The organism is Sporosarcina sp. (assembly GCF_029257255.1).
Taxonomy (GTDB): Bacteria; Bacillota; Bacilli; order Bacillales_A; family Planococcaceae; genus Sporosarcina.
This window is the reverse complement of sequence record NZ_JARICI010000027.1, coordinates 1-57,671: the sequence shown is the minus strand read 5'-3', so window position 1 is coordinate 57,671 and position 57,671 is coordinate 1. Positions and strand designations below refer to the sequence as shown.

At 43.1% G+C, this 57,671-nt stretch carries 58 protein-coding genes and 2 pseudogenes (1 of these 60 running past the window's edge); 7 read left to right on the top strand and 53 right to left on the bottom strand.

The genetic code is table 11. The features are described 5' to 3' along the window. The 9 genes from Q1J64_RS06715 to Q1J64_RS06680 all read right to left on the bottom strand — a co-directional run. Positions 1–766 carry the 5' portion of a carbon starvation CstA family protein gene (locus Q1J64_RS06715; protein WP_301108308.1) on the bottom strand. The gene continues 692 nt to the left of window position 1, outside the view, so only the first 766 of its 1,458 coding nucleotides appear in the window; the start codon lies at positions 764–766; its stop codon lies beyond the left edge, outside the window. A 133-nt stretch (positions 767–899) separates the two neighbouring features. Then, the gene (locus tag Q1J64_RS06710) at positions 900–1,631 is read right to left on the bottom strand and encodes a LytR/AlgR family response regulator transcription factor (protein WP_301108307.1); all 732 of its coding nucleotides are present in this window, start codon (positions 1,629–1,631) and stop codon (positions 900–902) included. Further along, positions 1,624–3,366: a sensor histidine kinase gene (locus Q1J64_RS06705; RefSeq protein WP_301108306.1), complete on the bottom strand. Its 1,743-nt coding sequence runs from the start codon at positions 3,364–3,366 to the stop codon at positions 1,624–1,626. Before Q1J64_RS06705 ends, Q1J64_RS06710 begins: the two co-directional genes overlap by 8 nt. Before the next feature lie 22 nt (positions 3,367–3,388). Then, entirely contained in the window at positions 3,389–3,838 is a 450-nt protein-coding gene (locus Q1J64_RS16680) for a squalene/phytoene synthase family protein (protein WP_367183456.1), read from the bottom strand. A gap of 128 nt (positions 3,839–3,966) precedes the next feature. Further along, positions 3,967–4,218, bottom strand: coding sequence for a squalene/phytoene synthase family protein (locus tag Q1J64_RS16675; protein WP_367183457.1), 252 nt, complete (start codon positions 4,216–4,218; stop codon positions 3,967–3,969). Positions 4,219–4,438: 220 nt separating this feature from the next. After that, the gene (locus Q1J64_RS06695; protein WP_301108305.1) at positions 4,439–5,050 is read right to left on the bottom strand and encodes a transglutaminase-like domain-containing protein; all 612 of its coding nucleotides are present in this window, start codon (positions 5,048–5,050) and stop codon (positions 4,439–4,441) included. Positions 5,051–5,112: 62 nt separating this feature from the next. Then, positions 5,113–6,363, bottom strand: a complete 1,251-nt coding sequence (locus Q1J64_RS06690) for a YbfB/YjiJ family MFS transporter (protein ID WP_301108304.1) — start codon at positions 6,361–6,363, stop codon at positions 5,113–5,115. A 306-nt stretch (positions 6,364–6,669) separates the two neighbouring features. After that, entirely contained in the window at positions 6,670–7,425 is a 756-nt protein-coding gene (locus tag Q1J64_RS06685; RefSeq protein ID WP_301108303.1) for an SDR family NAD(P)-dependent oxidoreductase, read from the bottom strand. Beyond that, positions 7,412–8,356 (bottom strand): MBL fold metallo-hydrolase, encoded by a 945-nt coding sequence (locus Q1J64_RS06680; RefSeq protein ID WP_301108302.1) that lies wholly within the window; start codon positions 8,354–8,356, stop codon positions 7,412–7,414. Before Q1J64_RS06680 ends, Q1J64_RS06685 begins: the two co-directional genes overlap by 14 nt. 189 nt (positions 8,357–8,545) lie before the next feature. On the opposite strand from Q1J64_RS06680, the gene Q1J64_RS06675 reads away from it, so the two are divergent. The 3 genes from Q1J64_RS06675 (at position 8,546) to proC (ending at position 11,709) form a co-directional block, all read left to right on the top strand. After that, positions 8,546–9,691, top strand: coding sequence for an SPFH domain-containing protein (locus Q1J64_RS06675; RefSeq protein WP_301108301.1), 1,146 nt, complete (start codon positions 8,546–8,548; stop codon positions 9,689–9,691). 10 nt (positions 9,692–9,701) lie between these two features. After that, positions 9,702–10,811: a hypothetical protein gene (locus Q1J64_RS06670; RefSeq protein WP_301108300.1), complete on the top strand. Its 1,110-nt coding sequence runs from the start codon at positions 9,702–9,704 to the stop codon at positions 10,809–10,811. 88 nt (positions 10,812–10,899) lie between these two features. Further along, positions 10,900–11,709, top strand: coding sequence for a pyrroline-5-carboxylate reductase (proC, locus tag Q1J64_RS06665; RefSeq protein WP_301108299.1), 810 nt, complete (start codon positions 10,900–10,902; stop codon positions 11,707–11,709). Positions 11,710–11,752: 43 nt separating this feature from the next. Here proC and rnz read toward each other — a convergent pair whose 3' ends face one another. From rnz to mce, 6 genes are all read right to left on the bottom strand, one after another. Further along, a complete protein-coding gene (gene rnz, locus Q1J64_RS06660) occupies positions 11,753–12,700 on the bottom strand; it encodes a ribonuclease Z (RefSeq protein ID WP_301108298.1) in 948 nt (315 codons plus the stop codon). Positions 12,701–12,715: 15 nt separating this feature from the next. Next, a complete protein-coding gene (locus tag Q1J64_RS06655) occupies positions 12,716–13,906 on the bottom strand; it encodes a DNA polymerase IV (protein ID WP_301108297.1) in 1,191 nt (396 codons plus the stop codon). 128 nt (positions 13,907–14,034) lie between these two features. After that, the gene (locus Q1J64_RS06650) at positions 14,035–14,502 is read right to left on the bottom strand and encodes a chemotaxis protein CheW (protein WP_301108296.1); all 468 of its coding nucleotides are present in this window, start codon (positions 14,500–14,502) and stop codon (positions 14,035–14,037) included. A gap of 36 nt (positions 14,503–14,538) precedes the next feature. Beyond that, complete coding sequence (locus Q1J64_RS06645) at positions 14,539–15,666, bottom strand: M20/M25/M40 family metallo-hydrolase (protein ID WP_301108295.1); 1,128 nt, start codon at positions 15,664–15,666, stop codon at positions 14,539–14,541. A gap of 17 nt (positions 15,667–15,683) precedes the next feature. Beyond that, on the bottom strand, positions 15,684–17,231 hold the full coding sequence (locus Q1J64_RS06640) for an acyl-CoA carboxylase subunit beta (protein WP_301108294.1): 1,548 nt from the start codon (positions 17,229–17,231) through the stop codon (positions 15,684–15,686). A 3-nt stretch (positions 17,232–17,234) separates the two neighbouring features. Beyond that, entirely contained in the window at positions 17,235–17,642 is a 408-nt protein-coding gene (mce, locus tag Q1J64_RS06635) for a methylmalonyl-CoA epimerase (protein ID WP_301108293.1), read from the bottom strand. Positions 17,643–17,765: 123 nt separating this feature from the next. Here mce and prli42 point away from each other — a divergent pair, with 123 nt between their 5' ends. Next, positions 17,766–17,861, top strand: a complete 96-nt coding sequence (prli42, locus tag Q1J64_RS06630; protein ID WP_301108292.1) for a stressosome-associated protein Prli42 — start codon at positions 17,766–17,768, stop codon at positions 17,859–17,861. A 57-nt stretch (positions 17,862–17,918) separates the two neighbouring features. On the opposite strand, the gene Q1J64_RS06625 is transcribed toward prli42, so the two are convergent. The 9 genes from Q1J64_RS06625 to Q1J64_RS06585 all read right to left on the bottom strand — a co-directional run bounded on the left by Q1J64_RS06625 (position 17,919) and on the right by Q1J64_RS06585 (position 29,498). Continuing rightward, positions 17,919–18,359, bottom strand: a complete 441-nt coding sequence (locus tag Q1J64_RS06625; RefSeq protein ID WP_301108291.1) for a BrxA/BrxB family bacilliredoxin — start codon at positions 18,357–18,359, stop codon at positions 17,919–17,921. Positions 18,360–18,458: 99 nt separating this feature from the next. After that, the gene (gene meaB, locus Q1J64_RS06620) at positions 18,459–19,508 is read right to left on the bottom strand and encodes a methylmalonyl Co-A mutase-associated GTPase MeaB (protein WP_301108327.1); all 1,050 of its coding nucleotides are present in this window, start codon (positions 19,506–19,508) and stop codon (positions 18,459–18,461) included. A 32-nt stretch (positions 19,509–19,540) separates the two neighbouring features. Then, positions 19,541–21,697 carry a methylmalonyl-CoA mutase gene (gene scpA / locus Q1J64_RS06615; protein ID WP_301108290.1) on the bottom strand — a complete coding sequence of 719 codons (2,157 nt, stop codon included), beginning with the start codon at positions 21,695–21,697 and terminating at the stop codon, positions 19,541–19,543. Continuing rightward, a complete protein-coding gene (locus Q1J64_RS06610) occupies positions 21,690–23,363 on the bottom strand; it encodes a methylmalonyl-CoA mutase family protein (RefSeq protein WP_301108289.1) in 1,674 nt (557 codons plus the stop codon). The genes scpA and Q1J64_RS06610 overlap by 8 nt, the downstream gene beginning before the upstream one ends. Positions 23,364–23,506: 143 nt before the next feature. Then, positions 23,507–24,838, bottom strand: coding sequence for a dihydrolipoamide acetyltransferase family protein (locus Q1J64_RS06605; RefSeq protein WP_301108288.1), 1,332 nt, complete (start codon positions 24,836–24,838; stop codon positions 23,507–23,509). Between the two features lie 18 nt (positions 24,839–24,856). Next, positions 24,857–25,840, bottom strand: coding sequence for an alpha-ketoacid dehydrogenase subunit beta (locus tag Q1J64_RS06600; RefSeq protein ID WP_301108287.1), 984 nt, complete (start codon positions 25,838–25,840; stop codon positions 24,857–24,859). Then, positions 25,840–26,844, bottom strand: coding sequence for a thiamine pyrophosphate-dependent dehydrogenase E1 component subunit alpha (locus Q1J64_RS06595; RefSeq protein WP_301108286.1), 1,005 nt, complete (start codon positions 26,842–26,844; stop codon positions 25,840–25,842). Before Q1J64_RS06595 ends, Q1J64_RS06600 begins: the two co-directional genes overlap by 1 nt. A 13-nt stretch (positions 26,845–26,857) precedes the next feature. Continuing rightward, positions 26,858–28,285 carry a dihydrolipoyl dehydrogenase gene (lpdA, locus tag Q1J64_RS06590; protein WP_301108285.1) on the bottom strand — a complete coding sequence of 476 codons (1,428 nt, stop codon included), beginning with the start codon at positions 28,283–28,285 and terminating at the stop codon, positions 26,858–26,860. A gap of 115 nt (positions 28,286–28,400) precedes the next feature. Beyond that, positions 28,401–29,498, bottom strand: a complete 1,098-nt coding sequence (locus Q1J64_RS06585; protein ID WP_301108284.1) for a Leu/Phe/Val dehydrogenase — start codon at positions 29,496–29,498, stop codon at positions 28,401–28,403. A gap of 199 nt (positions 29,499–29,697) precedes the next feature. On the opposite strand from Q1J64_RS06585, the gene Q1J64_RS06580 reads away from it, so the two are divergent. Beyond that, a complete protein-coding gene (locus tag Q1J64_RS06580) occupies positions 29,698–29,940 on the top strand; it encodes a DUF2627 domain-containing protein (RefSeq protein WP_301108283.1) in 243 nt (80 codons plus the stop codon). A gap of 19 nt (positions 29,941–29,959) precedes the next feature. Here the strand turns inward: Q1J64_RS06580 and Q1J64_RS06575 are convergent, their stop codons facing one another. From Q1J64_RS06575 to Q1J64_RS06450, 26 genes are all read right to left on the bottom strand, one after another. Beyond that, positions 29,960–30,679 (bottom strand): glycerophosphodiester phosphodiesterase, encoded by a 720-nt coding sequence (locus tag Q1J64_RS06575; protein ID WP_301108282.1) that lies wholly within the window; start codon positions 30,677–30,679, stop codon positions 29,960–29,962. Next, entirely contained in the window at positions 30,672–32,234 is a 1,563-nt protein-coding gene (locus Q1J64_RS06570; protein ID WP_301108281.1) for a flagellar assembly protein A, read from the bottom strand. The genes Q1J64_RS06575 and Q1J64_RS06570 overlap by 8 nt, the downstream gene beginning before the upstream one ends. Positions 32,235–32,389: 155 nt before the next feature. Continuing rightward, positions 32,390–33,184 carry a sporulation transcription factor Spo0A gene (gene spo0A, locus Q1J64_RS06565; RefSeq protein WP_301108280.1) on the bottom strand — a complete coding sequence of 265 codons (795 nt, stop codon included), beginning with the start codon at positions 33,182–33,184 and terminating at the stop codon, positions 32,390–32,392. Positions 33,185–33,412: 228 nt separating this feature from the next. Next, entirely contained in the window at positions 33,413–34,372 is a 960-nt protein-coding gene (locus Q1J64_RS06560) for a SpoIVB peptidase S55 domain-containing protein (RefSeq protein ID WP_301108279.1), read from the bottom strand. Between the two features lie 119 nt (positions 34,373–34,491). Next, complete coding sequence (gene recN / locus Q1J64_RS06555; protein ID WP_301108278.1) at positions 34,492–36,189, bottom strand: DNA repair protein RecN; 1,698 nt, start codon at positions 36,187–36,189, stop codon at positions 34,492–34,494. A gap of 16 nt (positions 36,190–36,205) precedes the next feature. After that, complete coding sequence (ahrC, locus tag Q1J64_RS06550) at positions 36,206–36,655, bottom strand: transcriptional regulator AhrC/ArgR (RefSeq protein WP_301108277.1); 450 nt, start codon at positions 36,653–36,655, stop codon at positions 36,206–36,208. A 79-nt stretch (positions 36,656–36,734) separates the two neighbouring features. Then, positions 36,735–37,556, bottom strand: coding sequence for a TlyA family RNA methyltransferase (locus tag Q1J64_RS06545; RefSeq protein WP_301108276.1), 822 nt, complete (start codon positions 37,554–37,556; stop codon positions 36,735–36,737). Further along, a complete protein-coding gene (gene dxs / locus Q1J64_RS06540) occupies positions 37,553–39,451 on the bottom strand; it encodes a 1-deoxy-D-xylulose-5-phosphate synthase (protein WP_301108275.1) in 1,899 nt (632 codons plus the stop codon). Before dxs ends, Q1J64_RS06545 begins: the two co-directional genes overlap by 4 nt. A 193-nt stretch (positions 39,452–39,644) precedes the next feature. Next, positions 39,645–40,529 (bottom strand): polyprenyl synthetase family protein, encoded by an 885-nt coding sequence (locus Q1J64_RS06535; protein ID WP_301108274.1) that lies wholly within the window; start codon positions 40,527–40,529, stop codon positions 39,645–39,647. Beyond that, a complete protein-coding gene (locus Q1J64_RS06530; protein ID WP_301108273.1) occupies positions 40,522–40,764 on the bottom strand; it encodes an exodeoxyribonuclease VII small subunit in 243 nt (80 codons plus the stop codon). The genes Q1J64_RS06535 and Q1J64_RS06530 overlap by 8 nt, the downstream gene beginning before the upstream one ends. Beyond that, complete coding sequence (gene xseA / locus Q1J64_RS06525) at positions 40,764–42,116, bottom strand: exodeoxyribonuclease VII large subunit (RefSeq protein WP_301108272.1); 1,353 nt, start codon at positions 42,114–42,116, stop codon at positions 40,764–40,766. Before xseA ends, Q1J64_RS06530 begins: the two co-directional genes overlap by 1 nt. Before the next feature lie 103 nt (positions 42,117–42,219). Continuing rightward, positions 42,220–43,086, bottom strand: coding sequence for a bifunctional methylenetetrahydrofolate dehydrogenase/methenyltetrahydrofolate cyclohydrolase FolD (gene folD / locus Q1J64_RS06520; protein WP_301108271.1), 867 nt, complete (start codon positions 43,084–43,086; stop codon positions 42,220–42,222). Positions 43,087–43,176: 90 nt separating this feature from the next. Continuing rightward, positions 43,177–43,551, bottom strand: a complete 375-nt coding sequence (gene nusB / locus Q1J64_RS06515) for a transcription antitermination factor NusB (RefSeq protein WP_153722369.1) — start codon at positions 43,549–43,551, stop codon at positions 43,177–43,179. A gap of 228 nt (positions 43,552–43,779) precedes the next feature. Further along, positions 43,780–44,166, bottom strand: coding sequence for an Asp23/Gls24 family envelope stress response protein (locus Q1J64_RS06510; protein ID WP_301108270.1), 387 nt, complete (start codon positions 44,164–44,166; stop codon positions 43,780–43,782). Between the two features lie 16 nt (positions 44,167–44,182). Next, positions 44,183–45,529: an acetyl-CoA carboxylase biotin carboxylase subunit gene (gene accC / locus Q1J64_RS06505; RefSeq protein WP_301108269.1), complete on the bottom strand. Its 1,347-nt coding sequence runs from the start codon at positions 45,527–45,529 to the stop codon at positions 44,183–44,185. Positions 45,530–45,542: 13 nt separating this feature from the next. Further along, positions 45,543–46,049: an acetyl-CoA carboxylase biotin carboxyl carrier protein gene (accB, locus tag Q1J64_RS06500; RefSeq protein ID WP_301108268.1), complete on the bottom strand. Its 507-nt coding sequence runs from the start codon at positions 46,047–46,049 to the stop codon at positions 45,543–45,545. 252 nt (positions 46,050–46,301) lie between these two features. Further along, on the bottom strand, positions 46,302–46,853 hold the full coding sequence (locus Q1J64_RS06495; protein WP_301108267.1) for a SpoIIIAH-like family protein: 552 nt from the start codon (positions 46,851–46,853) through the stop codon (positions 46,302–46,304). After that, positions 46,840–47,265 carry a SpoIIIAG-related protein gene (locus Q1J64_RS06490; RefSeq protein WP_301108266.1) on the bottom strand — a complete coding sequence of 142 codons (426 nt, stop codon included), beginning with the start codon at positions 47,263–47,265 and terminating at the stop codon, positions 46,840–46,842. Before Q1J64_RS06490 ends, Q1J64_RS06495 begins: the two co-directional genes overlap by 14 nt. Positions 47,266–47,332: 67 nt before the next feature. Further along, positions 47,333–47,497 carry a hypothetical protein gene (locus tag Q1J64_RS06485; protein WP_301108265.1) on the bottom strand — a complete coding sequence of 55 codons (165 nt, stop codon included), beginning with the start codon at positions 47,495–47,497 and terminating at the stop codon, positions 47,333–47,335. A 9-nt stretch (positions 47,498–47,506) separates the two neighbouring features. Continuing rightward, on the bottom strand, positions 47,507–48,406 hold the full coding sequence (locus Q1J64_RS06480; RefSeq protein ID WP_301108264.1) for a stage III sporulation protein AE: 900 nt from the start codon (positions 48,404–48,406) through the stop codon (positions 47,507–47,509). Between the two features lie 36 nt (positions 48,407–48,442). Continuing rightward, a complete protein-coding gene (locus tag Q1J64_RS06475) occupies positions 48,443–48,820 on the bottom strand; it encodes a stage III sporulation AC/AD family protein (RefSeq protein ID WP_301108263.1) in 378 nt (125 codons plus the stop codon). Further along, positions 48,820–49,029 carry a hypothetical protein gene (locus Q1J64_RS06470; protein ID WP_029054553.1) on the bottom strand — a complete coding sequence of 70 codons (210 nt, stop codon included), beginning with the start codon at positions 49,027–49,029 and terminating at the stop codon, positions 48,820–48,822. Before Q1J64_RS06470 ends, Q1J64_RS06475 begins: the two co-directional genes overlap by 1 nt. A gap of 105 nt (positions 49,030–49,134) precedes the next feature. Then, the gene (gene efp, locus Q1J64_RS06465) at positions 49,135–49,692 is read right to left on the bottom strand and encodes an elongation factor P (RefSeq protein ID WP_301108262.1); all 558 of its coding nucleotides are present in this window, start codon (positions 49,690–49,692) and stop codon (positions 49,135–49,137) included. Positions 49,693–49,714: 22 nt separating this feature from the next. Next, a complete protein-coding gene (locus Q1J64_RS06460; protein WP_301108261.1) occupies positions 49,715–50,773 on the bottom strand; it encodes a M24 family metallopeptidase in 1,059 nt (352 codons plus the stop codon). Between the two features lie 2 nt (positions 50,774–50,775). Beyond that, positions 50,776–51,216, bottom strand: coding sequence for a type II 3-dehydroquinate dehydratase (aroQ, locus tag Q1J64_RS06455; RefSeq protein WP_301108260.1), 441 nt, complete (start codon positions 51,214–51,216; stop codon positions 50,776–50,778). 72 nt (positions 51,217–51,288) lie between these two features. After that, positions 51,289–51,714 carry a hypothetical protein gene (locus Q1J64_RS06450; RefSeq protein ID WP_301108259.1) on the bottom strand — a complete coding sequence of 142 codons (426 nt, stop codon included), beginning with the start codon at positions 51,712–51,714 and terminating at the stop codon, positions 51,289–51,291. Between the two features lie 122 nt (positions 51,715–51,836). Between Q1J64_RS06450 and Q1J64_RS06445 the strand changes: the two genes are divergently transcribed. Together Q1J64_RS06445 and Q1J64_RS06440 are read left to right on the top strand one after the other, a co-directional pair. After that, positions 51,837–52,826, top strand: coding sequence for a DUF1385 domain-containing protein (locus tag Q1J64_RS06445; RefSeq protein WP_301108258.1), 990 nt, complete (start codon positions 51,837–51,839; stop codon positions 52,824–52,826). A 253-nt stretch (positions 52,827–53,079) separates the two neighbouring features. Further along, positions 53,080–54,285: an MFS transporter gene (locus tag Q1J64_RS06440; RefSeq protein WP_301108257.1), complete on the top strand. Its 1,206-nt coding sequence runs from the start codon at positions 53,080–53,082 to the stop codon at positions 54,283–54,285. Between the two features lie 69 nt (positions 54,286–54,354). Here Q1J64_RS06440 and Q1J64_RS06435 read toward each other — a convergent pair. The 3 genes and pseudogenes from Q1J64_RS06435 to Q1J64_RS06425 all read right to left on the bottom strand — a co-directional run. Continuing rightward, positions 54,355–55,473, bottom strand: a pseudogene (locus Q1J64_RS06435) (ribonucleotide reductase barrel domain-containing protein); the annotation flags it as partial. A 59-nt stretch (positions 55,474–55,532) separates the two neighbouring features. Further along, positions 55,533–56,468, bottom strand: a complete 936-nt coding sequence (locus tag Q1J64_RS06430; protein ID WP_301108256.1) for a Cas5 family CRISPR-associated protein — start codon at positions 56,466–56,468, stop codon at positions 55,533–55,535. Between the two features lie 198 nt (positions 56,469–56,666). Further along, positions 56,667–57,332, bottom strand: a pseudogene (locus Q1J64_RS06425) (ribonucleotide reductase barrel domain-containing protein); the annotation flags it as partial. Positions 57,333–57,671 lie beyond the last annotated feature (339 nt).

Below are 57,671 nucleotides of genomic sequence, written 5' to 3'. Positions count from 1 at the left end.
GTGTCGTACGTGAGATAATTGGTGATTGTGTGGCATGGAAACCGGACAACGCACCGCAAGAAATTGTTAAGAATAATAATGGGAAGATCGGCAGATTGTCGGGATGCATATTCGTGAAGGTTAATTCAGGAATTGGTGCACCAGTGAATAACATCATCCCCCCTACCCCAAGCGCACTAATAATCAGTAATGCACCGAAGATTGGATAGAAGCGTCCGATAATCTTGTCAATCGGCAGTAATGTCGCCAAAATGTAATAAAGGAAGATTAACGCGACGATAACGCCCATCGCCATCCAGCCATTCATTAAGTTATAAAGAAGTCCTGCAGGTGCGGATACGAATACCGTACCGACTAATACTAATAAAAGAAGTGCAAAAGCGTTGACGATATGTTTCATCGTTTTTCCAAGAAACTTACCAGCCAGTTCAGGCAAATGTGCACCGCGGTTACGAATGGAGATCATTCCTGTTAAGTAGTCGTGAACTGCGCCTGCAAAAATCGCACCCACGACAATCCAGATAAAAGCGACAGGTCCGTATAATGCTCCCATAATAGGTCCGAAGATCGGTCCCACACCCGCAATATTCAAGAGCTGAATTAAGGAGTTCTTTTTTGTGCTCATCGGCACATAGTCTACTCCGTCCCCGCTCGTATATGCAGGAGTTGCGCGATCCTCTTTCACACCGAACATTTTCTCAATGTACTTACCGTAAGTGAAGTACCCGACAATCAATAGAACAATAGCAAATAAAAATGTGATCATAGCAATTCCCCCTCCTCGTAATGATAACGCTTACATTAATTATATCGAAGAGAGGATAAGCTGATGACATTTTTTCATAACATGTCAGAATAAAAGAGTAAGATGCACTGAGAGGAATTAACGTGCAAGACATTTATCCCTCCAGTCGATGTCTCAGCTCTTTCACATAATTTCTGCTGACGGAAAGCTTTTCAGGACGGCGGTCCAGCTCCAGCTGATAAGCACCGTTAAACCAAGGTGTCAAACGAATAACGTGAGCAAGGTTCACTATTATACTTTTATGAATTCGGAAGAAAGAGGAAGGGATTAGCTTGCCCTCTAATTCTTTTAATGTCATTCTTGTTTCGTAATCCCGGCTGAACGTCACGATTTTTGTCCACTTCTCCTCACGATGAACGTACAAAATGTCATGCACAGCGATGTAATGGATTTCCCCTTCTGTCTCAACAGGCAGCCGATCAATGCGTTTCGGCAGTTCTATACTTGTTGCAGGATACAAAGCCTCGCCCACCCGTTCAATCGCCTGACGCAATTGTTCTTCATCATAAGGCTTCAATAAGTAATCAAGAGCATGTATGCGGAAAGCTTCTGCCGCAAATTGAGGATAAGCTGTCGCAAAGATGATATAAGGGACTTTTTTTAGCGCACTTAATGACTTGGCAACTTCCATACCGTCCACTTTCGGCATCTCGATATCTAGAAAAACGATGTCCGGCTGTAGCTGCATCGCTTTGACAATCGCCGTTTCTCCTGAATCTGCTTCCCCGACGATTTTCACTTGCTCAAACTGCTCAAGTAGAAATATCAATTCTTCTCTGGCATAGCGTTCATCATCCACAACCAATGCACTAATTAATTCACTCATTTTGCCTACTCACCTCCGATTTCGGAATTTGAAACGAGATTCTCGTTCTTTCATTCGGCACACTTACAATTGCTAGAGCTGACTCTTTGCCAAATGACATGATCAGACGCCGATTTACATTAAACAGACCGAGTCCAGTTCCTTTTTCTGAAGATACTTGTTCAGTTCCCAGTATATTCAGCCGTGCTTGTTCAATACCCTTGCCGTTATCTTCAACTGTAATGCAAATTCCATTGACTGTATCTTCAATCGCAATATACACGATTGAATTGTGATCCATATCTTTAATCCCGTGCGTAATAGCATTCTCGACAAGCGGCTGTAGTGTCAGCGGTGGAATCTTTTCCTGCATAATAGAAGGTTCAGCATCGATACAGACCTTCAGCTTGTCAACGAAACGTGCTTCTTCAATCTGTAGATAGGCTTCCACATGTGCGAGTTCTTGCTGTAAGGTAACCATCTTCGCCGTGGTTCCTTCCAGGTTCTGCCGCAGGAAATACGATAAGGAAGACAACAGTTTTCTGGCTTCATCAGGATTGGTGCGAATCAATGAAATAATGATATTCATCGAATTAAATAAGAAGTGTGGACTAATCTGTGCCTGCAACGCTTGGATTTCTGCTTCCTTGGCCAATTGATAGGCATGATCCGCTTCTGCAATTTCCAGCTGATTGCTGAGCAACTCTGCTAATCCGGCAATGAGTTCGGTAGTGACGTCAGTTATTGCTTTCCGGGAAGGATAATACAGTTTCAATGTACCGACTGTTTCATTGCGTGTCTTTAGTGGCGCAATAACAACCGCGCTAAATGTAGAACTACAAGAATTACCAAACTGTTCAAATAAATCCGCAACAATTAATTCGCCATTTTGAATGACTTGTCGCGTAATATCCGTCTGAATGGGACCCTGTACGCTTCCCTTTTCATTTCCAATGAACGCCAGAATGTCGGTCTTATCAGTCATTGCGACTGCACCGGGACGCAGTTCGTCAAGCAAAATCTTACAGACAGCTGAAGCCGTCTCTTTATTCATCCCTGTCCGTAAATAACCTACTGTCTGATCGGCAATACGTAGAGTTTTCTGCGCCTGCAGTGCCGTGACTTTCTCTTGATCACTGAGGACGTTATAGGCAATGAGCATAAAAAGCGCAGTGCCGATTCCATTTGCCAGAATCATCGGCAGTCCGATTGCCTGGACTAATGAGAGCGCTTTCGGAAATGGATCTGCGATGAGTAAAATAAGAAGCATTTGGACAGTTTCGGCAAATGCGCCAATCAAAAATGCGGTTAACAGGCTCGTATGCTTGCCCTTTTTATAGAAATAGCCCGCCAGAACACCAGAAATAATGGTGGAAATACCGCAGGAAATCGCCGTGAATCCTCCTAACGACATTCGATGAATTCCAGCAATCAATCCTGCACCAATCCCAAGCCTGTAGCCGCCGAGTAAACCAGCAACCACAACTCCGATTACGCGGGAGTTAGCGATCGCTTCATCGGTTGTTAGATCAAGAGACATATTTTTAAAATGAAGCGTCTGCATATCTAGTGCTACACCGAAATAGGTACCAAAAATACCAAACAGACCAAAAAAGAGGATCGCAGTCATTTCCTGTCTGCGATCCAGTAAATCCTGATGGACCATGTTTTGAAAGAATCGAAACCGTGTCAAAATGAAAGCGACAGCGACGATCATCCCTACACGTTCAAACATGATAATGAGTAAATCAAACATCGCCATCCTCCATTTAGTTAAGTTATTTGGATCGCATAGCTTTATTGACGACTGCCACTACTTCCGTACGTGACATTTTCTCGCGGCCCTCTTTCAGTGCGTCCAATGTGCTGTGCGCAAGAGCCAGCGGAATTTTACAGAAGTTTAAAATGGTTTTTGTTTTGATATCTTTAATATACTCGTCCGCCAGCGCAAGATTTTCTTCTGCATAGCTGAACATCTGCGGCAACTTCCAGTCATTCGGGAAGAAGTCTACATCGCGTTCGGCATCTTCTTTATAGTTACGGAGGATGTTGACGGACTGCAGACCGCGGCCAAATCCAATCGCCAGGTCTCTGTCTGTTTCCGTGCCGTCATACCAGCGCCAGATATCTGTCAGCATGACGCCTACTAGACCAGCAACGTAATACGTATAATCGTCTAAATCTTCGCGAGTTTTGACTATCCAGTCTTTCCCCGCCCATTTCGCCATCCCTCTGCCCATGACCGCAGTCGATTCAAGCACTTTATCGGTTACCGTATCAGGACAGAAATCGATCCAGTCCGAAAGGCGAAGTGTAACTTCAGGAAGCAGGTCACGATAAGGCAGGTACAGTTCATCTAGTGCATGTTGAACCGGGTGCTGTCTGCTATATTCTTTTCAAGTATTGTACAAGTTTCATTCAGGAGTTTGATTTTATCAGATGAATCAATTTGTTCATGGTCTTCAATCTCGTCGATCGCACGCATGCATAAATAAGCGGATGCTACGGCTTCCCTTACATTTGGTTCAAGAAGTTTGATTGGTATGAAGAAAGTACGGCTTGTCTCTTTCAATACTTTCATCGCGTCTTTTTGTAGTTTTGTATCCATTTTCACTTCATAATCCCTCCATCAATAATCGTGCATTCCATATGAAAATCTTCTATAGGATCTGTTCATTATATCATTCATTCTAACATTAAGTCGTTTAGGATAGATTGTCAAAATCCAAAGAAAAAAGCTGAATATCCTAATGAGGAGAGTCAGCTTTCTGTAATTGATTAACTATACTGTAAGAAGAAAAACTCGTTATTTATATTAACAGTTTACACTATTCCAATCTGTCAGGTAGATGTAATGTATACATCAAAGTGGGATCCGTATGTTGTTTTAATACTTCCATCGTTTTCATATTGGGTTTTGTATAAATCTTCGGGTAGTTTACTTCCCCATTCTCTTCGTTCACGAAAAATGCTATTTTTTCTTCGTTAACTGAAAATTGAGCATCAATACCTTTTTTATTCCCTCTGGAATCTAGCTTTATCCACTTATTTATCGACTGTAAAAAGACTGCGTTTAAAGCGTGAATACAATATACCGAATTAGTACGATCAAAAAGCAGCAGGCGCTGATAGCAAAAACCGGTCGGAATACCTTGCGAGCGGAGTAGCGCTGCCAACAGATTGGATTTTGCATAGCAAATTCCTTCTTTATACGTTAATACATCGGACGCATTGCATGTCACATGTTTACCTTTTATGTCCCAAGAATGCGAAATTTGATCTCGTACGAATTCAAATGCTGTTTGTATTCTTTCAGTTTGTGTTTGCGTTTCATTGAATAGGTCGGTAATGGTATTAATAATTAACGGATGAGAATAATTCACTTCTGGAAGTTCATTCAAATAATCGTCAAGTTTTTCTGATTCACATATCAGCATCACGTCATTCACTCCTTTGTATAATTATACATAAGTTCTATTAATTATACAATTTAAAGTAGTGATCAATGCTTTTCCGTACTGAATGACGATAATACAGGTTTTACTTCGAGTTCCGTTAGATCAACGTCGACTGCATGCTCTTTAATTCCCAAAGATAGCAGAAAAGCCATCGCGAGCAACAGGCTGCACATGATCAGCGTAAGCGGAATCTGTTGAAAATGATCGATCAGCCAGCCGCCAATTCCAGGACCGAGCAATTGTCCAGCAGCGAAGAAAAATGTTACGTAGCCGAGCGCTACCGGTGCATATGTCGGGTGAACCTGCTCTGTAGACAACGCCTGGCAGAGTGACAGCATACCGACGATTGTCATCCCCCATAAGAATTGGCTGGCAATCAAGCCGAGGTAGACTGGAAACAGTACAGGAAGAATCAGTGAAACTGCTCCAATTCCCAAAGTAGACAGCAATGCAGACTTTCTTCCGATACGGTCTGAAACGCCGCCCCATAATGGACCACTGAGTATTGACATGACGCCACAGACAGCCATAATCTGTCCGGCCTGAAATTTTGTCAGGCCGACTTCCAGTATATAACTGAATAGAAAACTTTGCGGGACCAAGTAAGCAAACCCTACAAGACCATAGATAAAAGCGACACGCAGTACTCGTTTATTCAAATAGACACGTGTCCAGAATGTTCTCTTCTGCTGTTCTTTCTTGAGTAACGGTACAGGAGGGTCCCGTAAAATAGCTACAGCGATGATGATGGAAACAATTGATAAAATTCCATAGGAAAACCATAGATATCGCCAGCCCAAGTCTCCAAACCAAGTTGTGAAAAATGGAATCAGTGCACTTGATATTAATGTGCCGAGTCCCATTCCGCTCACTAGAAATCCAATCAGCATACCGCGTTTCCTAGGAAACCAGCCGACCAATATGGTAATCAGCGGCGTATAAGTAAAAGCGGTTCCAATACCAAGCAGGAACATGGCGGTAAGTGTGAGTCCATAGCTTCCGACTGCCGCCAGCATAAACAGTCCAAATGTGACAAGGCCAGTTCCGAAAACTACCAACTTTTTTGCACCGTATTTCGTTGCCAGAAGCCCAACGAAAATAACCATTAGTAGATAGCCAATTGAAATAGTTGTTGCGAGCATCCCTGCCTGTTTGTAAGACATCTGCAGATTCTCTTTCATGAACGGCATTAAAATACCGTACGACATACGTCCAAATCCGAGCGAACTGACCGTAACCGCCACACTTACAAAAGCATATTTCCAAATATTTTGTCCGTGCTCTTTCGCCAACATAGGACCCCATCCCTTCTAATTCATTCTGAATTCTTGATAAACAGCTTCATTCATTGACTTCACTGAAAAGTCTGCATGTCAAGGTGTAGGGTCATGGCTGGGATGGAGCAGAATTTCCGAATCCAACTATATAAGTTGAATTTAATCTGTATAGTATATGTCTAATTTGTGAACTTCTTCACAATAAGTATATCATTAACAGCTGAATATTCAAACAACATTCTAGTTTACATAATATTATTATCGGACACAAAAAAAGCTTACTCATAAAAATACAAGTAAGCAAAAAACTATCTATACACCTCGTTACTTCTTATAGAAGAAGGACCGCCCGATGCGTTCGACTGTCGAAGGAGCAAGCGCATATAATTTACTCGTCAGCCCCATGATTTTAGGCAGATTCACTTCCCTTTTCGGCTGGCTGATCATCTCCATAATAGAATACGCAACACTATCCACAGAGAGCAACCGGGCCCCCAGCGCTTGCTTATAGCCGCCCGTTTGATCTGCTAAATCGATAAACGGCGTGTCAATCGGTCCAGGATGAATCACTGATACATCAATCTGATAAGGCGCAACTTCCATCCGCAGCGCATTGGTATAACCGATTAATGCGTGCTTTGTCGCGGCATATACAGACGTTTTAGGAGTCGCGACCTTCCCTGCCTGTGAACCAACGAATAATAAATGTCCACTTTTTCGTTCCATCATGGAAGGCAGCAGCCGTTTTGTCAGCTGCATCGGAACCAGCACATTCGTCTCAAGCATCGCTTGCATTTCTTCATCAGAAGCCTCGTGAGCTAAATTAAACTTTCCCACTCCAGCTGAAAAGATCATTACGTCTGGAATGCCTATGCGTGACACCAGCCACTCCAGCTGCTTTACATCCCGAAGATCTGCACAAAAACCTTCCACTCCAAGTGTTTTTAGATGCTCAAGCGCCTGCGCATTGCGTCCGGTTGCCATTACATGCAGACCCCGAGCACCAGCAAGCCGTTTAGCTAATGCCAAACCTACACCGCTCGTCGCACCCGTAATTAAAATAGACTTATCTAATTGCATACTGATGGACTCCGTTATCATCCATTGTTTCGTCGATTAATTCTTTTTCTACTAAATAATCAAGTTGGCCAAGCGTCTCAGACAGTGTCAGTCCCAGTTCTTTTTCATAGACTGCTGGGAACAGACGCTTAGTCATTTCAAACACTGTTTGAGGCTTTTCTTTCAGCATACCGAGAACCTTCATCGCACGGTCATCCTGCTTTCTCAAACGTTCTGTAATTAACGAATGGGCGTTCAACACTTCCCCGCCATGTCCGCCGTAGACAATATTGACAGGCAAATCCAGTAGCCGCGTGAGTGATGCATTATATTGGAGTAATGCTTTCGGACGTCCCTGCTCTTTGTTGAATGGAGGCTCGATCAGCGGATTGGATGATACTTTCTCCAATAAAAGATCACCACCCAATAAGATGCCTTCATTTTCATTAAATAACGATAGATGACTTTGGGCATGGCCCAGAGATTCCTGCGCTTTCCATCCTGGATGACCTGGCAAGTCGTCTCCTTCATTCATTATTCGGTCCAATGGCCGATTGCCCATGAGATCAACAGAACGGCGGAAGCGTTTCGCCCATTTTGAATACTCTTCGGGCACACCCTCTTCATGAAGATTTTGCTCGTAAAAACGATCATGTCGTTCTAAAAACTCTCGATCGCGCGACAACCAGTAATTCAAATAAGGATGGCCAAGTATTTCTGCACGGTCGAACGCTTCTACCCAGCCGCAATGGTCCGGATGGTGATGCGTAACGAATACTTGCTCGATATCATTGAACGTATAACCGAGCTCTTTTAATTTTAGACGAAGCACCTCATGCGCTTCCGGTGTTTTCGTTGCCGCATCAACTAATGTCAATGCATCGCCTTTCAATAAAAAGCAATTGACATCCCCAACAGCGAATGGCGTAGGTGTGATTATTTTTGCTATCATATAAGTTCCCCCTTGGAAATGAATGACTGTTCAGTCTATTGTACTCTCTTTTAGCAAAGGCGTCACGCATCGTTTCTTCATTCTGTTAAATAATTCACACAGAAATGAAACCTTATTGCCTATATACCGTATGTTATACTACAAGAAATAGCGAATTTTGCAATACATTGTCTATATGGAGGGATATAAATGGGGATTTTTAATTTTTTCAAAAACCAATTTATAGAAGTAATAGAATGGCAGGATCAGGATGCCAATACACTGGTCTATCAATTTCCTGTTCATAATAATGATATCAAAATGGGTGCCGAACTGACGGTCAGAGAATCACAGGTAGCGATTATGGTCAATGAAGGCGAATTGGCTGACGTATTCGGTCCCGGTCGGCATATTCTTTATACACAGAACATGCCAATCCTGACGAAATTAAAGTCTTGGAAATATGGATTTGATTCACCTTTTAAGGCGGAAGTCTATTTCATCAATACTAAACAGTTCATCGATCAAAAATGGGGCACTTCTAATCCGATCATGATGCGTGATCAAGATTTCGGGATGATCCGTCTTCGCGGTTATGGTATTTACTCATACCGTGTATCCGATCCGGTCGTGTTCTTGCGTGAGCTTTTTGGAACGAACAGTTCCTACGACACCAATTCAGTTGAAGGCCATCTGAAAAAAATGATCATTTCAGGGCTGTCTGACTTATTTGCAGAGTCTCAGATTCCCGCACTCGATCTCGCGATGCATTACGATGAATTGAGTGAACAAGGCAAACAGAAGATGAGCCCTAAATTCGCTTCATTCGGATTTGAGATCACTGGCCTTTATATCGAAAATCTTTCGCTTCCAAAAGAAGTGGAATCAGCAATGGATAAACGGACAACAATGGGCGTTCTCGGCAATATGCAACAGTACCAGCAATACCAGGCAGCTGAAGCCATTCGTGATATAGCGCAAAATGATTCAGGTGGCGGTTTAGCAGGAGCAGGGATGGGCATGGGTGCCGGTGTTTCAATGGGTCAGGTCATGGCCGATGCGATGAATCCAAATAATCAGCCTGCACAGCCAGCGGCACCTGCAACAAAGAGCTGTCCTCATTGCCAAGCGACAATTAATGCAGACGCCAAGTTTTGTGGTCAATGCGGCAAGTCTACGGAAATAGAAAAAGTGCCATGCATCAGTTGCGAAGCACCCCTATCTAAAGAAGCTAAATTCTGCAGCATATGCGGTACCGCTCAAATCAAAGAAAAAATATGTCCGAAATGTTCGCACGTCAATCTGCCTAATGCAAAATTCTGTGCAGATTGCGGAGAAACGTTAGACGTAAAGTGAGGGATAAATCGTGACTTCATTTGACGACCAGCAAACAGCTTTAAAAGAAGACACAGAAAATATAAAATGTCCTTCATGCGGCGGCAATACGGAATTTGATCCCGCTTCAGGCGGTTTAAAATGCCCTTTCTGCAGTCACGAAATACCAATTGAAGCCACTTTTGATCAGAATGTCGAGCTAGACTTCAAAAAAGCGGGCACAGATCTAAACCATTTATGGAAAGATGATGTCCGCGTTTTTTCCTGTGGTAACTGCGGCGCGGAATCAGTCCTTGACGCTAATGTTGTGGCGGATTTCTGCTCATTTTGCGGGTCTTCACATATTGCGGTAACGGAGCATGATGCCGGCATTGCACCGGGTTTAGTCATCCCTTTCCATATTTCTAAAGAGGAAGCGCATGCGAAATTCCAGGATTGGATTAAAGGGCATTTCTTTGCCCCAACGAAATTAAAAGAAACCTACCGTCTGAATAAAATTTCGGGCGCCTACCTGCCCTACTGGACATACGACAGTAAGACTTTTTCTCATTATGTCGTCCGGGTAGGAAACTACTATTATGTAACTGAAACACGCACCGTATACGAAGACGGAAAACCAAGAACTGTGACGGAGCAAGTCCGGAAAATCCGGTGGCACCAGCAGAGCGGTAATTATCGAAAGTTTTTTGATGACGTATTAATCAAAGCATCCACCACTGTGGATGCAAAGTTACTTCAAAATGTACAGCCCTTCCAGCTGGCCGGCTTAACAGATTATAAAACGGAATATATGTCAGGATTTTTGGCGGAGCGCTATTCTGTCTCCTTACAGCAAGGCTTTAAAAAAGCACAGGATTACATGGAACAACGGATTGTCAATGGAATTGAAGGCAGCGTAGCGGGTGATATTGTCGAAGTGGTCAATGTCTCTACTGATTACTCAGACATTACATATAAACACCTATTGCTCCCTTTATGGATCTCTTCCTTTCAATTCAATCAGAAAGTTTATCAGTTTATCGTCAATGGACAATCAGGAAAAGTGGCAGGCAATTATCCGCTCAGTTTCGTAAAAATAGCGCTGGTTTCCATCGGTGTCTTGATTGTTATATTTATCGTATACCTGTTGATCCAGGGCTGACAGAACGTCTAGCCAGTTTGACATTCAGTTAGGTACATGACATAATTCAGTGAAATTAAAAATGGACGAGCAGTAAGGGTGGATAGAGATGGAAAAGATTTTATTTGTCGGGGCTGGATCGATGGCAGAAGCGATTATTGCAGGAATTGTGAAACAGGAAATACTGCCAGGGAAACAAGTTTACGTCATGAACCGTTCAGACTCTGACAGACTTTGTCACTTAGAATCGCGTTACGGCATTACAAAAGTTTGTGAAGACCGTTCCTTTATGAAAGAGATTGATTTAGTGGTACTGGCAACTAAACCGAAAGATATTCAGCAGGTGATGCGGGATATCCATCCGTTTCTTACAGAAAACACAGCGATTCTCTCCGTTATTGCTGGTACTTCGATCGATACCTTTGAAAAGGGACTTGGCAAACGGCCGATTGCACGGTCCATGCCAAATACTTCTGCAACAATTGGTAAATCAGCAAGCGGAATCGCATTCAATGAAGAAGTCCCTTCAGAAATGCAACAATCTATTCTAAATTTGCTAGGTTCTATCGGTATTGTCAAAGTGGTAAAAGAAGACGAACTCCATACGGTTACAGCACTTTCAGGCAGCGGCCCTGCTTATATTTATTACTTGGTCGAAGCGCTCGAAGAAGCAGCCGTTGCACAGGGTCTGCAGGCACCTGTTGCACGTGAATTGATTATGCAAACGCTTGAAGGCGCGGCCTCAATGTTGAAAATAACTGGTGAAGAACCGAGTACTTTGCGTACGAATGTCACAAGTCCAGGCGGCACAACAGCAGCTGGATTGGAGGCATTGGAAAGTCATAACTTTAAATCCGTTATCGCTGACTGCATCAAGAGTGCAGAAGCGAGATCACGTGAATTAGGTGTTTTATCGTAATGAAAAAATAAGCAGCCAGTCCCTAGTTTCAGGGCTAGGCTGCTTATTTTTTAGATAGACAAGTCAATTCGTCGTTTTTCCATTGAAAGCGCATAAAGTCTTCTGCAATCGAAAGATGAGGAAATACTGCTTCTCCTTCTACAAGAAATGCCGGCATCTCGCTCGGTAAAAAACGCGCACTGATATGATTGACAATCAAATTTTTAACGTGTGCTAGTTTGGCGATCGTCGCTGCTTCCACAATAGTGGAATGTCCGAATTCCTTTGCACCTTTTGCGTATTCATTTGTAAAAGTCGCTTCGTGAATAAGAATATCTGCACAGTCGGCCAGATCAATAGCCGCTTCACAATATGATGTGTCGCCGATCACTGTAATGGTGAATCCTCTTCTTCGTTCAGTCGTTACTTCCTTGCTGTACACTGTTGTACCGTTTTCCAATAGAATATCATGTCCGTCCTTCAGTTTTTGCAGTAGCGGGCCTTTTGGAACACCTTTTTCAACAGCCTTGTCGATCAGCAGTGTTCCCGGTAAATCTTTCTGTTCAATTCGATAGCCATAACTTTTAATAACGTGCTGGACTTCCTTCGCATATACTCTAAATTCGTCAGTTTCAAGGATTAACCCGTCTTTTACTTCATGTATATTCAGCTTGTAAGGAAGATGCGTTCCAGTGACTTTATACGTATGCGCAAGCCACTCTTTCAAACCGGCAGGACCGTATAGATCGACAGGTGTCTCCCCTCCGAGAAAAGCGCGGGAACTGAGAAATCCGGGTAAGCCGAAAATATGGTCACCGTGAAGATGCGTAATAAAAATTTTCGTAATTTTGCGCGGTTTGATGTGACTGTGCAAGAGTTGGTGCTGTGTTGCTTCTCCGCAGTCAAACAGCCAGTTTTCTCTGTTTTCATCCGTCAGATCCAAAACGAGAGCGGATGTATTGCGCTGTTTTGAAGGCATGCCTGCTCCTGTGCCTAAAAATTCAATATCCATAATACCCTCTCCTCCCTATTTATTTGCCCATCCTTTTTTAATAACACCGTCTCCAAAACGTTCGGTGAGGTCTGAAACAAGCTGATCCATCTTATATTCTTTTTCTTGCTGTTCATAGTTATCAAACGTCAGCTGTTCCACCATTTCATGCCGTTCAATTACATTTCCAACTGTTATCCCCAACAACCTGATTGGCTCATGATTCCAATGTCTTTTAAATAATTCCAATGCAACAGCGGCAATATCTTCTGCTAAATAGACTGCTTGATGAACCGTTCGGCTTCTTGATATATTTTGCCAGTCTGAATAGCGAATCTGTATAGTAATTGTCACACCTGCCAATGATTTAGCCTCGAGGCGCTTCGCTACTTTCGTTGCCAATCGTTCAAAAATCGGAATGCACTCGTCAAGTTCTGTCAAATCAATCGGTAAAGTAGTGGAACTGCCGATACTTTTTCGCGCTTCCGCACTTTCAGGATCAACAGGCCGCTCATCAATTCCGTGAGCCTGTTTTTGCAGGCGAACACCATTTTTCCCTAATAAACCTTCGATTGTAATCTTCTCAGCAGCAGCCAGGTGCCCAATGGTTTTTATACCCGCACTCTGCAGCTTCTCTTCCGTCCGTTTGCCGATCCCATGCATTTCAATGACAGGCAGCGGCCAGAGAATCTCTGGCACTTGCCGCTTTCGTAAAATGGTAATGCCCATCGGTTTTTTCATATCGGAAGCAGTTTTTGCCAGGAATTTATTGGGCGCGATTCCTATTGAGCAAGGCAGGTCCAGTTCCCTCAAAATTCGCATCTGTATTTCCGAAGCCAGATCATAAGCATGTGTCAGCCCGCCGATCTTCGTCGTGTCGATATAGGCTTCATCTATCGATACAGGTTCGACCCATTCTGTGTAGCTGCGCAAAATTTCAAACACCGAATCAGACATTTGGCGGTAGAGCTCATGACGTGGCGGGACGATAGTCAGTTGAGGACAAAGCCGTTTCGCTTCACCTACAGTCATTGTAGTATAGACCCCATAAGCCCTTGCCTCATACGAACAAGTGACCAGTATGCCTCTGCGTTCTTTTGGATTTCCGGCTACAGCAAGGGGAATCCCTTTTAATTTTGGATCAGCCACTTGTTCGACAGAAGCGAAAAAACTATTCATATCAAGATGCATGATGACTCGTGGACTCGCTGAAGTGAGTTCCATCATTTATACACCATTCTTTCCTTAATTTATCGAGCAGTTGAAACAACAGGAAAAAATGGCAAACCAGCTTCAGCCTGCCACTTTTCCCATGTCTATGTCACTTGCTACAAACACTCTTCATCGTGTTAATTTTATTCTGCTGATTGGCGCTGTTCTTTCATATATGCGGATATTTCATCCATGCCTGAAAGTGTAGATGCCAAAATATTTGGATCGATTACCGTAATCACTCGGTTTTCTAAGTTTGCTACTGTCGTAAAATAGGGTGTCTTAGAATAAGCTTTCAGCGCTGTGGAAGTTAATCTCTCTTCAGGCAGTTCCAAGATCTCTTTAGCATCCAGGACAAGTAGCCCTATTTCCAGCTGATTCGTTGTCAATACCACAACATGTGAATCTACGTCTCGAGGTGTTGGCTTATGGTAAAGTATCTGGCTGAAATCTAAAATCGGCACCAATTCCCCGCGTGACTTCATCAAACCCAGCAAATAGTCGGGAAGATGAGGAATCGGCGTGATATATTCCAGTTTTTCAATAGAAACGACTGATTCTACAGGCAGCGCGTATTCTTCATTGCCGGTTTGCACAATAACAGTTTGCATAGTTGCCCCTTCTTTCATACAGTAAAGATTTGAGGATCAGTCAGCTGTCTTAGATGTCTGCTGTACGATCTCCAGTAATAATTCTGTCAGTTTATTTAGTTCTTCGACCGGCATACGTTCATTTTTAGTATGAATTTCTTCATATCCGACAGATAATGTAACGGTTGGCACTCCCATACCGTTAAAGACATTGCCGTCACTTCCGCCGCCGCTCGTCATAAGCTTCGGTTCGCGTCCGATATTTCGAATAGCCTGCATCGCAACTTGTACAACCTGCTCATCTTCAGACAAATTAAAGCCCGGGTACATCAGCTTTGTCTTCGTCTCTGCTTTACCACCGAGGGTGCTAGAGGTAGATGCGAACTTTTCAATCATCAGGTCCATTTGCTGTTGCATTTTATCCGGATTGATCGAGCGAACTTCCGAAAGAATGAACGCTTCTTCGCAAACAATATTCGTTGCTTTTCCGCCTTCGAATCTGCCGATATTCGCTGTCGTTTCGGCATCGATTCGTCCGAGTTTCATTCCAGCTATCGATTTAGCAGCAAGTGTAATAGCTGAGATTCCTTTTTCAGGCGCCACTCCGGCATGCGCCGTTTTTCCATAGATTGTCGTCCAGAGTTTCGACTGATAAGGCGCGGCCGTCACAATACCGCCCACTTTCCCGTCACTGTCGACAGCAAAGCCATACTTTGCTTTCAGCAGCTTTGAGTCCATTACCTTCGCACCGACTAAACCACTCTCTTCACCTGCTGTAATGATAAATTGAATGTCTCCGTGCTCATTTCCCTGTTCCTGAAGAATTTTTGCGAGCTCAAGCAATGCGGCAATTCCTGCTTTATCGTCAGCACCCAAAATCGTTGTGCCGTCACTATAGATATATCCGTCCTCTTTGACGACCGGCTGGATGTTCTGTCCAGGCACGACAGTATCCATATGACAAGTGAAATAAATAGGATCTGCAGCAGAATTTGACCCTTTCAAATTGGCAATCAAATTCCCTGCACCATGACCTGTTTTTTCACTCGTATCATCTTCTGTGACATCAAAACCGAGTGCTTCCAACTTCACTTTCAATACATCTGCAATTTGACGTTCATTCTTGGTCACAGAATCAATTTTTACTAACTCTAAAAATTCGTTCAGTAATCGCTGTTTATTCAACAAAAAGACTCCCTTACTTATAGAGGTATATTTCCGTGCTTTTTCTTCGGACGATCTTCGTGTTTATTGCGCATCATTTCCAATGCCTGTAATAATTTAATACGAGTTTCACGAGGATCGATTACATCATCAATCATACCATGGGAAGCTGCAACATATGGGTTTGCAAATTTTTCACGATATTCTTCAATTTTCACTGCGCGCATCGCTTCAGGATCTTCACTGTTCGCGATATCGCGTGCAAAGATAATATTCGCAGCACCTTCCGCACCCATTACCGCTACTTCAGCATTTGGCCATGCATAAACTACGTCTGCACCTATCGATTTAGAATTCAGTGCAACATATGCCCCACCGAATGCTTTACGCAGAATCAGAGTGATTTTCGGCACTGTCGCTTCTGAATACGCATATAGGATCTTCGCACCGTGACGGATAATACCGCCGTGCTCCTGCTTAATGCCAGGGAAGAATCCTGTAACATCTTCAAACGTAATTAATGGAATATTGAATGAATCACAAGTACGGATAAAGCGTGCAATTTTATCGGATGAATCGATATCCAATCCGCCTGCCATCACTTTCGGCTGGTTACAGACGAAACCGACTGTTTCGCCTTTCATGCGTGCATAGCCGACAACAGCGTTTTTCGCAAATTCCGGCTGAATTTCAAAGAATGACCCTTCATCGACAACTTGCTCCAATACTTTACGGACGTCGTAAGGGCGAATCGTTTCGAACGGCACAACGTCTGCTAAATGCTCACGATAATCGTCCTGCTCTTCATATGGCTGGACCGGAGTCTTTTCCGTGTTATTCTGTGGAAGATAAGATAATAGATCGCGTACTTTTTCCAGCACTTCATGTTCATTAGCACCGCGCAAGTGTGCGTTACCACTGATTGTATTATGAACTTTCGCGCCACCGAGATCTTCTGAAGTAATCTTTTCGCCTGTTACAGTTTCGATAACTTTTGGTCCCGTAATGAACATCTGGCTTGTCTGGTCCGTCATGATGACAAAATCAGTGATTGCAGGTGAATAGACAGCGCCGCCTGCACATGGTCCTAAGATGACTGAAATCTGTGGAATTACACCTGAATAAATGGAGTTGCGGTAGAAAATCTCACCGTATCCGTCAAGAGATAACACACCCTCTTGAATACGTGCGCCGCCTGAATCATTCAGTCCGATAAACGGTGCGCCGTTTTTCGCTGCCAAATCCATGACGTTGGCAATTTTCATCGCGTGCATTTCTCCGAGTGCACCGCCGAAAACAGTAAAGTCTTGAGAGAATAAGTAGATTGGACGGCCATGGATCTTCGCATAGCCGGTTACAACGCCGTCACCGGGTCCAACTTGTTTGTCCATACCGAAATCACGCGTACGGTGCACGACAAATGGGTTTAGTTCTACAAATGAACCTTTGTCAACCAGCAGTTCAATTCGTTCACGGGCTGTCAGCTTACCTTTTTCATGCTGCTTGATGATCCGTTCGTCTCCGCCGCCCAGCTCAATTTCACGTTTTTTGTCATACAGCTCATTAATTTTATCGTAAATATCCATCTCTTACTCCCCCTTTGTCTTTTCGCATAATTCATATAACACGCCGAAAGATGATTTCGGATGCATAAACGCAACTTCCGCCCCGCCGGCACCAGGTTTTGGCTCATCCTGCAGCAGATTTACCCCTTTTTCCTTCAACTCTTGCATTCTAGTACGAATATCTGAAACGCCAAACGCGATATGGTGAACCCCTTCACCGCGTTTCTCAATAAATTTAGCAATTGGACTAGTTTCAGACATCGGTTCCAGCAATTCAATCTTCACATTATGCGCATCAATGAAAGCAACTTTAACGCCCTGGCTATCCACTTCTTCTATTGCCATGACTTCCAATCCGAGTGTATGTATGTAGTATTCAAGTGATTCTTCCATATTTCTTACTGCAATCCCTATATGATCAACTTTATTCACGCGGCATTTCCCCCTTGGATCCATAGTCGAATACAATTTTCGAACAGCCATTCTAGTTGTTTAAATTCTAAATTCTGTTAAAATAGATCTACACCTATCTCAACATGTAAGGAGTTTAGATGAATGAGCAACAAAAAAATTCAAAAAACAATTGTCTATATTATGATCGCTGCGATGGTCGCATCCACTCTATTCATGGGTCTTAGCATGCTCTTTTAATGTAATGACAGTTCGCGTGGTATTCACGCGAACTGTCTTTTTATTTGCCTTACTATCTTACAGTTCTTCACAATGCTCTTCGAATTGGCTTTGCAGGTTTACGACAACTGACATCGGGTCGTGGCCTTCAATTTCAAAACGACCGACTTCTGAAACTAATTTGCCGTCTTTAAGCAATGCAAATGAAGGAGAGGAAGGAATATGATCCTCACCGAAGTGCATACGTGCCTGTGCAGTTGCTTCTTTGTCCTGTCCTGCAAACACCGTAACCAGGTGATCTGGACGCTTGTCATAATGTACGGCATGAGCTGCTGCCGGACGTGCAATTCCGCCTGCACAGCCACAAACTGAGTTCACCATAACCAGTGTGGTTCCGGAACGGTTGAAAGCTTCCTCCACTTGCTCAGGTGTCTGCAATTGCTCATAGCCGCTCGCTTCCATCTCAGATCTCGCCTGGGTCGTAATATCGTTCATGTAAAAATCAAAATTCATTGTCATGAATAGTATCTCCCTTCTATAAAGTTAATGTTGATTGCCGTACTCACGTGTATCTATGAATCGGCCATCTTCTTCAATCATAGCATAAACAGCCTGGAATCAAGAAGAAAACAATCGGTCTACTGCACTGGTAACCGTCACATTGCCTTCCATTAGTTCCTGCTCCAGTCCTTTCACCTGACTCTTGCGTCCTGCTTCAGCAAAAAACGAGTCGATCAAGTGATCTCGGATCATCGCATGGAACCAATCTTTCGTCTGAAGTTGTCTTCTCGTATCCCAATAATTATTTTCCTGCATCGCTTGCCGGAACGCTAACACGGTTTCCCATACTTCCTGCAAACCTGTACGTTCAATAGAAGACACAGGTTGTGCAGTAGAAGTCCATCCGGGAGAAGTCGGCTGCAGCATATGCAAAATCCGTTTGTATTCACGCACGGTCTTTTTCACAAGGGGCATATTGCTGCCGTCATTTTTATGGACGACCACACCATCTGTCAGCTCCATAATGCCTTTCTTCATCCCCTGCAGTTCATCTCCGGCGCCTGTTAAAACTAGCAGCAAGAAGTAATCAACCATGCCCCGCACAATCGTTTCTCCCTGCCCGACACCGACTGTTTCGATCAGAATCACGTCATAGCCCGCCGCTTCACAAAGCAGCATCGTTTCACGTGTTTTCTTATGCACGCCGCCGAGTGTACCGGCAGACGGGGATGGACGGATAAAGGCATTCTTATGACGTGCAAGCTCTTCCATCCGCGTTTTATCCCCTAAAATACTGCCGCCTGTCAGCGTGGAACTCGGATCGATCGCGAGCACCGCGACTTTATGACCCCTATCCGCAAGCATCAGTCCGAACGCTTCGATAAATGTACTCTTTCCCGCTCCCGGAACGCCCGTGATTCCTATTCGAATACATTTTCCCGTCTTCGGTAATAATTTCGTCAGCACTTCCTGACCGAGCAGCTTATCACTCTGTTTCGTACTTTCAAGAAGCGTAATACCTTTCGCTAAATAAAGGCGGGAACCCTTTTCAATTTCTGTGCATAAAGACTCCAGATCTTTCTCAGGAGAAGCTTTCTTAACAAAGCGTTTACGTGAAGAGGCTACAAATCCATCGTGTGTCGACTCAATTCCGCGCATTACATGCATTGCTGAATCATCTGCTCCATTTTGTCTGTTCGTCAATCCATCACTTCCTCGTAACCCAGCTGTCTGTAGATTTCTTCAATGACTTTTTGGGCTGCTACCGGTATAACTGTACCCGGTCCAAAGATTGCTGCTGCACCGTTTTTGCGTAAGAAGTCATAATCCTGTGCCGGAATTACGCCGCCTACTACGACTAAAATATCCTCACGATTGATTTTTTTCAGTTCTTCACGCAATGTCGGCACCAATGTTTTATGTCCGGCAGCAAGTGAACTGACTCCAATCACATGGACATCGTTTTCTGCGGCCTGCAATGCAGTTTCTTCAGGGGTTTGGAATAACGGCCCGATATCAACGTCAAATCCTAAATCAGCGAATGAAGACGCGATTACTTTCGCACCGCGGTCATGTCCATCCTGCCCCATTTTCGCAATCAGGATACGCGGCCGGCGACCTTCATTTTCCAAAAACTCATCTGTCATATCTGTAACTTCCTGAATCTCTTCTTCATTCGAGAAATTCGAGCTGTATACACCACTCACAGAACGGATCACCGCCTTATGACGTCCCGACACCGATTCAATCGCATCAGAAATTTCACCAATGGTTGCACGCGCTCTTGCTGCGTCCACTGCCAATGCAAGTAAGTTTCCTTCGCCACTTACAGCAGATTCAGTAATAGCTTTCAATGCTGCCTGTACAACCTGCTCATTACGGTTGTCTTTCATTTTATTAATACGGTCGATTTGTTTCTGACGCACGAGTGTATTATCAATATCTAGAATATCAATCGCATCTTCAGTATCCAGACGGAATTTATTCACGCCGACGATTGTTTCTGCTTTAGAGTCGATTTTCGCCTGTCGTTTTGCTGCCGCTTCCTCGATTTTCATTTTGGGCAGGCCTGTTTCAATTGCTTCTGCCATACCGCCGAGCGACTCGATTTCTTCAATTAAGTCCCATGCTTTTTCCATCAGTTCTTCTGTCAGCTTTTCAACATAATAAGAACCGCCCCATGGATCGATTACTTTCGTCATCATCGTCTCTTCTTGCAGGAATAATTGCGTATTCCGTGCAATACGCGCGGAGAAGTCGGTCGGCAATGCAATCGCTTCATCCAGTGCATTGGTGTGCAAAGACTGCGTGTGACCCATTGCGGCAGCATTCGCTTCAACGAGTGTTCGTGTGACATTATTGAAAGGATCTTGTTCTGTCAGACTCCAGCCAGATGTTTGAGAGTGAGTGCGCAAAGCAAGGGTTTTCGGATTTTTCGGATCAAACGACTGCATCATCTGCGCCCAAATCTTCCGTGCCGCTCTCATTTTTGCAATTTCCATGTAATAGTTCATGCCGATTGCCCAGAAAAACGACAGCCGTGGTGCGAATGAATCAATATCAATTCCCGCTTGCAGCCCAGTTCGGACATACTCGAGCCCGTCTGCAAGAGTGTAAGCCAGCTCAATATCAGCTGTCGCTCCCGCTTCCTGCATGTGATAACCTGAAATCGAAATCGAGTTGAACTTCGGCATGTTTTTCGATGTATAAGAAAAAATATCTGCAATAATCCGCATAGACATCGCTGGCGGGAAAATATACGTATTCCGTACCATGTACTCTTTTAGGATATCGTTCTGAATCGTACCTGAAAGCTTTTCGGTCGGTACGCCCTGTTCTTCTGCAGCCACAATATAAAAAGCCATTACGGGCAGCACTGCACCGTTCATCGTCATCGAAACGGACATTTGATCAAGCGGTATCCCGTCAAATAAAATCTTCATATCTTCAATGGAATCAATCGCAACGCCTGCTTTACCTACGTCACCAGTTACTCGCGGATGATCAGAATCATAGCCCCGGTGAGTCGCAAGGTCAAATGCAACGGATAAACCTTTTTGTCCCATCGCCAAGTTTCGTCTGTAGAATGCGTTACTTTCCTCAGCAGTTGAGAAACCTGCATATTGTCTAACTGTCCACGGACGCGCCACATACATCGTCGGATAAGGCCCACGGGTATTTGGTGCAATCCCTGGAAAGTCCTGTAAATGTTCAGTTGTTTCAATATCTTTTGCTGTGTATACAGGCGAAACATCTATGCCTTCATTCGTAATGAATTTTTCTTTTGTTTGTGCATGCTGCGAAAGTTCATTCAGTGACTGCTCAATATCTACTTTATGAAAATCTGGTTTACTCACCTTGACGGCCTCCTTTCTTGATGTCTGCAATTTCATTCAGCTTGGAAATTTTATCCTGACCCGCAAAAATGAAGCCATGTAGACCGTCTGCAAGCCATTGGTCTTCAACTTCCTGATTACATTTACCTGCTGCATCGATTACACAATTCGTTTGCTGTTCTTTCAGGAAATCTGTAATGACGCTTTCTGACTGAGCTGCAGAAGCACATAGCACAGCATAATCAGGCTGCTGTTCGTTGATCCAACTGAGCGCTTGATTAATTGTTTCGAATGAAGGACTCCACTGCGCTTCGATCCCGCCAACTGCTAAAAATCCGCTGACAAAGTCTGCGCGCGGCTTATAATCTTTCAAAGCACCGAAATTGATCAAGACCGTTTTGGGCAAATTTTCTTTCTGACGTGCACGAAGATTTTCAAATGGCTCCGCCAATCGTTTCGTCACAGCAATCTCCGGTGATTCAGCGAGATTTGTATCTATTAACTCTGCATAGACATTCGTACCGATCATGGTCTTCTTGCCGACTGCTGCTTCCTTCTGACGCTTCGCATACTGCTTGCTAAGTTCTCCAGACTGTAAGAATGACTGATAGCCACCCATTTCTTCTATCGCCAGGAACTTATCCCATGCACTTCGGACCAATTCAGCTGTTAACGTCTCAATGAAATATGAACCTCCTGCAGGGTCAAGCACTTGATCGATATGTGTTTCTTCTTTCAGTACTAGCTGGATATTTCGTGCATATCGATTGGAGCTCAAAGATGTACCGGTTAAAACATCATGCGGCAGGACAGTCAGCCAATCTGCTCCTCCAAGTACCGCAGCAAACGCCGCATTTCCGCCGCGAAGTAAATTCACATAGGGATCGAGTTTCGAATAAGAACGCACCGATGTGATCGCCACCAGTGGAACTTGTTTGGCATCTTCAACACCATAGGCTTCATTGAAAAGTTTCCAAAGAATCCGGAACGCACGAAACTTTGCGATTTCCATGAAGAAATGCGTATCTGAAGCAAATCGCGCATAAAACCCTTCAGTGAACTTTTCGAATGACACGGCTTCTTCAGCCGTTTCAGCAGCAATTGCTAAACTTAACGCTAGTTCAGTCACTGCATCTGCACCTTCATGGTGTGCTGTCCATAAGTCAGCGCCTTTCGTGCGGACGTTATGGAACCCGTCAGGCAGAACGGCGATGTCACTGATCACAATCCCTTTGACTGCATCGTGATTGGATTTATCGACATATGTAAAGGCTTGCAAAATAGGATCATCTTTTTGGATATCCATGAAAAGAATCGGATGCTTTGTCAGTAACTGTGCTAACTGCTGCAATTCTGGTTCCGTCCAGACCATAGTCTTTAAACCGTTATATGTGATTGCCTGATTACCTCTTTCAAGAGACTCAGTCAATTGAATAAGAAACTGCTCTCCGCTTTCTGCAGCAACAGGCTGAGCAATCGTCCAGCCGAATTGTGGCTTCGTCACACGCGAAATCTGCTGCTGATCGAGATCTTCTTTTGTATAAAGAGGCAGTAAATCAATTCCTTCAGCAGTTTTGGTCAGCAGAGATTCAAAAGGTTTCCCCTTCAATGACTGAACAGCCGCTTCTTTCCACTCCTCATAACTTGGTGCCGTAAATGTAAAGGTCTTCATATTATGTATTGGCATAATGGTGCTCCTTCCATCTTGTAAACCATCAATAGTTCTAGTGTACCGTAGAGTGCTGGATGAAGAAAGAGGTAAATTAGAAGTTATCAGCTAATTTACCTTTCTATTTAAAAAACCTTCAGCAAAAAGCTGAAGGTCTGACTTTAATATAAAGAGGTATTGTCTTTCGACATATTCTCTAATAATTCTTTCACACGTGCTAAGAATCGACCACAAACTAGCCCGTCCAGAACGCGATGATCGAGTGACAAACATAAATTGACGATATCACGAACAGCAACCATGCCGTTATTCATGACAACCGGGCGTTTCACAATCGTTTCCACCTGTAAAATAGCAGCCTGTGGATAATTTATAATCCCCATTGACTGTACCGATCCAAATGAACCCGTGTTATTGACCGTGAACGTGCCGCCTTGCATATCTTTCGTCTGCAGCTTACCATTGCGTACTTTACCCGCTAATTCGTGAATATCACGTGCCAGAGCCTTAATAGTTTTTTCATCTGTCTGCTTGATTACCGGTACATATAGCGCCTCATCGGTCGCCACGGCAATGGAAATATTGACATCTTTTTTCATGACGATCTTATCGCCCGCCCACATGGAGTTGACAGCCGGGAATTCTTTCAATGCCTGTGAAACAGCCTTAATGAAAAAGGCAAAATACGTTAAGTTAAATCCTTCTTTTTCTTTGAATTCAACTTTTACACTATCACGCAGCGCCACTAATTCCGTGACATCCACTTCCACCATTGTCCAGGCATGAGGAGCCTCCGTTACGGAACGAACCATATTTTTTGCAATTGCACGACGGATACTTGTTACCGGAATTTCAATATCACCGTTTTCAAGCTGAATATTTGGGGTAACGTTCTGCTCATAACCAGACTTTTCATTTTCAGTATACGTAAGTTCTTGCTGAACAGGCTGTTTTTCTGAAGAAGCAGACGGCTGTTCCGTAACTGCCTGAGACGTTTGGGCTCCGCCATCTTCAATGAATGCCAAAATGTCTTTTCTCGTAATTCGGCCTTCTCTGCCAGATCCCGATACTTGCGACAGATCAATTTCATGTTCTTGCGATAGTCTTAACACTGCAGGCGAATAGCGACCGGCTGCTTTTCCTTTTACTGCAGGTTTTTCTGCTGGCTTTACTGGCTGCGTTTTTTGTTCAGTTTCAGGTTGAGCAATTGTTTTTGCAGGTTCCTCAGCCGGCTTTTGCTGTGCAGCTGTGCCTTCAGCTTCAATCAAGCAAACAGTCTCGCCCACTTCGACCGTATCACCTTCATTTGCGACAATCTCTGTTATTTTTCCTGCAAATGAAGAAGGAATTTCAGCAGTTACTTTATCTGTTGTCACTTCAGCTAATGCATCATATTTTCTAACCGTATCACCAGGTTGTACAAGCCACTTTTCTATAGTTCCTTCAGTGACACTCTCACCCAGCTGCGGCATAGTAATTTTTTGGATTGCCATCTCACGCACCTCCTTAAACTAGAATTCCGCTAACTCCCTCGCTGCCTTCTCTACCTTTTCAGGATTCATCATAAAGAATTTTTCCATAGAAGGCGCGTAAGGCATAGCGGGTACATCGGGTGCTGCCAGCCGTTTAATCGGGGCATCCAGTTCGAACAGACAATGCTCCGCAATGATGGCGGCCACTTCACTCATAATACTGCCTTCAAGATTATCTTCCGTCACCAATAAAACTTTACCTGTTTTTGAAGCAGCTTCAATAATCGCTTCACGGTCCAAAGGATAAACTGTTCTTAAATCTAATAGATGAACTGAAATGCCATCTTCCTGCAAACGTTCTGCAGCTTGAAGAGCGAAATGGACGCACAGACCATACGTAATGATCGTAATATCATCACCTTCGCGCTTGATGTCAGCTTTGCCGATCGGCAGCACATACTCTTCGTCAGGCACTTCCCCTTTAATTAGACGGTAAGCACGCTTATGTTCAAAGAACAGAACAGGGTCTTCATCACGCACAGCCGCCTTCAGCAAACCTTTTGCATCGTACGGAGTGGAAGGGATGACGATTTTTAGACCTGGAGTGGAAGCGAACATCGATTCCACTGACTGTGAGTGGTAAAGCGCACCGTGCACGCCCCCGCCAAACGGCGCCCGAATGACAATTGGACAGGACCAGTCATTATTGGAACGGTAACGGATTTTTGCTGCTTCAGAAACAATTTGATTCACAGCCGGCATTATGAAATCCGCAAATTGCATTTCTGCAATCGGCCGCATGCCATACATCGCCGCACCGATTGCAACCCCTGCAATAGCAGATTCAGCAAGCGGAGTATCCAGCGAACGGTATTCACCAAACTGCTCATATAAACCAATCGTCGCTTTGAACACGCCGCCTTTTCGACCGACGTCTTCACCGAGCACGAATACTTGGTCATCTCGTTCCATTTCTTCTTTCATTGCCAGGTTGATGGCATCAATAAATGAACGAACGGTCATTAAGCTTCGCCTCCTTTTTCGTCATAAACATAGCGCATCGCATGTTCAGGTTTCGCGTAAGGAGCCACTTCCGCATATTCCGTCGCTTCATCGACAATTTCTTTTACTCGCTGTTCTATCTCGTCATGCTTTTCTTCTGTTAATAACTCTACTTCCTGTAAATAATGAATGAACGTCAGTAAAGGATCGAGCTTCTTTTCGTTCTCTAGCTCTTCTGCGTCACGATACAAGCGCTGGTCATCATCTGATGAATGCGCCGTTAACCGATAGCATACCGCTTCAACTAGCGTAGGGCCTTCACCACTTCTCGCACGATCTGCAGCTTTCTTCACCGCTTCATACACTGTCAAAGGATCTGTGCCGTCCACGGTGAACCCCGGCATTCCGTAGCCTGCTGCGCGGTCAGATACGTGCTCGCAGGCCAGCTGTTTGCTGACAGGAACAGAGATTGCATATTTATTATTTTCCACCATAATGACAGTGGGCAGTTTATGCACACCAGCAAAGTTCATTCCTTCATGGAAATCTCCCTGATTTGAAGAGCCTTCCCCTAACGTAACGAAGGTAATGAAATCTTCTTTATTCATTTTCGCAGCGAGCGCCACTCCTACTGCATGCGGCAGCTGTGTGGTAACAGGCGATGAACCGGTGATAATGCGGTTTTTACGCTGACCAAAATGCCCCGGCATCTGTCTTCCGCCGGAGTTTGGATCTTCGGCTTTCGCAAACGCCGATAACATCAGCTCTTTAGGTGTCATGCCAAAATGAAGCACGATCCCCATATCCCGATAGTATGGCGCAATCCAATCTTTTTCATGATTCAGCGCAAATGCTGCCCCTACTTGTGCAGCTTCCTGTCCCTGACATGAAATGACAAACGGGATTTTGCCCGAACGGTTCAGTAACCACATGCGTTCGTCTAAACGCCGGGCCATCAGCATCGTTTCGTACATTTGCAGCACGGCTTCATCAGTCAGACCTAATTCGATATGACGATTATTCATTCCGCTTCCTCCTTTACATGTGAATGGCAATGCCTTCTACAGCTAAAGCCGCTTCACTGAATGCTTCAGATAATGTCGGATGTGGGTGTATCGCAGAGGATACTTCCCAAGGAATTGCATTGAGAACCATAGCAAGACCGGCTTCAGAAATGAGATCTGTAACATGCGGACCCACCATATGAACACCGACGATATCTTCGCTGTCCTGATCAGCCAGTATTTTCACAAATCCTTCGGCATAACCATTCACCAATGCTTTTCCATTTGCTTTAAACGGAAACTTTCCGACTCTCACATTGATTCCGCGTTCTTCTGCCTGCTGTTCCGTCAAACCAACAGCCGCTGTTTCCGGATATGAGTAAACGCAGTGTGGAACTAAATCGTTATTCAGTGGCTCACGTTTAATTCCTGCTATATGATCGACAGCAAATAAACCTTCATGCTCTGCCATATGTGCTAATTGAAGACCGCCGATCACATCGCCAATTGCATATATATGTTGATCTTTCGTTTGATAAAATTTATTCGTCTGAATGGTGCCGTTTTCCACTTGAATTTCAGTGTTTTGCAATCCTATATCATCTATAACAGGGGCACGGCCAACCGAAACCAGTATTTTTTCACTGCTGACCGATTGTACTTGATCATCAAGCTGATAAGAAATCGTGACTTCTCCCTCTTGTTTCTGAAGAGAATCGGTATTAATTGACGCACCTAACCTAAATGTCACACCGCGCTTTTCTAGTGATTTTTTGACTGTCACTGCGACTTCATGATCTTCGGTCGCCAGAATACGCTCCAGACGATCAAGCACAGTCACCTGCACGCCGAAATCGTTTAGCATGGACGCCCATTCGATTCCGATAACGCCGCCGCCAATGATCGTCACGGAAGAAGGAAGCGCCTTCATTTCCAAAGCCTCCTGTGAGGTCAGCACCTGCTTTCCATCAATATCCAGTCCCGGCAGTGTTTTCGGTTTAGAACCTGTTGCGATGATCAGGTTTTTTAAAATGAGAATTTCATTTTCATCCCCATTGTCCATCTCTACCGAAATTGTACCTGGCATTGGTGAGAAAATCGAAGCCCCCAATATTCTCCCTGTTCCATGGAAGACATCGATCTTGCCTTTTTTCATCAGGCTTTCAACACCTGCATGCAGCTGACCGACGATTTGATTCTTTCTCTTTTGCACTTGTGAAAAGTCTAGCGACACGTCTCCTGTATTTACACCAAATTCATTTGCTTCATTGCTGGCAACCCGGAAAACTTCAGCGCTCTTCAGTAAAGCTTTGCTTGGAATGCAGCCGCTGTGCAGGCATGTACCGCCAAGCTTGGATTTTTCGACGATAGCTGTTTGTAAGCCAAGTTGTGCTGCCCGGATAGCCGCTACATAGCCGCCTGTTCCGCCGCCTAAAATGACTACGTCGTATTCTTTACTCAACTGATCGCACTCCCTTCACCTACGAATTGAATTCTAAAAGATAGTAGTAGACATGCGATTTCAGCGCTGGGTTGTCTGTTTTAAGCCCAACGCTGAATTCTTCATGTATAGTTCCTTATTTCCTGTCAGAAAGTATGCTTTTTTCGCTTCGCAAGAACGTATTTCTTGTCGCAGCCACTCGCGCCATTCTATCTTCCGCCAAACGATCTGCAGCCTGATAGGAAGGGATTCCATCACGTTTAGAGATTTCGAATATTCTCAGGATCGTATCGTAAATGCCTTCTACACGTTTCAATGCACGTTGTTTATTATAGCCTATGAGTTCATCTGCTACGTTGATGACACCGCCAGAGTTGATGACGTAGTCTGGTGCATAAACAATTCCCATTTCATGAAGTTGGTCACCGTGTTCAGGGTTTTTCAATTGATTATTTGCCGAACCTGCAATGACTTTCACTTTGAATTGAGGAAGCGTTTCGTCATTGATCACCGCACCGAGCGCACAAGGAGCAAAGATATCCGCTTCCTGCGAATAGATTTCATCTGTTTCAACAGCTGTTGCCCCGAAAGCCTCAACTGCACGCTGAACCGCCTGTTTATTAATATCCGTCACAATCAATTTTGCACCTTCACTATGTAAATATTCACATAAAGTATAGGCTACGTTCCCTACACCTTGAACCGCAATGGTCTTGCCTTCCAATGAATCATCGCCAAATGCTTCTTTCGCAGCGGCTTTCATTCCTTTGTAAATACCTAGCGCCGTAACTGGTGAAGGATTTCCTGATGAACCTTCTCCGGAAGAGATGCCAGTAACGTAATCTGTTTCCAAATGAATCAAGTCCATATCAAATTCAGTTGTTCCTACGTCTTCAGCCGTAATATAGCGCCCGTTCAGCCCTTCGATATAGCGGCCAAGGGCACGGAATAATTCATCGTTCTTATCTTTTTTCGGATCGCCGATGATGACTGTTTTACCGCCGCCTAAATTCAACCCTGCGGCTGCGTTCTTATACGTCATGCCTTTTGCCAGACGCAGTGCATCCTCAATTGCCGCTTCTTCACTTTCGTACGTCCACATACGTGCTCCGCCGAGTGCAGGTCCAAGCGTTGTATCATGGATCGCGATAACTGCCTTTAATCCGGATGTTTTATCGTAACAAAGCACGAGCTGTTCATAATCGTGATCTTCCATATAAGCGAATAATTCCATTACTATCCCTCCAAGTAAGTAAAATAAGATTTCTATGTAATTAATATTAGGATTCTTATTGCAAGAATGCAACTTTGGCATTCAATCATTGTTTGCTAGTGTGTTAACATATTGTCTACATCTCCATCGTACATGATGGCACGATCCTTGACAATCCGTCCTTACACGGTAAAATTAATTAGGTAAGGGGTTGAGGAGCATGGCACGTCTTGCTGCGTTTATTGTACTGCTAATTCCAGGAATTGCAGCAGCTCTTGGTATAAAATTAATGCGCGATTCACTATTTGGACATCTATTTCAGCCATTTCCATTCATTTGGATGCAATTTTTAGGCGGTTTCCTGCTATTTGTGGCGGGATTAGGATTCTTCGCAGGCTTTCTTCTGCGGCGCGACCGCAGAAGCGGCAGAGCAGCTGACCGATTCAAAAAGGACATTAAATAAAAGGACCAAGGTATATCGCTTACCTTGATCCTTTTATTTTTTTCTGGACACGTTTCGGATAGTCCGTAATCCATCCGATAACCTCAGGAGAGGAGGCGAGAAAAGGCTCAGTCCCCGTTACACCGTACATTCGCAACTTCTTACCACTCGACTTCAAATAGTCCTGATACGGATCTTTCCACAATCGCTTATGAAAGTGGAATGCATCTACTTCATATGATTTTAAATTCGCCCAGTCAACTGAATTTTTCTTCATCAACAATGCAGTTTCCATACGTGCATCCTGTTCTTTAAATAACTGAAGTGTAGGATAATCAAAAGAAGAAATATGAACATCCGCAAGACCTTCTGTATAATGCAAGATTTTCTCGATTACTGCCGGCTGCCCATATACCGTCTCTTTTAATTCGATATTCAATGACAATTCGTTGTCTATACAAAAAGAAACTATATCAAATAAATTGGGTACAGGCTGCCCAAAGAATTTCCTGCTTCCTGTCTTCCCTACTTTGATATGCCGCAGTTCTGCTGAGGTGATCTCGTTGATCTGTCGGTCCACGCCTGCAACGCGGGACAACTGATCGTCATGGATGACTACGAGTGTACCATCGATTGTTTGCTGGACATCTAATTCAATACCGTCAGCTCCCTGTTTCACAGCTGCCAGAAATGCACTCATCGTATTTTCAAAATGACTCCCTGATGCCCCTCGATGCGCAAATACCTGACTGTTAAACATTCAAAACCCCTTCACCAGTTAGTTCAAAGACACCTTTTGTTTCACGATTCAGTATTGTCGAAAGCTTGCCGATTTGCAGATTCACGCCAGGATAAGCCTCCCGTGTAACTTCGATTTTTGGAGGGGTCGCAGTCTGAACCAGTTCGAGTTTCGTTTTGATCGTTTGGTCAAGACTCATGATTTGCTGCTGCTTTACTAGAATTGTTGTACTCATCTTATCCAGCATTTTCAACTGATCTAAGGTCAAATTGTTTTTTATTGCTTCCATCTTCTTAAGGGTCAACTCGATTTTCTTTAGTTCTTCATGTTCGGTTTTCAATTGTTCAGCCAGCCGTTGAATCTCTTCTAGCTCAGCCTCTTTATTCACACCTTTGACCGTGAGCTTAGTTAACCTTTCGTGGCTGTTCCCAGCAAAAGCACATTCTATGGAAAACCGAGCTTCGGTAATACCACCGATGACTTTCCCTTTGTGGCGGTCTATGCTGATATAGTCTGCATAAATTTCTGATCCCAATGAATACAGTCCGATATTAACTTGTTTTCCATAGATTTTCGCATTATTTGCATGTTTGACAAACACTGCATTTTTGGCTTCAATTACTGTTTCACCCGCTCCAAAGACGCCGCCCTTAATATAGACGTCCCCTTCTTCCGAACGAATTTCTTTGGCATTTGTAATTCCTTCTTTTCCTTCAATTGAAATATCACCGGTTGCATTGACGGAGAAGCCGGCCTGAACAGTTCCATAAACTCGAACTGCGCCGTCAAATGTAATGGATCCAGTCTTGGTTCCGACATCCTCGGGTATGATCAGCTGCTTACCTACACCTAACACGCCATTCGTCTGCTCCAATGCACCCCCATGCAATGCCCGCAGAACGATTTTTCCATCCTCTTGAAACTCTCCGATTGACTTGCGGTCATAAACCAGTTTGACATCTTCACCTTTTTTGGCAGCGATTACATCTCCAAAAATATCAAAACCTGGAGTTCCTTCTTGAGCGGGAATCTTTTCACCTAGCCACTCATCTTTCGCAATTGACGTCACAAAGTTCAGTTCATAGTGATCAACTGAGCCATCTTCTTGGAGAGTTGGTTTGCGGTCAGGCATTTCAATATAAAGAACTCTGGCATCCTGACCTTTCACCGGTTCCTGACCAATAGCAACAGGCATTGGATTACTGGGCACGAAAGGCATATTGTACAAAAGTTCCTTGCTATATAATACGCCTTTTGATTCCAACAACTCGATTGCCTGTTCAAAATAGGTATCTTTGTTTACAGCAAAATCTTCTTTTGTTGCATGGATATATAATTCGGCCTTCATTTTGCTTGGCGATATATATACTTCACATGGTGCGGAAAATATACCGATTTCATGCTCCCCTTCAGTTTGTAGCGCTTTCATTAATTCATTGAATGAATGTAATTTTAATCTTGGAAGATCTGCAGTCATCGCATCAAATGATTTTATTGGGAAACCTGGTTTAACTGTTTTCATTATTACTTTATTATTCTCTTCTAAAAGGATAAAGTTTTCATTTTCTACTAACAACACAATCCCTCCTCATGTTATACAAGTATAATATACTGCATACATAAAGGGATAGTTCTTTGTGTTTAATTAGGAGATAAATAAGCATTATTTCTCACAAGCGTGAATTTTTTCTTCATTATATGGCCACAATCGAACTAATCACCTAGGCACTTTTAGCTTACCATATGTTCCAAGCGAATTTTGTCGGCAATCATTGCGATAAATTCACTGTTTGTTGGCTTGCTTTTTAAGTGGTGCACCGTATATCCGAACGTTTTAGAGATTAAATCATAATTCCCTCTATTCCATGCTACTTCAATAGCGTGGCGGATTGCTCGTTCGACACGTGATGGTGTTGTATTATATTTTTTGGCAATATCCGGATAAAGGATTTTTGTGACAGATCCCAGAAGATCCACATCTGTGTAAACCATTTGAATGGCTTCACGTAAAAATGCATAGCCTTTAATATGTGCAGGTACACCAATTTCTTTAATCATCGACGTGATGGCAGTATCAAGAACTTTCTGTGTCACGGCACCTGTTGGCTGTGACGGTTGCTGTACAGCGTATGAAGACGTATTTGTTTTTGCTTTACCAGCTGCCTTGAAAATCTGTCCAATTAACCGATCTAATTCAAAAGGTTTCAACATGAAATACGATGCGCCTAATCCTGCAGCCTGAGACATTACACTTTCCTGTCCAAAGGCAGTGAGCATCATGATTTCCATATCACCTTTTGAATTGGTCTCATGCAAAGTTTCTAACACACCGATCCCATCAAGATGCGGCATAATAATATCTAGTAATAAAATATCCGGCCGTTCCTGTTCAAGCATTGACAAACAGATCTGTCCATTGTTCGCTGTCCAAATCACTTCGATTTCCGAATGTTTTTCAAAATAAGCCATCATCATTTTTACTAATTCTTTATTGTCATCTACAATTGCTATTTTCACTTTTTCCATTCCCAATTCCCCCCGAAATAAAGTCGACATTGTTTTTTTGTCTACGCTGTTTGTCTCTTCATATCGTAAGTGAAAATTTTGGAAATTTCTACTTTAACTTTGAAATTCATTCAAAATGTTACTTCTGAACGACGATTTCTATCAATTTCGACTTTTTTCTGTATTATTTTCATTTCTGACAATTTAATCTAAAAAATGGCCTGCGCAATAATTTGCGCAGGCCATTTTTCATTTCTTTTCGTTCATTCGCATTGTTTTAAGGAATAAGCCGGCACCTTTTTCCGGTTCATCAACAAACATATGCGTAATCGCCCCAACGAATTTTCCGTTCTGGATCACAGGACTTCCACTCATCCCCTGTAGGATACCGCCCGTTTTCTTCAATAACTTTTCGTCAGTTAACAGGATTTGGAACTGATCTTCTTCTAGCTTGGTGATTTGGATGTGGAACTTTTCTACAGTTGAACCTTCAACAGTGGTGAAAATTTCTGCAGGGCCAACATTCACTTCCAATGGCTGCATAATTTCAAGTGGTTCTGCCAACACTTTACTATAAGCATTCTTCCAGCTGCCAAAAATTCCATATATAGTATTGGTCCGAATGTTCCCAAGTAAATTATTCGGGTCGACTATAGAGGAAATTTTATAGCCAGGAAAACCTGGAGAACTTTTCTTGATTTGATTGATTTCCGACAAATAAATCGCACCTTTTTCAAATGAAGGTGGTGTTTGCAGAGTACTGTCGATAATTTGATGGCCCAGCGCTCCGTACGTACCGGTTTCCGGGTCGACGTACGTCAGTGTTCCTGTACCTTCCGTTCGGTCTTTCAAAAAGGGAGACACGCGCTTAATGAGCTGCAAATCTGCTTGGAGAGTCATCTTTTCTCCATTCCGCAAAATGCCAACTGTCATCATAGGCCCGTCTCTTTTTTGAAGCGAACGCTCAAAATGAACAAGCTGCTTAGTTTCAGTACCATTCATTTCTTGAATGATATCCCCTTTTTTCAGCCATTGTTCCTTATCAATCAGTACATCGCTTGTTACGTAAATTCCACTCAAATCCATTTGAATACCAATTGAATGTCCCATTGGAATGAGGGATTCACTCTGAGCAAAAGCATTTACAGGCAAAAGGCAGAGCAGCAATAGAAGACTAAAAAATGTTTTAAACGACTTATTCCATCCCATGATTCACCTCCTCTAACGAAAGATATCTTTGGTATGTCCGTTCGTTGAGAAAGTATGAAAGGGTAAAATAAACAGTACGTGATACCGCTGGAATCCAGTCCATCTAAACTTTTTATTTCTTATCTGAAAGCTTGCTTCCTTTGATTCGCAAGCGATAATAATTCATCTGCGTGTTGCAGCGTCAATGGTGTAATCTCAGCTCCTGAGAGCATGCGTGACAATTCTTCTGTACGCTCTTCTTTCATTACATCATGAATCGCCGTAGTAGTTCGACCATCATGAATTTCTTTTTTTATCAAATAATGATGATCTGCCATGGCTGCCACTTGAGGTAAATGCGAAATACAGAGTACTTGTGAATGACTGGCAATCATAGCAATTTTTTCAGCAATCGACTGCGCTACACGTCCGCTTACTCCTGTATCCACTTCGTCAAAAATAATAGATGTCACACCTTGATGCTGAGAAAAAATAGTTTTTAAAGCCAACATCATTCTGGATAATTCTCCACCTGAAGCGACCCTAACTAAAGGTTTCAAAGGTTCTCCCAGATTAGTGGAAATCATAAATACGACATTGTCGAAGCCATTCACATCAAATTGAGTTGGTTCTTTTCGCTGTACTTGCACTCTAAATGTAGCCTTTTCCATATATAGCTGCTTGAGCTGCTCTTCAATACCTTTTTCGAGGAGTAAAGCTGATTTCTTACGGATAATTGACAATTCATTTGCCTCAATTTCCAAGTCTTCAACGTATTGTGCCAATAATTCTTGGTTTTGATGCAATCTTTCGTCACGGTTCACCAATTGATCCAGCGCATCTGCTATTTTGTCACGATACAGCAAAATATCTTCTAATGATTTGCCGTATTTGCGTTTCAACGTAAGGAACAACGCTAAACGTTCTTCTACAAAATGTAACCGTTCCGGCTGAAATTCCATACCGTCAATCATGCGTTTTAAATCATGCGAAACATCCTGCAGTGAGTAAAATGCTGAATTCACTGTTTCGGAGATTGGCTGGAGCTCATCATCAATGGAGGCTGCCTCTTCAAGATCACTCATCGCATTGCCAATCCAATCCAGTCCGCGTGATTCAAGCGAAATGGCTTCATAGGAAGTATTCAATCTGTCAAACAGCCGGTGAAAATGCTGGAGCTTCACTTTTTCAGACTCTAACTCTTCTTCTTCACCCACAATAAGATTGGCTGCATCGATTTCTTCCAGCTGGAAAGAATAAAGATCTATCTTTTGTGCAATCTGCTGCTCGTCCTGCGTTTTTGTGGCAATTAATTGCTGAAGTTTTTTATATTTATCATAAAGTTCAGTATAGGTCGACATCGCACGTTCAATCGGTTCACCGATATAAAAATCAAGCAGATCAATATGACGACGTTCATTCATCAATTCTTGATTCTCATGCTGTCCGTGAATATCAATGAGCAATGAACCAATTTCTCGCAATATCGCAATTGTTACCAGTTTACCATTAACGCGGCAGACAGATTTTCCATTCGTATTCAGATCTCTGCGTAAAATGACGGCTCCTTCTTCCGCTTCGATCCCAAATTCAGCTAATCGTTCAGCGATCGCATTTTTAGTATCGTCCACGGTAAATAATCCTTGGAGTTCCGCTTTTTTCGCCCCATGCCGAATAAACTCCTGCGAGCCTCTTCCGCCTGCCAGTAATTGCACTGCATCTATAATAATAGATTTCCCTGCACCTGTTTCTCCAGTCAGTACAGTCAACCCTTCATCAAATGTGATTTCAAGCTGTTCTATTATGGCAAAGTTTTTTATTGAAAGTTCGCTTAACAAGAACTCCTCACCTCACTTATAACATGGATAATAATTTATCTTTTACGTATTCTGTCTTCGATTCTTCTCGGCATATTATTAAGCACGTGTCGTCTCCGCAAATAGTTCCGAGCATTTCATCCCAGTCTAAATTATCGATCAAGGAACCGACTGCCTGTGCATTGCCAGGAAGCGTTTTCAGTGTAATAAAATGACTTGCACTGTCTATGCCGACGAACGCATCCTCCAACATTCTCTTCAGCTTTTCCTCTGTGTTATACCGATGAATGGGAGGCAGACTATATTTGTAGTTGCCTGAAGGAGATGGAACTTTTATCAAGTGAAGTTCTTTAATATCTCTTGAGACGGTCGCTTGTGTTACGTCCACTCCGGCGCTTTTTAAGCTATCGACTAATTGATCCTGCGTTTCTATTTCATTATTAGTAATAATATCTCTGATTCGAATATGGCGCTGTCCTTTGTTCAATATCAATCACTCCGATTCTCTTTGCGTACCTATCGTAAAATTATACAGACCAACTAAAAAACGCGCAACTCATTGCGCGTTATGTTAATTCTTTATGTGCTTGTGCAACCAATTGCGTAAAGTTTTCAGTCGTAAACGTAGAGACTGGCAAATCTTCTGACTCGAGATAGAAAAGGAATTCGATATTCCCTTCTCCGCCTGTTACAGGAGAATAATCTGCACCTTTCATAGAGAATCCTTCAGATACTGCCATGGCGGAAATCTTTTCGAGTACTTCAAGATGTGTAGATTTTTCTCGTACAATTCCCTTCTTACCGACTTTCTCTTTACCTGCTTCAAATTGCGGTTTGACAAGTGCAATAACTGGTCCACCTGGTACAATAATCTTTTTCAATGCAGGTAAAATAAGTGACAGCGATATAAAGGACACATCGATTGTCGCTGCTTCAGGCATTCCTTCGGTGAACAGATCAACTGTTGCATGACGGAAATTCGTTCGTTCCATAACGGTCACTCGTTCATCCTGGCGAATTTTCCAGGCCAGCTGATTATAGCCGACATCCAGTGCATAACAATGGACGGCACCGTTTTGCAGAGCGCAATCCGTGAAACCGCCTGTTGAAGCGCCAATATCCAGAACAATTTTTCCTTCTACAGAAATAGGAAAAGACGCTAACGCCTTCTCCAGCTTTAAACCTCCGCGGCTGACGTATTTAATCGCAGGTCCTTTTACTGTCAACGGAGCGTCAATAGCAACTTTCTCTCCTGCTTTCTCAATTCTCAAGGAATCTGAGTACACGAGGCCCGCCATGATCGAACGTTTTGCCTGTTCGCGTGAAGCTGTCAGACCCCTCTCGACCAATAAAATATCTACTCGTTCTTTTTTAGTTGTATGATTCATACCTTTTCTCTTTCTGCAGCCTGTTTCAGTGCATCTAATGTTACTTCTGCTACATGATCAGGTGTCATGTGGATTTCCACTAAAAGTTCGTCGACATTTCCGTGTTCAATGAATTCATCAGGAATTCCGATTCGTTCAATAATCGTAGAAGTGTGAGAAACTTGTTCTGCATATTCAAGAACTGCGCTACCGAAACCACCGGCAAGTACCGCTTCTTCAATAGTAATAATAGGATTGCCCTGTGCAAACAGATCATCTAATAAATCTGTATCCAACGGTTTAATAAAGCGTGCATTGACGATGGCTACGTCTTTGCCTTGCTTCTTAAGCTGTTCTGCAGCTGCAAACGCCATAGGAATCGTTGTACCGAATGTGAGGATTGTTGCATCCTTACCTTCTTTCAGCACTTCCCACGTACCAATTGGAATCGTATGGAGCTCTTCGTCCATTTGCACCCCATAGCCATTTCCTCGAGGGAAACGCATAGATATTGGTCCGTCATTGTATTCTAAAGCGGTCTTCACCATATGCTGCCCTTCATTTTCATCTTTAGGCATCATGATGACCAAGTTCGGCATATGACGAAGGTAGGCGATGTCAAAAACACCGTGATGGGTATCACCGTCCGCACCAACCAGTCCTGCACGGTCTATGCCAATAAAAACATTCAGTTTCTGACGTGTGATATCATGTAACATCTGATCATACGCACGCTGAAGGAATGTAGAGTATATTGCCAAAAATGGTTTCATTCCGGTGGCTGCAAGACCTGCTGCCATGGTAGTAGCATGCTGTTCAGCAATCCCCACGTCGAAAAAGCGGTCGGGGAATTCTGCTGCAAACGATTCAAGCTTACTGCCGACTGGCATTGCCGGTGTGATCGCGACGATTCTGCGGTCTTTCCTTGCTAATTTACGGACTGTTTCAGAAACTAAAGCACTCCAAGCAGGGCCTTTTACCGGAGATTTTACAAAGTCGCCTGTTTCAATCTTATAAGGGCCTGTTCCGTGCCAAGTTCCGATTTTATCCAATTCTGCTGGACTGTAGCCCTTACCCTTTTTCGTGATGACGTGGAGAAGTACAGGACCCTCCATTTTCTTAGCATACTGAAGAGAGCGTTCCAATTCAGCGAAATCGTGACCATCGATCGGTCCAAGATACGTAAAACCAAGCTCTTCAAAGAAAACGCCATTGACGACTAAATATTTCAGGCTGTCTTTTACACGTTCAGCTGCGTCTGCGACTTTTCCGCCTACTGCAGGAATCTTTCGCATAATAAATTCCAGCTCGTCCTTGACATTATTGTATTTACCTGCTGTACGTAATTTCCCTAAAATTGAATGGAGAGCGCCTACGTTCGGGGCAATCGACATTTCATTGTCATTTAAGATAACTGTCAGATTTGTTTTTTCATGACCGATATGATTCAGTGCTTCAAGAGCCATACCGCCTGTAAGCGCGCCGTCTCCAATTACAGGAATCACATAACTTTTTTCATGTTTTATATCCCTCGCAACAGCCATTCCCATAGCTGCCGACAACGAAGTAGAACTATGTCCAGTCTCCCATACATCATGGATGCTTTCCGACATCTTCGGGAAACCGCTCAATCCTTTATATTTGCGAAGAGTCTCAAATTCACCGGCGCGTCCTGTCAAAATTTTATGGACATATGATTGATGTCCAACATCCCATAAAATTTTATCAGTCGGACTGTCGAAAGTACGATGCAGGGCAATTGTTAGTTCTACCACCCCCAGATTAGGGCCGATATGACCACCTGTCACCGATAAATTTTCAATTAGGAAATGGCGAATATCTTCAGCCAGCTCCAGTAATTGTTCTTTATTGAGCTCTTTTATAAAAGATGGATTAGTAATCTTTGTAAGATCCATCGAGATCACACACCTTCATCAAGTAAGTAATTCATTCTGTAATGCGCAGACAATTACACTAAGCCGTCTACCAACTGCTTAGCGCAATATCCAGATGAGAATACCGCGTTTTTACCGTTCCGACTCTGCGTGTAATGTTTGTTTTCTACATTATAACAGTAACATCGGCTGACACAAATATAACGGTCTGCATTCACTTTTTTCGTTCAATAATAAAGTCTGCCAGAAGATGCAAAATCGACTGTTCCAAATTTATTTTACGCAACGCGTCAATTGCTTGCTCATGGCGATCTTTTAGTTGCTTTCGTGCTCCGTCCAGTCCAAGTAAGGAAGGATAGGTGGACTTTTCGCTTGATGTATCGCTGTTTGCAGGTTTGCCCAACTCTTCAGTTGTTGCTGTCACATCTAAAATATCATCTTGAATTTGGAAGGCTAATCCGATATTTCTGGAGTACTCAGACAAATACTTCCGTTGTTCATCTGTCGCCTGTGCCAGTACAGCCCCCGCATCAACGCAGAAGGATAGCAGTGCACCAGTTTTGTGGATATGGACCTCTTCCAGCTCTTTCAAAGGCAGCAGTTGCTGTTCCCCTTTCATATCAAGGACTTGTCCTTTTACCATTCCTTGTGCTCCGGATGCCTTCGCCAATAAGCCGACCAGTTCAATCGCCGCTTCAGCTGATGTCTCTTTCAGTTCAGACAGCGCACCGAATGCGAGAGCCTGCATTGCGTCACCCGCCAAAGTGGCAATATCTTCGCCGAACTTCTTATGATTCGTCGGTTTTCCTCGTCTGAAATCATCATCATCCATGCAGGGAAGATCGTCATGTATTAAAGAATATGTATGTATTAGCTCAACAGAAGCAGCCACGCGAAGTGCATCTGCCGAATCTGCCTGCAAATCTTGTAAAACAGCCAACACTAATAACGGCCGAATCCGTTTGCCCCCGGCCTCAACTGAATAAGTTAATGATTCATGCAAAATAGCCGGAATATCAGATTTTGCTAATTGATTGGTCAGTTCTCTTTCAATTTCCGGAATATTTCCCTCCATGAAAGCTTGCAGTGTTTCATTCATTCGGCTCACCTGCTGTCGGATCAAATGGCGTTTCGTTTCCGTCCTTGTCCATCATACGAATTAATTGCTTTTCTGCATTCTGCAATTTCTTTTGGCAGTATGCAGAGAGTTCCATTCCCTGTTGATACAGAGTAATTGTATCCTCCAAAGGCGCCTCTCCCGCTTCGAGCTTTTGCACGATTTCTTCCAATTGTTGCATAGCTTGTTCGAATTGCATTTCTTTTTCTTCCGCCATTACTTCTCGACCTCCTTAGGAATAATGTTTTCCACCGTTGTCTGAACCGTTCCATCTGTCAATCGGACTGTCAGAGGTTGTCCAGCTGTCAGATCATGGACAGATTTTACGACTTCATCTTCTTTATAGGCAATAGAAAAACCTCTCTCCATTACCTGAAGAGGATTCAATGCCTGCATCATGCGCATTAATGAAATGAAACGTTGCTGCTGCTGTGTGACAGTTTGCTCCGCAGCTCTGTTCAAACGCGTATTCAGCTGTTGTGTCTGCTGCTGCTCCAGCTGGATTCGCCGGAGGGGAGTGTAATATTGGAATCCTGCATACAGCCGATCGAACACTATTCTTTTTTCTTGAACAGTTTGCTGGCTGCTGCGGCGTAAACGGTCATCAAGCGTTTCCAGCTTTTCAATAAACGGCCGGTACAATCTGTCCGGATACTGCAAAGGATATGCTGATTTCGCTGTTTCTAATCGTTTGCTTTGCTGTCTAAGCAAATTTTGAACGGCTGTGAAAATGGTGCGTTGCTGGCCATTCAGATGCTGCATCAATTGCAACTGATCTGGAACTGCCATTTCAGCTGCCGCTGTCGGTGTGGGAGCCCGAAGATCTGCCGCGTAATCCGCTATTGTAGTATCAGTTTCATGTCCGACTGCGCTAATAATCGGGATTCTGCTTGAAAAAATCGCCCGTGCGACTTCTTCTTCATTAAAAGCCCATAGGTCTTCTATAGATCCGCCGCCCCTGCCGACTAGCAACACATCAATATTCGGCGTTTTATTCGCCTGTTCAATGGCCTTTACAATTGAGGGAGCTGCAGTTCGCCCTTGCACCAATGCAGGGAAAAGTATAATATCTGCCATTGGGAAGCGACGCGTAATAGTAGAGTACATATCGCGCAGTGCCGCCCCTGATTCCGCCGTTACAATTCCTATTGTCTGGGGCAGAGGAGGAATCGGCTGCTTGAAACGTTGTTCAAACAAGCCTTCCTGCAGTAATTTCTTTTTCAACTGTTCAAATGCCAGGTAAAGTGCCCCGATGCCGTCTGGTTCCATGGTTTGCGCATAGAGCTGATAACTTCCCGCTGTTTCATAGACTGTGACGTCTCCGGTAATTAACACATTCATACCGTTTTCAGGCCTGAACTGTAAGGTAGTGGAACGGGAACGGAACATGGCCGCCTGAATTCTCGTTTTATCGTCTTTTAATGTGAAGTAAATGTGTCCTGACGGATGGAGCTTCACGTTAGATAATTCGCCTTTTACATAGACGTTCCGCAGATGAGGGTCTGCATCGAATTTACGTTTGACATACTTTGTCAGCGCTTGAACGGTTAAAAAAGTTTGACTGGACATGCTAGTCACCTGCCCTTTTATGTATAGAGAGGCGCCTGTATCAGACGTCTCTCGGTTACGTGTATAGTAATTTCTACTGTTTATCAGATGCCTTCTGATAAATTTAACTCTCTACACTGGATTTCAGCTTTTTCTCTGCACTCTCAACAGTATTCTTCAACAGCATGGTGATCGTCATTGGGCCTACTCCGCCTGGTACAGGGGTAATGGCACTCGCTGTTTGTACTGCTGAGTCATAATCCACGTCACCGCAAAGTTTACCGTTTTCATCGCGGTTCATACCGACATCGACGACTACAGCGCCTTCTTTAATATAATCGCCTGTGATAAATTTAGCGATTCCGATCGCAACAATCAGGATGTCTGCCTGCTTCGTGAACTTTTTCAAGTCCGTTGTACGTGAGTGACAGTATGTGACTGTTGCATCTTTTTGCAACAGCAACTGTCCCATCGGCTTGCCTACAATATTACTTCTACCGATAATAACCGCATGCTTGCCTGCGATTTCAACGCCTGTGCGTTCAAGCAGCTGCATGATGCCGTATGGTGTGCACGGAAGGAAGGTTTCCTGTCCGATCAACATTTTCCCGACATTCATCGGGTGGAAGCCGTCTACGTCTTTTTCAGGGCTGATTGCGCGGATTACTTTGTTTTCATCAATATGTTTTGGAAGAGGAAGTTGTACAAGAATGCCGTCAATCGAGTCATCTTGATTCAGTTTTTCTACTTCTTTTAACAGATCTTCTTCTGAAACGGTATCCGGCAGCTTGATCAGCTCGGACTTCATGCCTGCTTCAATACTGGATTTTTCTTTGTTTTTTACATATGTCTGAGATGCCGGGTTTTCTCCAACTAAAATAACGGCTAAGCCAGGTTGGCAGCCTTGCTTCACTAAAGAAGCTACTTGTTCTTTCAGTTCATTCCGGATTTCTTGTCCAATTGCTTTACCATCAATTTTTTTACTAGACATGATTTTCCCACCAAACGTTTTTGTTATTTGTATTGAATAATGTTCAAACTTAATCCTGCAAGCTGCGTGTTAAATAAAGATTCATTTACATCAGTTGAATTTTGATAATACTCCATTCACAAAGCGGCCTGATTTTTCATCGCCGAACGTTTTACAAAGCTCAATCGCTTCGTTCAGAACAACCCGGTTTGGAACCTCATCATTGTACAGAAGTTCATAAACCGCAAGTCGAAGTACCGTCCGTTCAATTTTCGGAAGTCTGTCGATTGACCAGTTTTCCATATTATTTGTGATCTTTTCATCGATTTCCGTAATATGCTCAGCTGTACCTCTTACCAGTTGTTCATAAAAAGCGTCTGAACGCGTATCGATTATATATCCGATTGCTTCGTCTACATTCATTTCACTATTATCCATCTGAAATAGCGTTTGTATCGCTTTTTCACGTGCTTCTCGTCGTTTCATATTTCTTATCTCCTCTGCCGCACATCTTCAAAACCTAATGATAGCACAAAAACGACGAAAAGAACTAGTAGAATCAAGTGATTTTGAAAGGATTTATCAAGGATCGCAGTGTAAGAACTACTGAGTGTTTTTTGTATCTGCAAGAAACTGCTGTTTATTGTTTCATTTTTTATCAACCTGACGAAAAAAACATTATCCTGAAGAGGATAATGTTTTCATTCGTATAATTTACTCATCGAATTGGATGCCGGTAATATGGACATTTACTTCGTGAGTAGCGAGTGAAGTCATGTGATAAATTGCCTGACGCACTTCTCCCTGAATTTCTGCTGCAACTGTAGGAATGGAATGGCCATACTCGATAATGCAGTACACATCGATTTTCAGTCCTTCATCTGCCCACTCGGTTTTCACACCTTTGCCGTATATCACTTTACCCAGCTTTTCTGCAACACCTGTCGCAAAATTACCTTGAGTGGCAACAACGCCGCCGACTTCAGTCGTAGCAATGCCGATGATGACTTCCAGCACTTCAGGAGCCAGCTGGACACGTCCAAGCGCCGCATCTCCAGACGGTGTCATTCCGACAAATGATGGATTTATTTTTTCAGCCATTTCAATTCTCCTCCAATTATTTCATGACATCATATTTCTCTAAGAACTTCGTATCAAAATCTCCTGATTGGAATACTTCATGGTCCATCAAGTTGGAATGGAATGGAATCGTTGTGTGAACGCCTTCCACTACGAATTCATCCAGTGCACGTTTCATCCGAGCGACCGCTTGCTCACGCGTATCTGCATGAACGATCAGTTTCGCGACCATAGAGTCGTAAAACGGAGGAATGGCATAGCCGGGATAAACCGCTGAATCCACTCGTACACCAAATCCGCCCGGCGGTAAGTACATGGTTACCTGACCTGGTGAAGGCATGAAGTTCTTCTCTGGATTTTCTGCGTTGATCCGGCATTCAATGGACCAGCCGTTGACTTTGATATCTTTTTGCTTAATTGTCAGTTTTTCTCCAGAAGCCACTTTCAGCTGCTGCTGAATTAAATCAATACCCGTGATCATTTCTGTCACAGGATGTTCAACTTGGATTCGTGTATTCATTTCCATGAAATAGAATTTCTTATTAATATGGTCGAAAATGAATTCCACTGTACCCGCACCGCGATAATTTACCGCTTCCGCTGCCTTTACTGCTGCATCTCCCATTTGCTTACGTAATTCAGGAGTCAATGCAGGTGACGGAGCTTCTTCCACGAGTTTCTGCATACGACGCTGGATCGAACAGTCACGTTCACCTAAATGAATCGTGTTGCCAAATTTATCAGCGAGTACTTGTACTTCTACGTGGCGGAATACTTCGATATATTTTTCAAGATAGACGCCCGGATTGCCAAAAGCAGCTGCTGCTTCTTTTTGGGTGATCTTGACGCCTTTCACAAGTTCATCTTCATCGCGGGCAACGCGGATTCCTTTACCGCCACCGCCTGCAGTCGCTTTGATAATAACAGGGAAACCGATACCTCTTGCCACTTCAAGCGCGTGGTCTGCATCGTCGACTATTCCATCTGAACCAGGAACGATCGGAACGCCTGCATCTTGCATAGTATTACGTGCAACATCTTTCGTTCCCATCTTTGAAATCGCTTCCGAAGTAGGTCCGATAAATTCAATGTTTACTTCTTCACATAACTCTGCGAAGCTTGCGTTTTCAGCAAGGAAACCATAGCCAGGGTGAATCCCATCACAGTCAGTGGCTTTCGCCAAGCTAATAATGTTGGAGAAATTCAGATAACTGTCTGTTGAGAGACGGGGCCCGATGCAATAAGCTTCATCAGCTAATTGAACATGCAATGCGTCCTGGTCAGCTTCCGAATAGACCGCTACCGTTGCAATACCCATTTCCTTACATGCACGAATGATCCGTACCGCAATTTCTCCGCGGTTTGCGATTAATACTTTTTTCATTTAGTATTCCCCCTTAGTTCTCTTTTACAAGGAATAAAGGTTGTCCGTATTCCACAAGTTGACCGTCTTGCACTAACACTTCAACGATTTCCCCGGATACTTCTGATTCGATTTCATTAAATAATTTCATAGCTTCAACGATACATACGATCGATTCAGGTGTTACTTTATCACCTTTTTTAACATAAGCAGCTATATCTGGTGAAGAAGCCTGATAGTACGTACCAACCATAGGTGACGTGATTTTATGAAGCGAAGCATCTTCTGCCACTTCAGCAGATGCAGCTTGCTTAGGCGCTTCTTGTACTGGTGCTGGTGCTGGAGCCGCCGGTGATGCTGGAGCTTGTGGCGCTGGAACCGCTGCAGGCTGTGCCACAGGTGCTTCAGAAGCTACTGTAAGCGTTTGCCCAGAATTTTTTTCAAGTTTAATTTTTCCACCGTCCGATTCAAATGTGAATTTTTGAATGGAAGATTGATCGATCAGTTTGATGATTTCGCGAATCTCTTGAATTTTCAACATATCTGATTCTCCTGACTATTATATTCTTTCTATCCTTTACTATGATAGACGTTTTGCTATTAATTTGGAATAGTAAATTCGTAATTAATTAATTATGCATTGGATATATATCTATTTTTTCCAATGATTATTAAAATAAATAATTATACGCAACAATGCGTTATCCTATACCATCTAATTGTTTACCCATTAATTATTTTATAAAAACATCCATAAAAAAGCCAGAAGCTCAATCGCTTCCGGCTCAGTCACTTATTGTTTCGGCTCAGCGAAATCAACTTTCACTGTTTGCGCACCATCCCAACTCGACATAACATACTGAGTAATTTCATCCGCCATTTTTGTTGAGTGGCTTTCATTAGACAACACTGTTACATTCACCCGATCTTCTTCTGTTCGAACGAAAACTTCTGGATAACCAAGCGCTGCGATTTGCATCTCCATCAATGCTTCAGTTGAACTTATTTTTCTCAGCTCTGCAATTTCGTTAAAGATTTCATTCTTTTGCTCTGCTGTGTAATCTGAAGAAGTCATTTTTGTTGTAAGCTGCTCTACCATTTCACTGCGTTCATTGCGTACTTCCATTCTCATATCCTGGAAAATATACGACTCAGCAAACACTGGTTTCACTTCATCATTTTTTCCTTCCTTTTCCAAAAGCTTCGTTGCGTCTTTTGTTTCTTTTGTGAAGATTGCAATCCCGTCAAACGGCATTGGCGCTTCTTTCTTCACATAGTAGATGGAGATGACAGCGACCAGACTAAGTAATGTTAAGAACCATACTGTACGTTTATTTGTTTTCAAGATGACTCCCCCTTTTCTTCATTTCCACGATGACAATACGATGTTCCGGCAGTTGTAGTACATTAGCTAAAAGCTGTGAAAGCTCGTTTTTGACGGCTGGATCTTTTGCTCCTTCCGCTACTACGAGAAGCCCTTTCAACTCTGAATTGCTTTTATTCGAAGCAGTAGAAATGGAGAAGTAGCCAGCCAACGAACTTTCCAATTCTCTTTCGTCATAATGAAAATAGACCTTTACTGCTCCGATACCTTCCATTTGTTCCAATGTTTCCTCAAATGTAGACAGCAAGCGTTTCTCTTCTTTTTTGTTCTTTTCCCCTCCTAAACTTCCACTGCTGGTGATGAAGAATATGCTGCCTACCATCATCATGAGACCGACTAGCAAGATCTGTGATTTTTTCGTTGTTTTTTGCATGTGTCCATCACCATCTCAACGTGACTTGATGAAATCAATTTCTACATTTGAATACTATGTAGAGCGTTCACCACTTATGACCAACCAGCTGCAATAAAAACTGCAGGATCCATAGCCCGACTGCTAATTTGATTAATGGGATAAATGATTTTCCCATTTCAGCACTGGTCAGTAACTGTATAAGCAGTGCGAGCCAGACTAAATGGATGAGGCCAATTAAAAATAGAAACATCGCAATTCCTCACTTCCCTATCGTCATCAGCTTGATGAATGTCACAATAAAGATTGCTGTATAAATGAAGGCGAATGACAGAAGAAAAGAAATTGCACACAATACGAATAACGTGCGGCCGATGTCGTCCACTAATCCGGATACTTCTTTTTGTGAAAATGGTTCGATGATTGCAGCGGTCCATCTGAATAAAAAAGCGATAGCCAAAATCCGCAAAGCTGGCAGTAACGCAACTGTCCAAATGGAGAACAGCAGCCAGATGCTCAGATAGGCAGTAGCTCCTGAAGAATAGCGGCCGATTGAACCAAGCGTATCCGTCAAAAGTGAGCCGATAAACGGGATGTTTTGCCGAATGAGCTCTTTAACCGGTTCATTCAGCGTACCGCTCATCGTCCAGGTCAGCGCGCCACCCGCTGTAATAAAAATGGAATAGGCGGCTACCAATGCAGATACTAGCGCCAGTAAGGAAGTCCTCAGTAAATCAGCCATTTTTGTCAGAACGATTTCCGGCTGCAGCCGTGTGAGAACATCTAGTAAAAGCGCAGTCATGAGAATCGGCAGCAGAAACTTTTCTGCAAAGAATACGGCTCCTTGCGAGAACAACAACATGGCTGGCTGAAAGTTGACGACTCCAAACGTCGCTCCAGATGCTAAAATCATTGCCGCTATAAGCGGATACATCCCCAGGAATAACGAAGCAATAGAATGTGTAATGACTTGAATCTGCCGGAAACTTTCAAGAGCAGGCTCAATAAGCAGTAATAAAATGAAAATCAGCAACAGCAATCTCGTCCATTTTTGGAAAGCCGGAAGAAAAAAATCAATAAGCGACGAAAGGAGCAGCATGATCATTAGCAGAAAAAAAGGTCCCAAGACATCAGCGAATAAAGTTTGCAGAAAATCTGGCATGAGCGTCGCGTCCGTTCGTTATGATAGATTCCAGGCTCACCAAGGAATGAGAGCGTGAATGGTTTCGATCACTTTTTGAATTGAAGGAAACCAAAGAGTGAGAATAACAATTTTCATGACTGTTTGAAATAGCTGAGCGAATGCACCATAGCCTTCATCTTTCATTTGGAGTGCCAGCAGCTCGGCCACATAATACAGCCCCGCGCTTACGAGCAGTAACATCGCGTAAGGAGCAGGCAACTTTTCCATCAGCGATAATACGTTGACAGCAAACGGAATAAAAACCGTGCTGAATACGTACATGACGACCAACAGGAATAAAGCTGTGTACATAATTGGATGCAGAGCAGGCGCTGCAAATGACAGAAGCAGTAACAGCAGATACACAACGAGCAGCTGAAAGATGACCGCCATTACATTGCCATTGACAACCAGCTGAAGAATTCAGTGATCTCCGTAAAAAATATCCGGAGAAACATTAATAATTCAATGGAGATGTAAAGATACGCAAGGAAAAACAGAAAAAATGAGAACTCTTTCTTGCCTGTCTGCTCAAAGAATACATGTAAAACCCCAATGACCAACCCAACTCCGGCGATGCGCAATAAATCGTTCAATTCCATCCCGCTACGCCTCCTCCATGTTCTACTCTATGAAACGACGACAATCGTTATGCACACAAAAAAAACACACGAGAGCATCCTCGTGTGTTCGATGTGTGCAGCTGATTATGCGCGGGAGACATACTCCGCTTCTTCTGTATTGATAACAAGCTGATCTCCTTGGTTTACGAAAAACGGCACTTGTACGATAACGCCAGTTTCCATTTTAGCAGGCTTGGATCCGCCGCTAGCAGTGTCGCCTTTAATCCCCGGCTCTGTTTCAGCAACTTCCAGTACAACCGTAGTCGGCAGTTCAACGCCCAGTACTTCGTCTTTATACGTGATGACATGAACTTCCATATTCTCTTTCAAGAACTTCAATTCATATTCAAGTTGTGATGAAGCTAGTTCCAGCTGCTCGTATGATTCGTTATCCATAAATACATGTTCATCACCGTTTGCGTATAGATACTGCATGCGGCGGTTATCAATCTGTGCCTTTTCTACTTTTTCTCCTGCACGGAATGTCTTCTCCTGGACGTTTCCTGAACGCAGATTACGCAATTTCGAGCGTACGAATGCAGCACCTTTCCCTGGCTTTACGTGCTGGAATTCCATTACGCGCCAAATATCACCGTCAAATTCAATTGTTAATCCTGTTCGAAATTCGTTTACTGAAATCATTGATATTCCTCCATTTATTCGATTATAAGATCAGAAGTTCTTTTGTAGATTTAGTCAAACGTTCATTGCCCGTTTCTGTGATCAGAAGATCATCTTCAATCCGAACGCCGCCGATACCCGGCAGATAAATGCCCGGTTCAACCGTCACTGCCATATTCGGCACTAAAACGGTCTCAGAGCGGAACGATAACGCGGGCGCTTCATGGACTTCCATACCAATTCCGTGACCAGTCGAATGGCCGAATGCTTCACCGTATCCCTTAGACTTAATGTAGCCTCGTGCAATGGCATCCGCTTCGATTCCTGTCATGCCCGGCTTGATGTTCTCAACCGCTAATTCCTGTGCTTTGAGCGTCACGTCATAAATCTCTGCTAGTTTCGCAGAGGGCTGTCCAACAGCAATAGTTCTCGTAATATCGGAAATATATCCATTATAGAGCGCACCGTAATCCATCGTAACAAAATCACCATCTTCAATCACTTTAGCAGAAGCGACCCCATGAGGTAAAGCCCCTCTTTCGCCGGAAGCCACAATAATATCGAATGAAGAAGAAGTCGCCCCTTGCTTGCGCATGAAAAATTCCAATTCATTGGATATTTCAAGCTCAGTCTTTCCTGCCTTGATAACAGAACAAATATAGACGAATGCCGCATCCGCAATAGTTGCAGCCTGTTTAAGTATCTCGATTTCATCAGGTGTTTTGATCAGGCGCAGTTTTTCTACAAGGCCTGCTGTAGGAACGAGTTCCGCTGCGGTATGTTCATTATACATTTCAAACTGGCTGTAGCTCATATGCTCTTTTTCGAAACCAAGTGTACGAATCTTCATTTCTTTTACTTGATTCGCAACTTCCTGAATCATCGTGCCCGTATGCTGAACGATGCGGAATCTATTAACCTGCACATTCGCCTGGTCCATATAGCGGAAATCCGTAATAAAAACGGCATCGTTGCGAGAGATGATCACGCATCCTGCAGATCCTGTAAAGTTAGTCATATAGCGACGGTTGTATGGGCTTGTGATAAGCAGAGCATCAACTTGCTGTTCTTCCAGCAGCTGACGTAGTTTTTCCATTTTCATGATTATCTTTCCTTTCGTTTTAGCAGAAATGCTTGGAAGGCGAGATCATACCCGTCTGTTCCAAATCCGCAGAGCTGTCCGGCTGCGACAGGGGCAATGACGGAAGTGTGGCGAAATTCTTCACGTGTATATATGTTTGAGATATGGACTTCAATGACAGGAACCGAAATAGAAGCAACAGCATCCCTCAGTGCAATACTGTAGTGAGTGAATGCCCCCGGATTAAAGATAATACCGTCAATTCCCCTATCTCCTGCCTCGTGAATCTTATTGATCAGTTCGCCTTCAATATTTGATTGGTAACAAGATACTGTTACATCTGATTCATCAGCTAAGCAACGGATTCTGCTTTCAATATCATCCAGCGTTTCTGCTCCGTAAATGTCAGGCTCCCTTTTGCCGAGACGGTTTAAATTCGGACCGTTTAATAGCAGCAGTTCCATCCAATCTCCTCCCACTCATTTTTCTTTCCTATTTTAGCACAATGAGTAGGCCGGACAAACTATTTCTGTTTGTTATCCAAAGGTTTTTCTCATATAAACAGACGTACCAATGACAAAACGGATGATCATTGCAAGCAGACAGGCAAATGGAATGGAAAGTTTTTTGATAAATTGAGCCATCGTTAAGTCGGGTTTTACGTATATTGTCCATTCGATAGCAAAAATAGCGATTGCTGTGAAAACGAGTGAAGAAATGACTGGCGGAATTTTATATGTGAAGAGTGTAATCATATAAAGCAAGAAAAAGAGAACAAAGCAAATGACGCCTAACAGCAACCATTTTACCCAAACTGGTGAATCAACAAACAGATGGAACCTCTTAGTCCAGCCGATTGGTGACCATTTGATGAATTTGAAGATGTGTAGAAATTTCATTGAGAAAACAGACAGTACTGCAGCCATCACAGCTGTCCAAACGTGCGTTGCGGTTATTCGCATAGTAATCCCTCCCTTGACAGTGTGAGATTTTTTTGGTTTTTTTAAACATCTGATTGGTGCATTGTCAGTTTTTTTAGTACACTAGTTATATCGTTTCTAACGACAGAAAGTGTGGGTATGTAATGAGTGAATCCAAAACTCCTCCTGCATACGGAGGACAAGCTCTTATAGAAGGAGTTATGTTTGGCGGCAAACAGGACACAGTCACTGCGATCCGTCGAAAAGATGATTCCATTGAGTATTTTCATGTTCCGAGAGAACAACATCCTGTGCGTCAAAAACTAAAAAAAATTCCATTAGTTCGAGGCATTGTGGCATTAATTGAATCAGCTGGTAACGGATCAAAGCATTTAACCTTCGCAAGTGACCGGTATGACGTGATGCCGGGTGAAGAGAATGATAAGGAAACTGAAGAGGAAACATCCAAGTTAGTCATGATCCTTGGAGTAGCAGCAGTCGGTGTGTTGACCTTTTTATTCAGTAAATTCGTCTTCACATTAGTTCCCGTTTTCTTAGCAGAGTTATTTCAATCAATAGCTCCTGGAAAGACAGCCCAGATTATGCTCGAAAGCTTCTTTAAACTAGCTCTTCTGCTGACATATATCGGGCTTATTTCTATGACACCACTGATCAAACGCGTGTTTCAGTATCATGGTGCAGAACACAAAGTCATTAACAATTATGAGAATAATTTAGAGATGACCGTAGAAAACGTCCAGTCTCAGTCTCGTTTGCATTACCGGTGTGGTAGCAGTTTCATATTATTCACCGTTATTGTTGGAATGTTTATTTACTTCTTGGTGCCGACTGATCCGCTCTGGCTGCGTGTCGTCAACCGGATTCTCTTGATTCCCGTCGTGCTCGGTGTTTCATTTGAAGTACTGCAGTTGACGAACTCGGTGCGAAATGTACCGATACTTCGTTATTTAGGCTATCCTGGCCTTTGGCTGCAGTTATTGACAACGAAAGAGCCGGATGACAAACAAGTGGAAGTGGCTATTGCTTCATTTGAAAAGTTATTAGAAATTGAAGAGCACGGTGTAGGTGTACTGAATAAAGAAGTTGTTTCAGAAACAGAAACAATGGATGAACAGAAACCTGTGTTGTCCTGATCAAATTATCACCCCGCAAAGTCAGATAACTGACTTGCGGGGTGATTTGATTTGACGGAGACGCATATGATACTATTAAATAAATTCAGACATATTTTCATTCTTACTGCCTTGCTTGAAGCTTTATGTACAACGCATATTTTTTATTTTTCTTTGTTGTTTTAAGCTGTTTCAGTGTAGAGGAGGTATTAGACGAGTGTAAAACTACCCAGTCAAAATTTGAGTACAATCTAATTTTAAAGGGGTAGTAAGAATGAAAAACAAATCATTTCGTTTTCTTTGGATAGGTCAGTCTTTCGCTAATCTTGGCGATGTTTTGTATATCGTTGGGATTATCTCTATTTTATACGCACAGACCGCTTCACCTTTTGTGTTAGCATTAGTGCCTTTTATTAATATGTTCGGCAGATTTATAAGCGGTATTGTTTCTCCCTGGCTGTTGAATCGATTTCCACTGAAGAACATGTTGGTTTATTCGCAAGTCGGCAAAACAGTACTGCTGAGTTTCCTGGTACTTCTATTACTGACTCAAACAACAGTAAACCTGATTGGTATTTTATTATTTATAGGGACGATTGCCTTTCTGGATGGCTGGGCAGCGCCCGCAAGTCACGCCATGCTGCCGCGGATTGTTCAAAAAGAACAGCTCGTAAAAGCAAACAGCTTCTTTTCCATCGTTTCTGAAACTGTGAATTTAGGCGGCTGGGCGCTGGGTGGTATTTTTGTTGCACTTGCCGGCGGGAATCTTGTAATCTTGGGTACGTTAGTGTTATACGTCATTTCTACATTGCTGATGTCGGGGATTTTAGATCCTGTAGCTTTTCGCAAACTAACAGCTAATCAGAAACGAAGCGGTGAGTTGACGGAAGGCTGGAAAATCATTTGGAAGAATCCACTTTTCAGAAGCTTGCATGTGGTCATTCTATTTGAAGCGATTGCCAACGTGGTATGGATCGCTTCTATTCTATATATCTTTGTGGCAGAAGTTCTTAATCAAACAGAAGCTTGGTGGGGCTACATCAATACTGCTTTTTTCGCAGGCATGATCATAGGCGGCATCATTTGTTCACGATATGTTGCTGCGATTGAGAGCAATCTAAGACCTCTATTAATTCTGTTTTCATTCGGTTTAAGTATTGTCACACTTCTTTTTGGGATAACGACTATTTCATGGATTTCAATTATAATCGTCATCATAAACGGTATTGTGCAGCAATTGAAAAGTATTGTAAGTGAGACGCTGTTGCAAAAATCAGCAACGGTTGACGAACTGCCTAAAATCTATGCAGTTCAAAGTGCTGCGATTTCCTTATTATTCGGCATTTCCTCTCTAGCCTTCGGGGCGATAGCGGAAATTACGGATGTACGAATCACATTTATTTTTGCTGGGGCTTTGTTGGCTGTCGGAGCAATCTATGCAGTCATCCGCCGCAGAGATTTTATTGTTTCAGCTGAATAAATGGTAAAAAGCCGTATGAGATGTGAAGTTCACTCTCATACGGCTTTTCTTTTTAGATAATAGTCCTTCTTATAATCCGCACTTCAACTGCGCCTGGCAGTTTGTACAAGTATTACAGCCGCCGATTTCTTCTACCGTACCTTGTCGGCAGACCGGGCATGTATCGCCTACTTCAGAGCCGATTGTCACATTTGTTGAACGCAATGCCTGAATCGTGTTGACTAGCACGACTTTCGGCTGTTCCATTACTTCTACTTCCTCTTCAGTATCCGGAATATTATCTTCCGCTTTCAGAGTCAGCACCTGTGAATCACGGCTGCCGTCTACGTACACTGTGCCGCCTTTTGCTCCACCTTTATACAAACGCTCATACACGCTCTCCACCTGCTTCACAGTGTAACCGCGTGGCGCGTTGACTGTTTTCGAAATGGAGCTGTCAATCCAGCGCTGGATAATACATTGCACGTCAGCATGTGCTTCAGGTGCCAATTCCATTGATGAAATGAACCATTCCGGCAAATTGTCTGGATCAGCGTCCGGATTGCTCTGCAAATACTCTTCTACGATTTCCGCTTTCACTTCAATGAATTTACCGAGACGTCCGCTGCGGTAATACGTGAAGGAGAAATATGGTTCAAGACCTGTGGAAACTCCTACCATTGTTCCAGTAGACCCCGTCGGAGCAACAGTCAGAAGATGAGAGTTTCTAATACCATGTTCAAGTATAGCTTCCCGAATATCTTCAGGCATACGCTTCATGAAGCCGGTATTAATAAACGCATGACGCAGTGCTTTCGTTTCTTCGTCCGTCTTACCAATTAAGAACGGGAAACTGCCTTTTTCTTTCGCCAGTTCAATTGATTCGCGGTAAGCCGTTGTCGCAATAGCTTCAAATACTTCATCCACCAATTGATTGCCTTCAGGAGATCCATATTCTTTTTCACAATAAATGTGAAGATCGGCAAGTCCCATGACGCCAAGTCCTACACGACGTTCGCCGAGAGCCTGTACTTTGTTATCTTCCAAGAAATACGGTGTAGCATCGATTACGTTATCCTGCATGCGTACGCCGGTTTTTACTGTTTCAATTAATTTCTCGAAGTTTACAGTCTTTGTTTCTTTATCCGCCATTTCAGCGAGGTTGACCGCTGCTAAATTGCAGACGGAATATGGTGCGAGTGGTTGTTCCAATTTGTTATCCTAAAGGCTTTTTATCCTCTAGTTCTTACAGTTTAATTTCTGTAAGTTCAGCATACATTTTCACTGCATAACTTTTTCATAAATCTTAGTAACTCTTTTCTTCCTTTATCTTCACCGAAAACTGCTTTTGAAATTACCCTCATATCTTTTACACCGAATTGAAGAAATATCTCATCGGTTAAAGGTCTAATAGTCGTATTTATTTTATTATAGGGGGTTGAGAGAACCAGTTCTTTATTTTTAAAAGTCCATTGAATTAGAAATCGCTTAATATCTTGATGAACAGATTTCCTTTTTTGCACATATTTATCAGTGGCAATACTGATTGCAGTTTGTCCGGAACATTTCCGGCTACAATAAATTTGCTTAGATGTAATTAAAGCAATAAACTCGTTAGCGCAAAGTAGGCAATATCTTTTTTCACGTTCAGTTTTTATTTTCCCTTTTTGTGATAGACCAGATTTTCGTAACCCTTCAATCATTCTTTTCTTAGATAAGGAATTAGTTCTCCATAGTTTCTTTGTATGTTCCCCTATTTTATTTTTAGATTCTTCAGAGTGTGTCAATCCGTAGTGACCATTTAAACGGCCAATAGCAGCTTTATGGATAGTAGTATCATCTGATTTAATCCAAGATGTAATGATTGAATTTAACGACATCGGCATATTCTCATAAATTTTTAATAGCTCTACATAGGAAATTAATTCTGTTTTCACGAGATATTGTACTTCAATGAATTCTAATTTCAATTTGGCACTTTCTATTTCTTGTTGATTTCGAGATTTAATTTCGACTATTTTCTCAAGCTTTCCGTGTTTGTCATAAAAGAAAAAATCAGGTTTATAAGATTTTCCGTAAACTTCAAAGGTTTGGTCTTCAAAGCTCCAAAGTATATTAAATTGATCCAGATAAACAGCATAGGCATATTCATAAGAACTTCTTAAGTAAAAACCCTTGTAAAATCCCGCATATCCTCTGTTCAATTTTAATATCACCCTTTAGAAAAAGTTATCTAACAGTGTTGCGGTCTCGTGCCTGGGTTATAGTCTGTTGTACTTTACGTCAACAGGATCACCAGGTATGCGTTGCCCCTGACCAAAACTTTACTTCTGGCCTTCGGTTCGGATTGGCATCTCAGCTTTCCCGCTTCATCCCGCAATTTTTAACGTGAGGCGAATTCCACCACACGGGTTGGTTGCTACAACTTGCTGTCCATACGCTTTGGCATTCGTTTCGTCATTCGCATTATCAATAAAGAAAATGCCCGGCTCCGCAGAATACGTTGCACAGATATTGATCAAGTCCCATAATGCGCGTGCCTTAATTGTGCGGTAGACACGAACTTCGTGACCAAGACGCTCCCATTCGCGTACATCGCCAACTTCATGCCACTGTTCATTGTAATGCTTCATTTCTTCAGGTGAATAATTTTCAACTGCTGGGAAACGTAGATCATAATCCGCATCTTCTTCGACTGCTTTCATGAAATCATCAGTCAGTGTTACCGAAATGTTTGCACCGGTTAAGAATTCCGGATTATGCACGGAGTATGTTCCGCCGTCCTGAAGCTTCAGCTCCGCATCACGGATAATGGCAGAGTTGAATCCGCCCTGGCCGGCAATGTGTTTATAATTCATAATGCCCTGGTACATCGCTTCTTCCTGCGCTGTCAGAGGCTTGAAATTCAATTTTTCATTCGCCAGTTTCTTAATTAACTCTTCTTCTGTATTTTCGATCAAATACCGCAAAATTCGCGGATTCTGCATCTTGGAAATGATAAATTCACAGATGTCCGGGTGCCAGTTGGATAACATAATCATTTGAGCCATTTTGTTGCGTTGATTCGCTTGATCAACTCTCTATGTCGCCACAGAGTTCAGACCATATCTTACACCTTTAAAGGTGTCCCCGCACTTCGAGTTCGCTTGAACCCTACTCTACTCGCTTCTGCTTCCGCATGCTTTCGATGGTCGTTGAACCTTCCTCGTAACAATTGTCTTAGAGGCTTGGCTGCTGATTGTCTTTAACCACTTGTTGTTTTCAAGCATTCACGCTCACCGTTTCCAGTCACGTTGTAGCCAACAAGTCATTTACGATGCACTTAACTGTTTCAAAATCATTCAGAATGTCGTCTTCCCAAAATCTTATTATCTTAAAACCGTTCTTTCTGGCAATTTCATTTTTTT

Coding starts and splice junctions, on each gene's coding strand:
- Q1J64_RS06710 (WP_301108307.1), bottom strand. CDS start 1,631: ATGAGTGAATTAATTAGTGCATTGGTTGTGGATGATGAACGCTATGCC.
- Q1J64_RS06705 (WP_301108306.1), bottom strand. CDS start 3,366: ATGTTTGATTTACTCATTATCATGTTTGAACGTGTAGGGATGATCGTC.
- Q1J64_RS16680 (WP_367183456.1), bottom strand. CDS start 3,838: ATGGCGAAATGGGCGGGGAAAGACTGGATAGTCAAAACTCGCGAAGAT.
- Q1J64_RS16675 (WP_367183457.1), bottom strand. CDS start 4,218: ATGGATACAAAACTACAAAAAGACGCGATGAAAGTATTGAAAGAGACA.
- Q1J64_RS06690 (WP_301108304.1), bottom strand. CDS start 6,363: ATGTTGGCGAAAGAGCACGGACAAAATATTTGGAAATATGCTTTTGTA.
- Q1J64_RS06685 (WP_301108303.1), bottom strand. CDS start 7,425: ATGCAATTAGATAAGTCTATTTTAATTACGGGTGCGACGAGCGGTGTA.
- Q1J64_RS06680 (WP_301108302.1), bottom strand. CDS start 8,356: ATGATAGCAAAAATAATCACACCTACGCCATTCGCTGTTGGGGATGTC.
- Q1J64_RS06675 (WP_301108301.1), top strand. CDS start 8,546: ATGGGGATTTTTAATTTTTTCAAAAACCAATTTATAGAAGTAATAGAA.
- proC (WP_301108299.1), top strand. CDS start 10,900: ATGGAAAAGATTTTATTTGTCGGGGCTGGATCGATGGCAGAAGCGATT.
- rnz (WP_301108298.1), bottom strand. CDS start 12,700: ATGGATATTGAATTTTTAGGCACAGGAGCAGGCATGCCTTCAAAACAG.
- Q1J64_RS06655 (WP_301108297.1), bottom strand. CDS start 13,906: ATGATGGAACTCACTTCAGCGAGTCCACGAGTCATCATGCATCTTGAT.
- Q1J64_RS06650 (WP_301108296.1), bottom strand. CDS start 14,502: ATGCAAACTGTTATTGTGCAAACCGGCAATGAAGAATACGCGCTGCCT.
- Q1J64_RS06640 (WP_301108294.1), bottom strand. CDS start 17,231: ATGGATATTTACGATAAAATTAATGAGCTGTATGACAAAAAACGTGAA.
- prli42 (WP_301108292.1), top strand. CDS start 17,766: ATGAGCAACAAAAAAATTCAAAAAACAATTGTCTATATTATGATCGCT.
- Q1J64_RS06625 (WP_301108291.1), bottom strand. CDS start 18,359: ATGACAATGAATTTTGATTTTTACATGAACGATATTACGACCCAGGCG.
- meaB (WP_301108327.1), bottom strand. CDS start 19,508: ATGCATGTAATGCGCGGAATTGAGTCGACACACGATGGATTTGTAGCC.
- Q1J64_RS06610 (WP_301108289.1), bottom strand. CDS start 23,363: ATGCCAATACATAATATGAAGACCTTTACATTTACGGCACCAAGTTAT.
- Q1J64_RS06605 (WP_301108288.1), bottom strand. CDS start 24,838: ATGGCAATCCAAAAAATTACTATGCCGCAGCTGGGTGAGAGTGTCACT.
- Q1J64_RS06600 (WP_301108287.1), bottom strand. CDS start 25,840: ATGACCGTTCGTTCATTTATTGATGCCATCAACCTGGCAATGAAAGAA.
- Q1J64_RS06595 (WP_301108286.1), bottom strand. CDS start 26,844: ATGAATAATCGTCATATCGAATTAGGTCTGACTGATGAAGCCGTGCTG.
- Q1J64_RS06585 (WP_301108284.1), bottom strand. CDS start 29,498: ATGGAATTATTCGCTTATATGGAAGATCACGATTATGAACAGCTCGTG.
- Q1J64_RS06580 (WP_301108283.1), top strand. CDS start 29,698: ATGGCACGTCTTGCTGCGTTTATTGTACTGCTAATTCCAGGAATTGCA.
- Q1J64_RS06575 (WP_301108282.1), bottom strand. CDS start 30,679: ATGTTTAACAGTCAGGTATTTGCGCATCGAGGGGCATCAGGGAGTCAT.
- spo0A (WP_301108280.1), bottom strand. CDS start 33,184: ATGGAAAAAGTGAAAATAGCAATTGTAGATGACAATAAAGAATTAGTA.
- Q1J64_RS06560 (WP_301108279.1), bottom strand. CDS start 34,372: ATGGGATGGAATAAGTCGTTTAAAACATTTTTTAGTCTTCTATTGCTG.
- Q1J64_RS06545 (WP_301108276.1), bottom strand. CDS start 37,556: ATGAATCATACAACTAAAAAAGAACGAGTAGATATTTTATTGGTCGAG.
- dxs (WP_301108275.1), bottom strand. CDS start 39,451: ATGGATCTTACAAAGATTACTAATCCATCTTTTATAAAAGAGCTCAAT.
- Q1J64_RS06535 (WP_301108274.1), bottom strand. CDS start 40,529: ATGAATGAAACACTGCAAGCTTTCATGGAGGGAAATATTCCGGAAATT.
- Q1J64_RS06530 (WP_301108273.1), bottom strand. CDS start 40,764: ATGGCGGAAGAAAAAGAAATGCAATTCGAACAAGCTATGCAACAATTG.
- xseA (WP_301108272.1), bottom strand. CDS start 42,116: ATGTCCAGTCAAACTTTTTTAACCGTTCAAGCGCTGACAAAGTATGTC.
- folD (WP_301108271.1), bottom strand. CDS start 43,086: ATGTCTAGTAAAAAAATTGATGGTAAAGCAATTGGACAAGAAATCCGG.
- nusB (WP_153722369.1), bottom strand. CDS start 43,551: ATGAAACGACGAGAAGCACGTGAAAAAGCGATACAAACGCTATTTCAG.
- Q1J64_RS06510 (WP_301108270.1), bottom strand. CDS start 44,166: ATGGCTGAAAAAATAAATCCATCATTTGTCGGAATGACACCGTCTGGA.
- accC (WP_301108269.1), bottom strand. CDS start 45,529: ATGAAAAAAGTATTAATCGCAAACCGCGGAGAAATTGCGGTACGGATC.
- accB (WP_301108268.1), bottom strand. CDS start 46,049: ATGTTGAAAATTCAAGAGATTCGCGAAATCATCAAACTGATCGATCAA.
- Q1J64_RS06490 (WP_301108266.1), bottom strand. CDS start 47,265: ATGCAAAAAACAACGAAAAAATCACAGATCTTGCTAGTCGGTCTCATG.
- Q1J64_RS06485 (WP_301108265.1), bottom strand. CDS start 47,497: ATGTTTCTATTTTTAATTGGCCTCATCCATTTAGTCTGGCTCGCACTG.
- Q1J64_RS06480 (WP_301108264.1), bottom strand. CDS start 48,406: ATGCCAGATTTTCTGCAAACTTTATTCGCTGATGTCTTGGGACCTTTT.
- Q1J64_RS06475 (WP_301108263.1), bottom strand. CDS start 48,820: ATGGCGGTCATCTTTCAGCTGCTCGTTGTGTATCTGCTGTTACTGCTT.
- Q1J64_RS06470 (WP_029054553.1), bottom strand. CDS start 49,029: ATGGAATTGAACGATTTATTGCGCATCGCCGGAGTTGGGTTGGTCATT.
- efp (WP_301108262.1), bottom strand. CDS start 49,692: ATGATTTCAGTAAACGAATTTCGAACAGGATTAACAATTGAATTTGAC.
- Q1J64_RS06460 (WP_301108261.1), bottom strand. CDS start 50,773: ATGAAAATGGAAAAACTACGTCAGCTGCTGGAAGAACAGCAAGTTGAT.
- aroQ (WP_301108260.1), bottom strand. CDS start 51,216: ATGGAACTGCTGCTATTAAACGGTCCGAATTTAAACCGTCTCGGCAAA.
- Q1J64_RS06450 (WP_301108259.1), bottom strand. CDS start 51,714: ATGCGAATAACCGCAACGCACGTTTGGACAGCTGTGATGGCTGCAGTA.
- Q1J64_RS06445 (WP_301108258.1), top strand. CDS start 51,837: ATGAGTGAATCCAAAACTCCTCCTGCATACGGAGGACAAGCTCTTATA.
- Q1J64_RS06440 (WP_301108257.1), top strand. CDS start 53,080: ATGAAAAACAAATCATTTCGTTTTCTTTGGATAGGTCAGTCTTTCGCT.